Source organism: Streptomyces physcomitrii (genome assembly GCF_012273655.1).
GTDB lineage: Bacteria > Actinomycetota > Actinomycetes > Streptomycetales > Streptomycetaceae > Streptomyces > Streptomyces physcomitrii.
This window is the reverse complement of the sequence record NZ_JAAWWP010000009.1, coordinates 1-57,671: the sequence shown is the minus strand read 5'-3', so window position 1 is coordinate 57,671 and position 57,671 is coordinate 1. Positions and strand designations below refer to the sequence as shown.

Here is a 57,671-nt window from a genome sequence, read left to right as displayed (position 1 = left end):
CGTTCGTAGCGCCGCTGGACGACCTCCTTCGGGATCTGCCCGTCCATCTCGGCGGCGGGGGTGCCGGGCCGCTTGGAGTACTGGAAGGTGAAGGCCTGGGCGAAGCGGGCCTCGCGGACCACGTGCAGGGTCTGCTCGAAGTCCTCCTCGGTCTCGCCGGGGAAGCCGACGATGATGTCGGTGGTGAGGGCGGCGTGCGGGATGGCGGCGCGCACCTTCTCGATGATGCCGAGGTAGCGCTCCTGCCGGTAGGAGCGGCGCATCGCCTTGAGCACCGGGTCGGAGCCGGACTGCAGCGGCATGTGCAGCTGCGGCATGACGTTCGGGGTCTCGGCCATCGCGGCGATGACGTCGTCGGTGAAGTCGCGCGGATGCGGGGAGGTGAAGCGGACCCGCTGGAGGCCCTCGATCCTGCCGCAGGCGCGCAGCAGCTTGCTGAAGGCCTCCCGGTCGCCGATGTCGGAGCCGTAGGCGTTGACGTTCTGCCCGAGCAGGGTGACCTCGCTGACGCCCTCGGCGACCAGCGCCTCGATCTCGGCGAGGATGTCACCGGTCCTGCGGTCCTTCTCCTTGCCGCGCAGGGCGGGGACGATGCAGAAGGTGCAGGTGTTGTTGCAGCCGACCGAGATGGAGACCCAGGCCGCGTAGGCGCTCTCGCGGCGGGTGGGCAGCGTGGAGGGGAAAGCCTCCAGGGACTCGGCGATCTCGACCTGGGCCTCCTCCTGCACCCGGGCCCGCTCCAGGAGGACGGGGAGCTTGCCGATGTTGTGCGTGCCGAAGACGACGTCGACCCAGGGCGCCCGGCCGACGATGGTCTCGCGGTCCTTCTGGGCGAGGCAGCCGCCCACCGCGATCTGCATCCCGGGCCTGGCCGCCTTCATCGGGGCGAGCCTGCCGAGGTTGCCGTACAGCCGGTTGTCGGCGTTCTCGCGCACCGCGCAGGTGTTGAAGACGACGACATCCGCGTCGCCGTCGCTGCCTGCGGGTGCCCGGACGTAGCCCGCGCCTTCGAGCAGTCCGGAGAGCCGCTCGGAGTCGTGCACGTTCATCTGGCAGCCGTAAGTGCGGACCTCGTAGGTTTTCACGCCGCTCGCCTCATCGCCTTTCACCCGTCCAGGGTAAGGGCTCGCCCGCGGTGCCCGGCCGTACGCGGGCGGCGGCGCCCGAGGCCGGGATTCCGCTTCGGGGTCCGGCCCGGTTCCGCCGGCGGCGAGTGATCCACGTCCTAGCGGTGGACGGGCGGCGGCCGGAAGGCTGAGGTCCGCCCGCTGTCCCGCGGGCACCGCCCCGTCCACGAAAGGCGCCGCCCGTGCGCTCCGCCCCCGAGAACCGACGACTCCCCAGGCTTCTCCCGCGGCGCACTCCGCGGTGGGCGCGCTGGGCGGCGGCCGTGGCCGCGGTGCTGCTGCTCGCCCTCGGCGCGGACGCCGTCACCGCCTACCGCGTCGAGAACTCGATGGCCGAGGACTTCAAGGAGGCCCAGTCGCTGCCGGGCGAGCCCTCGGTGACCGTGCACGGCAGGCCGGTGCTCACCCAGCTGGCGCGGGGCAGGCTGGAGCGGGTCGAACTCACCGCCCATGACGTGCCCGCGGGCGAGGGCGGGCGCCGGGTGCCGGTCTCCACGCTGCACGTGGAGCTGGCGGATGTGGAGCGCGGCGGTGCCGACAAGGCGCACGCGGGCTCCGCGAAGGCCGAGGCGCAGGTCTCCTGGGCGGACCTCTCGCAGGGCCTCGGGATCCGGGTCGGCCCCGGGCAGCCCGGCGGGAACGGGCGGCCGCGGGTCACCGCGACCACCCGGCTGCCCCTGGTCGGCGAGGTGTCGGTGAGCGCGGAGGTCGCCGCCTCCGGGCCGCGCTCGATCGCCTTCCGCTCGCCCGAGGTGACCTCGGGTTCGCTGCCCGAGGCCGCCGAGGGGCTGCTGAGCGGCGCCCTGGAGCGCGGGCTCACCCTGGACGGGATCCCGGAGGGCCTCGCCCTGGACCGGGTCCGCACCACGGACGAGGGGCTGACCTCCGAACTCAGCGGCGAGGACGTGACGTTCCGGCGCTCCGGCCGCAGCTGAGGCCAAAGTGCGCCCCGGCAGAGGCGGCTTCGGGCCCGCTGTTCTAGGTTGAGCCCCAGTCGTCGGCCAACTCGGAGCGTTCTCATGCCACATGACCTTCCACCGCAGGGCAGCACGGTGCCGCACTCCGCCCGGATCTGGAACTACTGGCTCGGCGGGAAGGACTGCTACGAGATCGACCAGCGGGTCGGCGACGAGATCCGCCGGGTGAACCCGGAGATCGTCCAGGTGGCGCGGGCGCAGCGGGCCTTCCTCAGCCGGGCCGTGACGCACCTCGCGGGCGAGGCGGGCGTGCGGCAGTTCCTGGACGTGGGCACCGGGCTGCCCACCCTCGACAACACCCACGACGTCGCCCAGCGGCTGGCCCCCGAGGCACGGATCGTCTACGTCGACCACGACCCGGTGGTCCTCGCGCACGCCGCGGCGCTGCTCACCAGCACCGCCGAGGGCGCCACCGACTACCTCGACGCCGACCTGCGGGATCCGGACACCATCCTGGAGGGCGCCGCCAAGACCCTGGACTTCTCGCGGCCGGTCGCGCTGATGCTGCTCGGCATCGTGGCCCATCTGCCCGACGCGCGCGCCCACGCGGTGGTCGAGCGGCTCAAGTCCGCGCTGCCCGCGGGCAGTTACCTGGTCCTGTGCGACAGCACCGAGGAGTACAGCCCGGCGGCGATGCGGGCGATGGTCGAGGAGTGGAACCGGACCAGCGACAACCCCCGTGTCAACCGCTCCCCGGAGCAACTGGGCGCCTTCTTCTCGGAATTCGAGGTCCTGGAGCCCGGTCTGGTCCCGGTCTCCCGCTGGCGCCCGGCACCGGAGGGCGCCCAACCGCCGCCGGTGGTCAGCAGTTTCGGCGGAGTGGCCCGCAAGCCCTGAGGACCGGGCGGCGCGCCGGGCGCGGTACGGACGGCGGGCGCGGCGCGGACGGCAGGGGCGGTGCAGACGGCAGGTCCGGCGCGGGCAGCGGGGCGTACGACACCGACCACCCGGACCGCGGGCGGCGGCCGGGGGCCGCCCCTGGCCGTACGCGGGGTGAAATGGCAGGATCGCCCGTATGTTCCCGGCACTCCCCCGCGGCTCGCGCGGCCGCCTGCTGCTCGGCGCGGCCGCCTTCCTCGTGGTGGCCGCGCTGCTCGGCTGGTGGCTGGCGCCCGAGGGCCAGGACTCGCCGGGCGGTTCGGTCAGCTTCAGTACGGGGGTGGCCTCGGGCGTCTACGAGCGGTACGGGCAGCTGCTCGACGCGGCCCTGGCCGAGGACATGCCGGACCTGCGGGTCGACATGGAGCCGAGCGAGGGCTCCCAGCAGAACGTGCGGCGGGTGGCGACCGGCCAGGCCGACTTCACCATCGCCGCCGCCGACGCGGTGGAGAAGTACCGGGCGGACGACGGCCCCGGCGCCTCCCGGCTGCGCGCGCTGGCCCGGCTCTACGACGACTACGTCCAACTGGTGGTGCCGCGCTCCTCGGAGGTCAGGGCCGCGGCCGACCTGCGGGGCAAGCGGGTCGCGGTCGGCCAGGTCGGCTCGGGGGTGCGGCTGATCGCGGACCGGGTGCTCGGCGCCGCGGGCCTGGACCCGGCGAAGGACATCAGGCGCTCGCCGCTGGCGATCACCACCATGCCGAGCGCCCTGGAGAAGGGCGAGATCGACGCCTTCTTCTGGTCCGGCGGGCTGCCCACCAACGCGGTGAAGGCCCTCTCGGAGCGCTTCGAGATCCGCTTCGTACCGCTCGGCGACCTGGTGGACGAACTGCACGCGCAGGGCGGCGCCTCCCGCTACTACCGGGGCTCGGTGATGCCCGCCGACGCCTATCCGGCCGCCCAGCAGGGCGTCGCCGTGTCCACCCTCGCGGTGGCGAACCTGCTGGTCACCACCGACCGCAGCGATCCGGCGCTGACCCAGGGCATGACCCGTACGGTGATCGACAGCCGGGACCACATCGGCTCGGTGGTGCACGCGGCGCAGCTGGTGGACCTGCGGACCGCCCCGTACACCGATCCGCTCGCCCTGCACGAGGGGGCCCGGCGCTACTACCGCTCGGTCAAGCCCTGAGCCCCTGCTCGGGTGCCGGCTCCCGTTCGGCGGGCGGCGGCGGGGCGGTGCTCTCGCGGGGTTCCAGATGCGGCAGCTCGGCCTGGATGCTGCGCGCCGGGCCGCCGTCGAGCCGGTCGAGGAGCTCCCCGGCCGCGAGGCGGCCGAAGGCCGTGGTGTCGCGGACCAGCGCGGTCAGCCTCGGGTGGGTGACCCGGCACAGCGCCGAGTCGTCCCAGGCGACCACGGACAGCTCGGCGGGGAGGGCGACGCCGCGTTCGGCGGCGGCGCTGACGCCCGCGACGGCCATCACGTCGTTGTCGTAGATGATCGCGGTCGGCGGCTCGGCGGCGTCGAGGAGCCTGCGGGTGGCCGCGGCGCCCTCGGCGTCGGAGTAGTCAGTGGTGACCGAGCGGACCCCGCTCAGGCCGAGCGCGGCGGCCTCGGCGCGCAGCGAGGCGATCCGGCGCTCGGTGTGCGCGAGCCCGGGCAGGCCCGCGACATGGACGATGCGGCGGTGCCCGAGCCCGTGCAGATGGGCGAGGACGGAGGCCATCGCGGCGCTGTCGTCGGCCCAGACCGTGGAGAGCGAACCGGCGTCCTCGCCCGGGGCGGGCGCGCCGACCAGGACGGCGGGCAGGCCGAGCGAGTCCAGCAGCGCGGGGCGCGGGTCCTGTGCGCGCGGGTCCACAACCAGGACGCCGTCCACCCGTCTCTCGGCCCACCAGCGCCGCAGCAGCTCGCACTCCGCGGCGGTGTCCTCGACGACCTGGAAGAGCAGGGCGATCCTGCGGGCGGCCAGCACCTCCTGGACACCGGAGACCAGTTGCAGGAAGAAGGATTCGACGCCGAGGGTGTGCGCGGGCCGCGCGAGGACCAGGCCGAGGGCGCCGGAGCGCTCCCCGGACAGGGCGCGGGCGGCGCTGTTGGGCTGCCAGCCGAGGTCGGCGGCGACCCGGTGGACCCTCTCGCGGGTGGTCTGCGAGACGCCGGGACGCCCGTTGAGCGCGAAGGACACGGCGCTCTCGGAGACGCCCGCCCGGCGTGCGATGTCCTTGATGGTGGGGCGGCGCGCGGGAGTCGCCCGGGCTCCGTCGCCGGCCGGCGCTGTCATCTCGTGGGCTCCTCGGAGGTACGTCGCGGCGGTACGCGGTGGCAGGGTGCTCAGTCGGTGACCGTACGCGACACGGTCGCCGCCGGGTGCGCGGACGGTCGCGCCCGCGGTGGGCCCGCCCTCCTCGCCGAACGCCTTCCAGGGTAATTGGCTAAACCGCATTACCTCCCCGCAGGTTTACCCCGGCCCGAAGTGCGCTGTCAACGCCGCCGGAGGCCGCTCCGGGCTCTCGGGACCCAGTCCTCACCTGCGCGGAGGACATGTATCGGCACCCTCCTGGCAAGCCGCGTACGGCATCCGGGGATTGCCGGGAACGGGACCCGGGATGAATCCGGTATCGCCGGTCTATTGACATCTACTAAATCGCATTACTAGCGTCTGCGGCGCCACCCCAACCTGCGCGGGGAATCCGGCTCTTCGCCCTGAAGATCATCGGTTTTCTCGGAATTCCCGGGCCGCGGGGAGATCTGGCCGCCGCGCTCGCCGCAGAGCCCCCGACAAGCCGAGGGGTCCGCGGCGGGAGGCCGCCGCACCACATTCCTCAGATGTTCCGGTCCGAGCAGGGAGCCGCCCCATGCGTATGTCCACTCGCGCCGCCACAGCCGTCGCTGTGGCCCTCGGCAGCGCACTCGTCCTCACGGCCTGCGGGTCCTCCGACTCGGGCGGCGGGTCCGACAGCGCCGAGGGCAAGGTCGAGGGCACCGTCGACTTCCAGACCTGGAACCTGAAGACCAACTTCAAGGACTACTTCCAGGGCCTCATCGCCGACTTCGAGAAGAAGTACCCCGGCACCGAGGTCAACTGGATCGACCAGCCCGCCGAGAACTACGCCAACAAGCTCAGCGCGGACGCCGCGGCGGGCGACCTGCCCGATGTGGTCAATGTGGCGCCCGACCTCGTCTACCCGCTGGCCAAGGCGGGCCTGGCGATGAACCTGGAGGAGGCCGCCGGGAAGTACCGGGGCGAGTACCTCCCCGGCGCCTGGAAGAGCCATGAACTCCCGGGCATGGACGGGGTGTACGCCTTCCCCTGGTATCTGAACACCGGCCCGATGTTCTACAACAAGAAGCTCTTCGCGGACGCCGGACTCGACCCCGAGAAGCCCCCGAAGACGTACGGCCAGCTCTTCGACTCCGGCATCGACATGGCGAAGCGGAGCAAGGGGAAGATCGCCATGCTCGCCAACATCCCCGCCGTGGAGGACTTCGGCCGCTACGGGGTGGAGCTGATGGACGAGCAGGGCGCGCGGTTCACCTTCAACGAGGCCAAGGGCGTCGAACTGGTCACCGAGTACAAGAAGTTGTACGACGCGAAGGCGCTCGACTCGCAGGCGCTGACCAACCAGGCGGAGGGCGCGGGCCGCAAGTTCCAGCAGCAGTCCATCGCGATGAACCCCGGCGGCGCGCTCGACCTGCAGAAGTACAAGAAGGAGGCGCCGAGCCTCTACAGGAACATCGGCATCACGCCCGCGGTGAACAACACCGGCAAGGACAACATGTACGTCCAGGGCCTGATGGTGAACAAGCAGAGCAAGGTCAAGCCCGCAGCGGTGGCCTTCGCGCACTTCGTGACGAACGCGAAGAACCAGATGGACTTCGCGCACGAGGTCACCGTCTTCCCCTCCACCGAGGGCAGCCTGGACGACCCCTTCTTCACCAAAGAGGACGGCACCGACGAGGGCCGGGTGAAGGTCGCCGCGGCGAAGGCGATCAAGACGGCCGTCAACTACACGCCCGCGGTCTTCAGCGAGCAGATGAAGGTCGCGCTGCGCAATGAGGTCGCCAAGGCGATGCAGGGCAAGAAGAGCCCGAAGCAGGCGCTGGACGACGCGGTGGCCGAGTGCAACCGGCTGCTGAAGACGGCATGAGCCCCGCATCCGCGACCGGCCGGGCCGCGGCCCGACCCGCCGAGGCGCCCTCGCGCAAGGAGGCCCCGGCGGGCGGGCGCCCGGGCGGGGAGGGCCGCCGCCGGCGCATCCGCACCCAACTGCCCAGCACCCCCTGGCTGTTCCTCGGCCCCGGACTGCTGATCGTCGCCGGCTTCAGCCTCTACCCCTTCGTCTCCACGGTGGTCGACTCCTTCACCGACCGGCGCACGCTCATCGGCGGCCGGTACGTCGGCGGGGCCAACTACCAGGAGCTGATCCACGACGACATGTTCTGGACCGGGCTGCGCAACAGCCTGCTCTACATGGCCGGCGTGGTGCCGCTCCTGGTGGTCCTGCCGCTGCTGCTCGCCCTGCTCGTGGCCCGGCAGATGCCCGGGATCGCCTTCTTCCGCTCCGCCTTCTACACGCCCGTGGTCGCCTCGGTGGTGGTGGTCGGGCTGATCTGGGTCTGGCTGCTGGACGACCGCGGACTGGTCAACTCGGTGGTCACCGGCCTCGGTTTCGACCGGATCCCCTTCCTCAGCGACTCCGCGCTGCTGCTCGTCTCGGCGATGCTGGTCACGGTCTGGAAGGGCCTCGGCTACTACATGATCATCTACCTGGCCGCGCTGGCGAACGTGCCGCGCGAACTGCACGAGGCGGCCTCGGTGGACGGCGCCGGAGCGATCCGCCGCTTCTTCACGGTCACCGTGCCCGCGGTGCGCTCCACCATGGTCCTGGTCGGCGCGCTCTCCTCGGTCAACGCCTTCAAGGTCTTCTCCGAGGTCTATCTGATAGCGGGCCCCTCCGGCGGGCCCGGCGGCGACGACACCACCCTCGTGATGCTGATCCAGCGGACCGGCACCGGACTCAGCGGCCGGGTCGGCTACGCCTCGGCGATCTCCGTCGTGGTCTTCGTGATCACGCTCGGCCTGATGCTGCTCGTGCTGCGCGCGAACCGCAAGGAGGACGCATGAGCACCACCGCCCCCGGCACCACCGCCCGCGCGGAGCGCCGCCGCGAACGCCGGGCCGCCCGCCTCGCCGACAGCGGCGGCCGGCGGATGCCGCTGTGGCAGCTGGTACTGCGCTACCTGCTGCTGCTCGCCGTACTCGCCCTGATGATCGGCCCCTTCCTGTGGCAGCTGTCCACCTCGCTGAAGGGCCCCACCGAGGACATCTACAGCAGGACCCCGCAGCTGATCCCCGCCGACCCCACCCTCGGCAACTACGCCAAGGTCGCCGACCTGATCCCGGTGTGGGACTTCGCCCTGAACTCGCTGAAGGTCGCCGTCACCAACGTCCTCACCAACTGCGCCGGCGCCGCGCTCGCCGGATACGCCCTGGCCCGGCTGCGCTTCAAGGGCCGCAGGGTCGCCCTGGTGGCCTTCGTGATGGCGATGCTGGTGCCGGTGGAGTCGATCATCATCGCCCAGTTCATGACGATGCGGGAGCTCCAGCTCAACAACACCCTGATCGGGGTGGTGCTGCCCGGCTGCATCGGCGCGATGAACGTCCTGCTGATGCGCAACGCCTTCGCCAACCTGCCCTACGAGGTGGAGGAGGCCGCCTACGTGGACGGGGCGAGCGCCTGGCAGCGCTTCCTGTACATCGCGCTGCCCTCGGTCAAGGGCACCCTCGCCGTCGTCGCGATCTTCGCCTTCATGGGCGCCTGGGACGACTTCCTGTGGCCGCTGATCGTCCTCAGCGACCAGCAGAAGTTCACCCTGACCATCGGCCTGGACTATCTGCACGGCGCCTTCGCGGACAACCAGCGGCTCGTCGCCGCCGGGACGATCATCGCGGTGGCCCCGCTGATCGTGCTCTTCGCCTGCCTGCAGCGCTACTTCTTCCGCGGCGTCGGCGAGGGCGCCGTCAAGGGCTGAACCCCCGGCCGCCCCGCCCGGCCGCCGCGCCGCCCGGCCCCGTCCCCTGCCCACCCGCTCGACCGCGCGAGGACCCCACATGCCCGACGCCGCCCGCACCCTGCGCTTCGGCGCCAACTACACCCCCACCAAGGGGTGGTTCCACCACTGGCTCGACTTCGACCTCGACGAGGTGCGCGCCGACCTGGACTCGATCGCCGCCCTCGGCCTGGACCACGTACGCGTCTTCCCGCTCTGGCCGCTGTTCCAGCCCAACCGCGCGCTGATCCGGCCGCGCGCCGTGGAGCAGCTGGTGCAGCTCACCGACGCCGCCGCCGAACGCGGACTGGACGTCAATGTCGACGGGCTCCAGGGCCATCTGTCCAGCTTCGACTTCCTGCCCGCCTGGACGCGGACCTGGCACCGCCGCAACCTCTTCACCGACCCGGACGTGACCGGCGCCCAGGAGGAGTATCTGCGCACCCTGGCCGCCGCCCTCGCCGAGCGGCCCAACTTCCTCGGCATGACGGTCGGCAACGAGATCAACCAGTTCTCCGACGGGCCGCACCCCGACCCGGACCGCGTCAGCCACACCGAGGCCGAGGCCTGGCTGCGCCGGATGCTGGCGGCCTGCGAGAAGGGCGCCCCCGGGCGGCTGCACCTGCACGCCGAGTACGACGCCGCCTGGTACCAGGACGGCCACCCCTTCACCCCGGCGCAGGCCGCCCGGATCGGCGGGGCGACCGCCGTGCACTCCTGGGTGTTCAACGGCACCGCCCAGCGCCACGGCCCCGGCGGCGCGGCCACCGAGCAGCACGCCGCCTACCTCATCGAGCTGGCCCGCGCCTGGCACCTGGACCCGCACCGGCCCTTGTGGCTCCAGGAGGTCGGCGCCCCGCAGCCGCACATCCCGGCCTCCGGCGCCGCGCACTTCACCGAGGCGACCATCGACAACGCCCTGGACTGCGCGGACCTTTGGGGCGTGACCTGGTGGTGCTCGCACGACGTGGACCGGGAGCTGGCCGACTTCCCGCTCCTGGAGTACAGCCTCGGACTGCTCACCAACGACCGGGCCGTCAAGCCCGCCGGGGCCGCCATCGCCCGGATCGCCGAGCGGTGGCGCGGCACCGCCCACGCCCCGGCGCCCCGTACCACCGCGCTCGTGCTCGATGTGGGCGACCCGGTGGCCGCCCCGGACCGGGCCGGCTGCGCGCCCGGCGGCGCCTTCTTCGAGGCCTGGGCGCGGCTGGCCGCCGAGGGGGTGCGGCCCGCCGTCGTACTGGCCCCGCTCGCCGAGGACGCCGCGCATCTCAGCGCCCGCGGACTGACCGAGGTGGTCCGCCCGGAGCAGGTCGGCTGAGGCCCGGCCGACCGGAGGCGCGCCGGCCGTTTCGAACCGTCCGCGGTGGGTGAGTTGTACAGCGCGCCCTCTCACCGCCCCGCCGGGCCCGCCCGGCGGCACCCGCAGCCGCCACCACACAGAATCACGGAGTGCCCATGCATGACGACCGCGGTCTGATCGAGGCCCGCCTGAACCGCGTACTCAAGGAGCGGATCCGCCCCGCCGTCTACTCGCGCTCGGTTCCGCTGACCGTCGAGGCGTGGGTCGCCCCGGGCGAGCCCGTCCCGGTGGCCGAGGGGCTCGCCGCCGCCCACACCCCGGTCGCGGTCGGCGACGCCTGGGGCGCGCCCTGGGCCACCACCTGGTTCAAGGTGACCGGCACCGTCCCGGAGGAGTGGGCGGGCAGCACCGTGGAGGCCGTACTCGACCTCGGCTTCGACGAGAAGATGCCCGGCTTCCAGTGCGAGGCGCTGGTCTACACGCCCACCGGGGAGCCGGTGAAGGGACTCAACCCGCGCAACCAGTGGGTACGGGTGGGCGCGCCGGTCTCCGGCGGCGAGCAGGTGGAGTGGCACCTGGAGGCGGCCTCCAACCCGGTCATCCTGGACTACCACCCCTTCGTGCCGACCCCGCTCGGCGACAAGGACACCGCGGGCAGCGAACCCCAGTACCGCCTCGCGCGGATGGACCTCGCCGTCCTGGAGACCGAGGTCTGGGAGCTGGTCGTCGACCTGGAGGTCGCCGGCGAGCTGATGCACGAACTCCCCCTGGACAGCGGGCGCCGCCACGAGCTGCTGCGCGCGATCGGCCGCGCCCTGGACCTGGTGGACCTCCAGGACGTGCCCTCCTCGGCGGCCGCCGCCCGCGCCCAGCTGCAGGAGGTGCTCTCCTCCCCCGCCGACGCCTCCGCGCACCGCATCAGCGCGGTCGGCCACGCGCACATCGACTCGGCCTGGCTGTGGCCGCTGCGCGAGACCGTCCGCAAGGTCGCCCGTACCGCCTCGAACATGACCTCGCTGCTGGAGGACGAGCCGGAGTTCGTCTTCGCGATGTCCCAGGCCCAGCAGTTCGCCTGGATCAAGGAGCACCGGCCCGAGGTCTACGCCAAGGTCAAGAAGGCCGTCGCCGAGGGCAGGTTCGTGCCCGCGGGCGGGATGTGGGTGGAGTCGGACACCAATATGCCCGGCTCGGAGGCGATGGCCCGGCAGTTCGTGCACGGGCGCCGCTTCTTCCTGGAGGAGTTCGGCGTCGAGAACGACGAGGCCTGGCTGCCGGACACCTTCGGCTTCGCCGCGGGGCTCCCGCAGATCATCAAGGCGGCCGGGGCGAAGTGGCTGCTCACCCAGAAGATCTCCTGGTCGCAGATCAACAAGTTCCCGCACCACACCTTCCAGTGGGAGGGCATCGACGGCACCCGGATCTTCACCCACTTCCCGCCCGTCGACACCTACAACTGCTCGATGCAGGGCAGCGAGATCGCGCACGCCGCGCGCAACTTCAAGGACAAGGGCAAGGCCCGCCACTCCCTCGCGCCGACCGGCTGGGGCGACGGCGGCGGCGGCGCCACCCGCGAGATGATCGCCAAGTCCCGCCGCCTGGCCTCCCTGGAGGGCTCCGCGACCGTCGAGTGGGAGGCCCCGGCCGCCTTCTTCGCCAAGGCCGAGGCCGAGTACCCGGAGCCCCCGGTGTGGGTGGGCGAGCTGTACCTGGAGCTGCACCGGGCCACCCTCACCAGCCAGGCCAAGACCAAGCAGGGCAACCGGCGCAGCGAGCACCTGCTGCGCGAGGCCGAGCTGTGGGCGGCGACCGCGGCCGTGCGCACCGGCTTCGCCTACCCGTACGAGGACCTGGACCGGATCTGGAAGACGGTGCTGCTGCACCAGTTCCACGACATCCTGCCCGGCTCCTCCATCGCCTGGGTGCACCGCGAGGCCCGGGCCACCTACCGCAAGGTCGCCGAGGAGCTCGACGCGATCGTCGACGCCGCGCAGCGGGCGCTCGCCGGTGACGCCGCGGCCGGCACCGAGCTGGTCTTCAACGCCGCCCCGCACACCCGCTCCGGCGTCGGCGCGGGCGGCGCGGGCCCGCTGGCCGTGGCGCCGGGGCAGGTCACCGCGAGCCCCCGCGAGGGCGGCGGGCACGTCCTGGACAACGGGCTGCTGCGGGTGGGCATCGACGCCCGCGGACTGATCGTCTCCGTGTACGACATCGCCGCCGCCCGGGAGACCGTGGCCCCCGGCAAGGCCGCGAACCTGCTCCAGATCCACCCGGACTTCCCGAACATGTGGGACGCCTGGGACGTGGACGAGTTCTACCGCAATGTCGTCACCGACCTCACCGAGGCCGAGTCGGTCACCCTCACCGAGGAGCCCGGCGCGGCGGCGGTCCGGGTGGAGCGCGCCTTCGGCGACTCGCGGGTGAGCCAGGTGCTGCGGCTCGCCGCGGGCAGCAAGCGCCTGGACATCGACACCGAGGTCGACTGGCACGAGACGGAGAAGTTCCTCAAGTCCGCCTTCCCGCTCGACCTGCACGCCGACCGGTACGCCGCCGAGACCCAGTTCGGCCATCTGTACCGGCCCACCCACACCAACACCAGCTGGGAGGCGGCCAAGTTCGAGGCCTGCCAGCACCGCTTCGTGCACCTGGAGGAGCCCGGCTGGGGCGTCGCCCTGGTCAACGACTCCACCTACGGGCACGACGTGACCCGCACCGTGCGCCCCGAGGACTCCGGCACCACCACCACGGTCCGCGTCTCGCTGCTGCGCGCGCCCCGCTTCCCCGACCCGGAGACCGACCAGGGCGTGCACCGCTTCCGGCACGCCCTGGTGCCCGGCGCCACGGTCACCGACGCGGTGCGCGAGGGCTACGGCATCAACCTGCCGGAGCGCCGGGTCACCGGCGAGGCGGAGGTCGCGCCGCTGGCGGTGAGCGAGAACGAGGCCATCGTGGTCAGCGCGGTCAAGCTGGCCGACGACGGCTCCGGCGATGTGGTCGTCCGCGTCTACGAGGCCGCGGGCGGCCGGGCCGGCGGCATCCTGCGCCTCGGCTTCGGGGCCGCCTCCGCGGTCGCCACCGACCTCCTGGAGCGCCCGCTCGCCGAGGCCCCCGCGTACCCGGTCGAGGACGGCGGCGTCGCGCTGGCGCTGCGCCCCTTCCAGCTGGTCACGCTGCGGCTGACACGGCAGGACTGAGCGGGGCGGGCCGAGCGGGTCACCGTTTCGGGCATGCCGGCCGCGCCAGGGTTCCCCGGCGCGGCCGACGTGCGTCCCGGGTACGTACGGGCGGGGTGCGCCCGGGGGGTGTCCTGCCGAGGGTGGGGCACGTCGGTGCACTGCGCGCGACGGAGACTCCGGCGCGGGAGCCGTGCTGTGTGCCGCGTACCGCCCCGTCAGCTCCCCGGACCGCTGCGCGGGAGGCTGACGGTGACCTCCAGGCCCGAGGGCTCGCGGCGGGCGAAGGAGAGCGAGCCGCCGCCCGCGGCGAGCAGGGCCCGGGTGATCGACAGGCCGAGGCCCGAGCCCTTGATGTTCTGGTGCCGGCCGCTGCGCCAGAACCGGCCGCCGATCCGGGCGAGTTCGTCCTCGGTCAGGCCGGGGCCCTCGTCCGCCACCACGATCGTGGACGTGTCCTGCTCCCCGGCGACCGCGACGGTGACCCCGCCGCCCTCGGGCGTGAACTTCACCGCGTTGTCGATGACGGCGTCCAGGGCGCTGGAGAGCGTCACCGGGTCCGCCCAGGCGGTGACCGCCGGGCAGTTGCCGCCGAGCGTCACGCCCTTGGCCTCGGCGGCGGCCCGCCAGGACTCGACGCGTTCGGCGGCCAGTTCGCCGATGTCGGTGAGCCGCAGATCGGCCGGGGCGTGCTCGGCGAGCGCCAGGTCGAGCAGGTCGTCGAGGACCTGGGCGAGCCGCTTGCCCTCGGCGCGCACCGAGGCGATCTCCTCATTGCCCTCGGGGAGTTCGAGGGCGAGCAGCTCGATCCGCAGCAGCAGCGCGGAGAGCGGGTTGCGCAGCTGGTGCGAGGCGTCCGCGACGAAGGCCCGCTGCTGCTCCAGGACCTCCTCGACATTGCCCGCCATCTCGTTGAAGGAGCGTGCCAGGCGCCGCAGTTCGGGCGGGCCCCCGGCTTCGGCGACCCGCGACTTCAGCCGCCCGGTCGCGATGTCGTGGGTGGTCGCGTCGAGGACCCGCACCGGCCGCAGCACCCAGCCCGTCAGGCGCAGCGCCGCGCCCACCGCGAGCAGCATCGCCGCGGCCTCGCCCGCGCAGATCAGCAGCCAGGCGCGCAGGGTCTTGGCGCGCATCTCCCCGGTCGGCGAGTCGGTCATCACCACCGCGACCACATCGCCGTCCCGCACCACCGGGGAGGCCACGATGAGCCGCCCGCCGCGCTGCCAGGGCCACACCTGCGCCGGGTCGTGTCCGGGCCGCGAGAGCAGCGCCTCGCGGAAGGCGTCCCGCGCCGCGCCCTCGGCGGGCAGATACCAGAACTCGGGGGCGTGGGCCATCGCCCCGTCGTCGCGGTAGAAGACGCCGGCCCGGATCCCGTAGACCTCGTGGTAGCGGGAGAGTTCCTTCTGCAGGGTCTCCTGCCGCTCGTCCTTGGTGGTCAGCCGGGATCCCCCGGACCGCTTGGTGACGTACTGGGCGAGCGAGGCGAAGCGCGCGGTGTCGTCGATGCGGTCGACGACCACCTCCTGCTGCCGGGCCGCCGCCACGCTCACCGCGAGCGGGAAGCCCAGGGCGAGCAGCACGCCCGCCATGAGCACGATGAGCAGCGGGAGAAGACGTGACCGCACCCGCGGCCCTACCCGGCCGGCGCGACGAGCCGGTAGCCGACCCCGCGCACCGTCTCGATCAGCGCGGGCATCGCCAGCTTGGCGCGCAGCGAGGCCACATGCACCTCCAGGGTGCGCCCGGTGCCCTCCCAACTGGTGCGCCAGACCTCGCTGATGATCTGCTCGCGCCGGAAGACCACCCCGGGCCGCTGCGCGAGCAGGGCCAGCAGGTCGAACTCCTTGCGGGTCAGCTGCACCGCGTCGCCGCCGACGGTGACCCGCCGGGTGGGCAGCTCGATCTGCACACTGCCGAGGGTGAGCACCTCCTCGGCGGCGGCCCCCTCGCTCTCCTCGAAGACGTGGCGGCGGCTGACGGCGTGGATACGGGCGAGGAGTTCCCCGGTGTCGTAGGGCTTGACCACGTAGTCGTCGGCGCCGAGGTTGAGCCCGTGGATCCGGGAGCGGACGTCCGCCCGCGCGGTCACCATGATCACGGGGGTGCCGGTGCGCTTGCGGATCTTCCCGCAGACCTCGAAGCCGTCCTGGTCGGGCAGCCCGAGGTCGAGCAGCACCACGCCGAAGGGCGGCACCACGCCGTCGGGGTCGGGCAGCAGGGCCTGCAGGGCCTCCTCGCCGCTGCGCGCGTGGACGACCTGGAAGCCGTGCCGGGCGAGCACCGCCGAGAGCGCCGCCGCCACATGGTCGTCGTCCTCGACGAGCAGCAGTCTCACCTGTCCCCCTTCACTTCGGCTCCACCCGGCTCCCGCCCGGCTTCACCCCCGGGCCGCACGGAAACGTACCGCCCGCGCCCGCGCGTACGGGCCCCCGATGTCGCCCGTTCGAGGTAATCCCCCCGACCCGTCGGAGCACATTTGGGTGCTCATCACAGCAATCCATCCCCATCGCCGGCGCCCCGTCAAGGGAAGTCCCGGCGGCCCCGGCATCCGTTATCCAGCCGGTACGCGCCGCGGCGGCCGCGTTCACCTCCGGTGCCCGCCCGAGGCCTGATCGTTATGCTCAATTCTCCCTCAGATGTGATGACGCTGCTCCGGCGGCGTCACTAAGGTCCTCGCAACCGAGGAGGACGGAGCAAGTAGCGGATGACCCACGTATCGGTGGCCAAGGACAGTGTTCCCGCGGCCGACGAACTGGTGGTGCTGAGCAGCGTCAACAAGCACTTCGGTGCGCTGCACGTCCTCCAGGACATCGACCTGACGATCACCCGGGGCGAGGTGCTGGTCGTCATCGGGCCCTCGGGTTCCGGCAAGTCGACGCTGTGCCGCACGATCAACCGCCTGGAGACGATCGACTCCGGCTCGATCACCATCGACGGCAAGGCACTGCCCGCGGAGGGCAAGGCCCTCGCCCGGCTGCGCGCCGACGTCGGCATGGTCTTCCAGTCGTTCAACCTCTTCGCGCACAAGACCGTCCTGGAGAACGTCACGCTCGGCCAGCTCAAGGTCCGGCGCACGGACAAGAAGGCGGCCGAGAAGAAGGCCCGCGAACTGCTCGACCGGGTCGGCGTCGCCTCGCAGGCGGACAAGTACCCGGCGCAGCTCTCCGGCGGCCAGCAGCAGCGCGTGGCGATCGCCCGCGCCCTGGCCATGGGCCCCAAGGTGATGCTCTTCGACGAGCCCACCTCGGCCCTGGACCCCGAGATGATCAACGAGGTCCTGGAGGTCATGCAGCAGCTCGCCAGGGACGGCATGACGATGGTCGTGGTGACCCACGAGATGGGCTTCGCCCGCTCGGCCGCCAACCGCGTCGTGTTCATGGCGGACGGCCGGATCGTGGAAGAGGCCACCCCGGACCAGTTCTTCAGCAACCCGCGCAGTGACCGGGCGAAGGACTTCCTCTCCAAGATCCTGCACCACTGAGGTGTGGCGCGTTCCGCGCGCCCCCTCCCGCTCGGCTTTCCTTGCCTCCACGCCACGAGGCGCCGAATCAAAGGATGTTCACCATGAAGCTCCGCAAGGTCACCGTCGCCGCCGCCACCGTGCTCGCTCTGACCGGCACCGCCACGGCCTGTTCCAACGACAAGGGCTCCGACGAGGGCAAGATCACCGTCGGTATCAAGTACGACCAGCCCGGCATGGGCCAGAAGACGCCGGGCGGCGACTACGCCGGTTTCGACGTGGATGTCGCCACCTACATCGCCGAGCAGCTCGGCTACAAGAAGGGCGACATCACCTTCAAGGAGACCAAGACGCCCGACCGTGAGAACGCGCTCAAGAACGGCGACGTGAAGTTCATCGTCGGCACCTACTCGATCACCCCCGAGCGCGACGCCCAGGTCGACTTCGCCGGACCGTACTTCCTGGCCCACCAGGACCTGCTGGTGCGTTCGGACTCCGACGTGAACAAGGGCACCGACCTCAACGGCAAGACGCTGTGCTCGGTCTCCGGTTCGACCTCGGCGCAGAACGTGCAGAAGAAGATCGCCCCCAAGGCCCAGCTCAGGGAGTACAACACCTACTCCGAGTGCGTCTCCGGCCTCAGCAGCGGCGCGGTCGACGCGATGACCACGGACGACTCGATCCTCGCCGGGTACGCCGCGCAGAAGCAGAACAAGGGCAAGTTCAAGCTGCTCGGCCTCAAGCTCAGCAACGAGAACTACGGCGTCGGCGTCAAGTCGGGCGACAAGGCCACCAAGGACAAGATCAACAAGGCCATCGAGAAGATGGTCTCCTCCGGCGCCTGGGAGAAGGCCGTCAAGGCCAACCTCGGCCCGGCCGACTACGACAACGAGCCGGCCCCGAAGATCGGCGAGATCAAGAAGTAAGTCCAGGTGCGGGGTGCCGCGCGGTGACGCGGCACCCCCACTCCTTCCACTGACGCGGAAGCGCGGGAGATCGTGTTCGACTTTCTTGATGGCTACGACGTGCTCGGGGCGTTCTGGAAGACCATCCAGCTGACGTTCTTCTCCGCCGTCGGCTCCCTGATCTGGGGCACCCTGCTGGCGGCGATGCGGGTCAGTCCGGTCCCGCTGATGCGCGGATTCGGGACGGTGTACGTGAACGTCGTCCGCAACATCCCGCTGTCCGTGATCATCGTCTTCACCTCGCTCGGCCTCGCCGACGTCTTCTCGGTGACGATGGGCGCGGGCGGCGACGTCGCCACGCTGGCCTTCCGGCTCTCCGTCCTGGGCCTGACCGCCTACACCTCGGCCTTCGTCTGCGAGGCCGTACGTTCCGGCATCAACACCGTGCACCTCGGGCAGGCCGAGGCGGCCCGCGCGATCGGCCTCAACTTCTTCCAGGTGCTCACCCTGATCGTGCTCCCGCAGGCCTTCCGCGCGGTCATCGGCCCGCTGGCCAACGTCCTGATCGCGCTGACCAAGAACACCACCGTCGCCGCCGCCATCGGTGTCGCGGAAGCCGCGTACCTGATGAAGAAGATGATCGAGAACGAGGCGCAGACGATCCTCATCGGCCTGGTCTTCGCCTTCGGCTTCGTGGTCCTGACCCTCCCCATGGGCCTGTTCCTCAACTGGCTCGGCAAGCGCCTGGCGGTGAAGCGATGAGTTCCGTCCTCTACGACACACCCGGCCCCCGGGCCCGGATCCGCAACCGGATCATCACGGTCGTCTTCCTCGCCCTGATCGCCCTCGTGGTCTGGTGGGCCTGGGGACAGCTCGACGAGAAGAACCAGCTCGAGTCGTCGCTCTGGAAGCCCTTCACCACCTCCGAGGCCTGGACCACCTATCTGCTGCCCGGCCTGACGAACACCCTCAAGGCCGCCGCGCTCTCCATGGTGATCGCCCTGCCGCTCGGCGCCCTCCTCGGTATCGGCCGGCTCTCCGACCACCGCTGGATCCGGGTGCCCGTCTCCGCCGTGGTGGAGTTCCTGCGCGCCATCCCCGTGCTGCTGATGATGCTCTTCGCCAACCAGCTGTACGTGAACGCGGGCACCATCAGCAGCGAGGACCGGCCCTTCTACGCCGTCGTCACCGGACTCGTCCTCTACAACGCCTCGGTCCTCGCCGAGATCGTCCGGGCCGGCATCCTCGCCCTGCCCAAGGGGCAGACAGAGGCCGCCCAGGCCGTCGGGCTGCGCAAGGGCCAGACCATGCGTTCGGTCCTGCTGCCGCAGGCCGTCACCACCATGCTCCCGGCCATCGTCAGCCAGCTCGTCGTGATCGTGAAGGACACCGCCCTCGGTGGCGCCATCCTGACCTTCGACGAACTCCTGAACTCCAGCAAGACGCTGGCCTCGAACTACACCAACATGGTCCCGGCCCTCACCGTGGCCGCCGTCATCTACATCATCCTGAACCTCCTGTTGACCACCTTCGCCTCCCGCCTCGAGGGCTGGCTCCGGCGCAGCAGGCGCAGCACCGGCGCGGTCCTCGGCGCGGACGCCGTGGAGGACATCAACGCTCCCGGCAAGAGCGCCAACGTCCCGCACAACACAGGGGAGAGCGGCGGCGGGGGCGGCTTGTAGACCCTCACGTCCGGATCGGGCCGGGCCCGCGGCAGGCGGTCCCGGCTCCCTGATCCCCCGGATCCGGCCTGATCCGGACGCAAGCCCCCGGGCCAGGGCCTTAGGCGGCCCGGATGAATTGATCCGACTCGGAGGCAGTGGCATGATCGCCACTGCCTCCGTCGCTTGACGCGGACACCCGCAATAGGTTGCATACGTTCTGTGATCGCCTCCCCTCCGCCAGATGACTCCTCCTGCGCTCGGCACAGGACTCCGCTCCGGAACGGGGACGCCACGCCGTGGATCCGGTGATCATCGTGGGAGCCGGGCCCGTCGGGCTCACGCTCTCCCTCGCTCTCGCGAGGCACCACGTCCCCTCGGTGCTCCTGGACGAGAGCCCCGGAACAGCCACCGGCCGCCCGGCTCGCAGCGCCGTCCTCCACGAGGACACCGCCGCGCTCCTCACCCGGCTCACCGGGAGAGACCTCTCCGCCGCCGGCTGCCGCCTCACCGGCTGGCGCTCGATGCGGCGCAAGCAGGAAGTCCGCCATGTCACGTTCGGTGACGAGGACCCCGCGCCCCTGCACCTCGCCCAGGACGCCCTGACCACGGCGCTGCGCACCGCCGTCGCCCGCGAGCCCCTGATCGAGGTCGCCTTCGACAGCAGGCTCGACGCCCTGGAGCAGGAGAAGAACGGCGTCAGCGCCCACACCCGGGGCCGCACCGCCACCTGGTGGCGCGGCAGCCACCTCGTCGGCTGCGACGGCCCCCGCTCGACCGTACGCAAACTCATCGGCGTCCGCTTCCCCGGCCGCACCGCCGTGGAACGCCACGCCGTCGCCGCCCTGCGCACCGAACTCCCCTGGCAGGACGAGGCCTTGCTGCACCGCTCGCCGCCCTGGCGCGGCGAGAGCGCGGAGATCTCGGCCCGCCCGCTGCCCGGCGGCGTCTGGCGCCTGGACTGGCTGCTCGCCTCCCGCGAGGAACTGGTCACCCCCGAATCCCTGCTCACCCGCGTACGGTCCACCCTCGCGGGCTGGACCGGCGGCGAGACCCCGCCCTACGAACTCCTCGACACCGGGGTGCACGCCGTCCACCACCGGCTCGCCCGCCGCTGGCGCGTCGGCCGGGTCTTCCTCGCGGGCGACGCGGCCCACCTGCTCGGCGCGCTCGGCACCCACGGACTCGACGAAGGCCTGCGCGACGCCGGCAACCTCGCCTGGAAACTGGCCCTGGCCTGGCACCACGGCGCCCGCGAAGCCCTGCTCGACAGCTACCAGACCGAACGCAGGGCCGCGCTCTCCGCCCGCCTGCGCGCCGCCGACCAGGCCCTGCCCCTGCTGCGCGGCACCGGCGGCCTGCGCGCCCTGATGCCCGGCAGCACCCGTGGCCAGGACGCGCTGCTCGCCGACGGCCACCTCGGCCAGGGCGCCCTCGGCTCCCCCGGCACCTACGCCAACTCCCCGCTCACGCCCCCGAGTTCACCCGCCCTCACGGTGGTCGGCACGGCGCCAGGGGCCCCGGTGACGGACGTACGGGTCACCGCCGAGGACGGCACCTTCGTCCAGCTCCGCGACCGCCTCGGCGACAGCGCCCTTCTCGTCCTCCTCGTCGCCCCCGGCACCGGCGTCTGGGACCGGCGCCACTGGCAGAGCGCGGGCCTGATGCCCCGCCTCGCCGCAGCCGTCGAGTCGCTCCCCGCCCCGGCCGAACTCCTCGTCGCCGAGGACTACCCCGGCGCCGCCGCACACACCGTCCTGCTCATCCGGCCCGACGGCCACCTCGTCACGGCCTTCGGAGGCGTCCATCCCCGTGCCCTGCGGGAGGCGGCCGAGCGGGTCCTCGGGATGGGGCCCGCGGCCGAGGACGAGGCGGCCGAGGACGAGGAAGGCAAGGCCGCCGCGGGGAAGGCCGGAGGCGGTACGGAGGAGGAGGCTCAGGGCAGCGGGTCCGTGCGCGCGGAGGCGCGGGGCGGGGGCCGGTCCGGGGCCGAAGAGCTCGGCGGTAGCGCGGCGGCAGGCGGTGAGGCGCCTGGGGCGGATGCTCGGGTCAGGGCGGGGCTGGGGTCGTCAGGGCGCGCGGACGGGGTGGGTCCGGCGGGTGCGGGCGGCGGCGGACTGCGCGGCACAGATGGTGGGGGCGGCGGCGAGAACCGTGGGAGCACTGGGGGGCGTTCCGGGAGCGGAGTCGCCGGCGAGGGGCCGCCGCAGGAGGGCGAGGGACGCGTGAGGATGCCGCGCCCGGCACCCGGGCCCTCGGAGGCCGCGCGCAGCAGTCGGCGCGGGGAGTCGGGGCGCTGAGGAGCGGGGCCTCGCGGGGGCGAGTCGGGCACGGTGCGTGAGCGGGGTGCGTAAGCGACGTACCTGAGGGGGCGGCTCGTGGGTGGGGTGCCTGAGGGGTGGCTCGTGGGTGGGGGCTGTGTGCGGTTGACGGGGTGAGGGATGCGGTGTGGCCGAGCGCTGTGGTCGCGTCAGCCGAGAACGGTGTCGCGTTCCCCGCGTGACGCGGCGATTCCTCCGTCCCGCCCTGTGCCCGCCCTCTGGTGTCTACTACCTGGACAGTGAGTTGACCCTCCGTGGCGCACATGGTGTACTCCGGACCATGAGCGATACACATGTGCGCCTCTGGCGGCGGGTCCATATGGACCTCGTCCGCTACGCGGGCTGCGTGTGTCGCCCGTCCTGTTGATCTCGCATTGACCTCCTCACGCCGCATGTCCCGCTGCCCGGGTGCGCGCAGCCTCTGCGCCAAGAGCACCGCCGGGCACGCCGCGACGTGAGACTCCCGCGAACATCCAGGACGGCCCTCCGTGTCACAACCGGTTACCTCCGCGCCCGCTGCCGTTGCCCCCACCGCCCCGGCCGCGCCCGCTCCCCCCACGGCTCAGCCCACTGCCTCGGACCCCTCGGCGCCCTCCCCAGAAGCCCTGATTCCGGCAACGCCCCCGCAGGCGGCCGCCCCTCTCTCGGCGCCCAGCCCCGAGGTCCCCGTCACCTCCACGCCGGAAGGGCACTTCCCGGAGGCACCTGACCCCCAGCAACTGCTCGACTTCGTCCGCCGGGCGGCGACCGACGCCGAGCTGGTCGCCTCCCTCCCCCTGGACCCGGAGGAGAGGACCTGGCTCCGCCTGGAGGGTCCCGGCGGCAGTGAGGCCTGGCTGATCGGCTGGCCGCCCGGCACGGGCACCGGCTGGCACGACCACGCCGAGTCCTTCGGCGCCTTCATCGCGGCCTCCGGCGAACTCACCGAGAACTCCCTGGCCGTACGCCTCCCCACCGACGGCTGGAAGACCCTCGAACTCGCCGAGGGCGTCGACCGGCACCGCACCATCGCGGCAGGCAAGGGCCGGTTCTTCGGACAGCAGCATGTGCACGAGGTCCTCAACGAGACCGCCGAGCACGCCATCTCCGTACACGCCTACTACCCGCCCCTGCCGCATCTGCGTCGCTACAGCCGCAGCGGTCCCGTGCTGCGGCTCGAACAGGTCGAGCGTCCGGAGGACTGGCAGTGAGCGAGCGGGGCGAAGCCGAACAGATCTCCATCGACGACCACCTGGAACGCGTACGCACGGGGCTGGACCGCGTCGATGCCGCGACCGCCCATCAGGCCGCGGCCTCGGGCAACGCCGTCCTCGTCGACATCCGCTACCAGGCCCTGCGCGAGCGCGACGGTCTGATCCCCGGCGCCCTGGTCGTCGAACGCAACGAGCTGGAGTGGCGCCTCGACCCCCGCGGCAGCCACCGGCTCCCCGAAGCGACCGGCCACGACCTGCATGTCATCGTCCTCTGCAACGAGGGCTACGCCTCCAGCCTCGCCGCCGCCTCCCTCCAGCAACTGGGCCTGCACCGCGCCACCGACCTCATCGGCGGCTTCCAGGCCTGGCGCAAGGCGGGACTTCCGGTGGATCAGCCGGGGGCAGATGGGGCGGCGGGGGCGTGAGGGTGGTGGGGGCGTGAGGGTGGTGGCTTGAGTCGGTCTGGCCGGGTGGGCCTTCGGTCTGGTCGGGTGGGCCTGGGGTAACGGGCGTTCCGTTCTTGGTCGTCGGGGTGGGGCCCCCTCCCCCCTCCCCACCCCACCCTCCTCCCCCGCTCCCTCAGCCAGTCGTCCCACCACCCCGCAACCGCCACACCCGGCACCCCGAGTCGAGCCAGGCCCACCCGAGGCGCCCCACCCCCACACCCAGCGCCCTCGCACCCCTCCGAACACAGCTGCTACGGTGACGGACGTTCGTGTAGGCATCGGATATCGGATGAAGATCCTGAAGGAGGTGAGGTTGATGACCGCGCTCAAGGCCCCTGCCCTGTGCGGCGCCCGCGTCCTCCTCACGTCCCGGGCCATGGCCTGACCCCATCCTGATCCGCCTCGCTGAGAGCGTGAGCTCGCGAGTCCCACACGAACTCAGCTGAAACGGACTTTCATCCCGTCATGAGTACTGCTCCGTCCTTTTCCTGGACCACTCGCGCGGAGACCGACACCGACCTCCCAGCGATCCGCGAGACCGTACTCGCGGCCTTCGACACTCCGCTCGAAGCGGACCTGGTCGACGCCCTCCGGACCGACCCTGCGTGGATCGACGGCCTGTCGTCCCTCGTGAGCACCACTGCCGAAGGCCGAGTCGTCGGCCATGCGCTGCTGACGCGTTGCCATATCGGCGACACCCCGGCCCTGTGCCTGGCTCCGGTCGCCGTTCTCCCCACCTACCAGAGGACCGGGGCGGGTTCGGCGGTCGTCCGCGCCGCGCTCAAGGCCGCCGAGGACAGCGGCGAGCGCTTCGTCACCGTCCTCGGGCACCCGGACTACTACCCCAGGTTCGGCTTCACCCGGGCCTCCCGGTACGGCATCGGCCTCAGCTTCGAGGTCCCCGACGAGGCCCTGATGGCGCTCGCACTCGACGCGGACCATCCGCTGCCCCGCGGCACCATCCGCTACGCGGCGCCCTTCGGCGTCTGACCCACGCCCATCCGTAGGCCTGCTGTGCGCGGGACGCACCGCGTTCCCCGCACAGCGGCTGCGGCGGCGCTGCGACTACGGCTGCCCTGCCTCACAACGTTCTCGCTGGAGGGGTGAGGCAGGCCCCGAACTCCCGCGCCCAGCTCCCCGACCCCGCCGCGCCGGGCCGCGGCCGCGGTCAGAACCCCTCTTCGTCCAACTCCCCCACGTCTTCCCCTTCTTGTTCCAGTGCTTCGCGCACCACCTTCAGCGCGAGCCCCTGCGAGTACCCCTTGCGGGCGAGCATTCCCGCGAGGCGGCGAAGGCGCTTGTCCCGTTCGAGGCCGCGGGTGGACCGCAGCTTGCGGGCCACCAACTCGCGGGCCCTCTCCTCTTCCTGCTCCGCGTCCACCTGCCCCACGGCTTCCTCGATCACCGCGGAGTCGACGCCCTTGGTGCGGAGTTCCTGGGCGAGGGCGCGCCGGGCGAGACCGCGCCCGTGGTGGCGTGACTCGACCCAGGCGTCGGCGAACGCGCCGTCGTTGATCAGGCCGACGTCCTCGAAGCGGGCGAGCACCTCTTCGGCGACCTCTTCCGCGATGCCGCGTTTGCGCAGTGCTTCGGCGAGTTGTGCCCGTGTGCGCGGGGTCCCGGTGAGCAGACGCAGACAGATCGCCCTCGCCTGCTCCACCGGGTCCCCTGGTGGCGCCCCCTTCTCGGCCCTCGACGAGGAAGAGGCGCTGTCCTGATGGCCGCCCGGACGTCGTCCCGCCCGCCGCCCCGTACGCCCCCGTCGGCCAGGGCCGTCGTCGTACGGTTCGGCGTCGGTGTACGCGCCGTGTCCGGTGCTCGGGGCGCTTTCGCTCCTCTGGCCGCTTCCCCCGTCTTCAGCCGGGGGCTCGGGCCAGTCGGTACGCCGCGTCACGGATCAGCTCTTGGCCGTCGCGGCCTTGGGCTTGGTGGCCTTTGCCGCCGGGGCGGGCACGGTCTTCGGGGCCTCCGCCACGGGAGCGGTCACGGCGGCGTCGGCGCCGGGCTCTGCCGCGGGCTCCGCCAGGGTGACGCCGACTCCCAGCTTCTCCTTGATCTTCTTCTCGATCTCGTTGGCCAGGTCGGGGTTGTCCTTGAGGAAGTTGCGGGCGTTCTCCTTGCCCTGGCCGAGCTGGTCGCCCTCGTAGGTGTACCAGGCGCCGGCCTTGCGCACGAAGCCGTGCTCCACGCCCATGTCGATCAGGCCGCCTTCGCGGCTGATGCCCTGGCCGTACAGGATGTCGAACTCGGCCTGCTTGAAGGGCGGGGCGACCTTGTTCTTGACGACCTTGCAGCGGGTGCGGTTGCCGACCGCGTCCGTGCCGTCCTTGAGGGTCTCGATGCGGCGGATGTCGATGCGCACCGAGGCGTAGAACTTGAGGGCGCGGCCACCGGTCGTGGTCTCCGGGGAGCCGAACATGACGCCGATCTTCTCGCGGAGCTGGTTGATGAAGATCGCGGTCGTCTTGGACTGGTTGAGGGCGCTGGTGATCTTCCGCAGCGCCTGGCTCATCAGGCGGGCCTGGAGGCCCACATGGGAGTCACCCATCTCGCCCTCGATCTCGGCCCGGGGGACGAGCGCGGCGACGGAGTCGATGACGATGAGGTCCAGGGCGCCGGAGCGGACCAGCATGTCCGTGATCTCCAGGGCCTGTTCGCCGTTGTCGGGCTGGGACAGGATGAGGTTGTCGATGTCGACGCCGAGCTTCTTCGCGTACTCGGGATCGAGTGCGTGCTCGGCGTCGACGAACGCCACCTGGCCGCCCGCCTTCTGGGCGTTCGCCACCGCGTGCAGGGTCAGGGTGGTCTTACCGGAGGACTCCGGTCCGTACACCTCGACGACCCGGCCGCGGGGGAGGCCGCCGACACCGAGGGCCACGTCGAGCGCGGTCGACCCGGTGGGGATGACCTCGATGGGCTCGTTCGGCCGCTCGCCGAGGCGCATCACGGCACCCTTGCCGAATTGCCGTTCAATCTGCGCGAGGGCGGCGTCGAGCGCCTTCTCGCGGTCCGTTCCAGCCATGGGTTCCACCCGATTTGCTTGAGTCGATCGCTTCACGTCCATGACGCTAGCGCCTGCCACTGACAATGCGCTCCGACGCCCTCCAGCCTGTGGATAACTCAGGGAGTTCACACCGGAATCCGCCGGGCAGGTCCCGTCACGCGTACCGCCGGAGCCCCCATAAGAATGGATGTTCGATTTTGGTGTCAAGCGCAACCCGCCGCTTCACCGAGCGTACGCCGTCGCCCGGGCCCGCCCGATGCCGTGGAGAACGACACCGTGGACGCCACGGCACGGGCCGGTGCGCGTAGGAGCGGTGCACATCAAGTACGTAAGAGAGGAGAGAGGGGCAGCGCCGCCTCGGACCGCCGGGCGGCGCCGGAGGGCGGGCCCTGCCCCGAGCCGCCTCAGTCCTTCTCGACGCGGAGGACGGGGGCGTGGGTGACGGGGAAGTTCACCGAGCGGGCGATGAAGCAGAGGGCGGGCACCTCGGCGTGGAGGCGGTGGCCCTTCTCCAGCATCGAGGCGTCGGCGACCGTCACCTCGGGGCGCAGGGTGACGCCGGTGAACTGGCCGCCACCGCCGGCGTCGAGGGCCATCTCCCCGTGGGCGCGGTCCGTGTAATCAGTGACGACGACCCCGTTGGTCGCGCACAGATGCAGGTACCAGAGCATGTGGCACTGGGCGAGGGAGGCCACCAGGAGCTCCTCGGGGTTCCAGCGCGCGGAGTCGCCGCGGAAGGCGGGGTCCGAGGAGCCCGCGAGCGGCGGTTTGCCCTCCGCGAGCACCTCGTGGTCCCGGCTGAAGGAGCGGTATGTACTCGTGCCGGGCCCGAGGTTGCCCGTCCACGCGACGGTGACGTCGTAGGCATGCGTAGCTGTCATGGAGCCATCATGTGGGCCCGAGCGCGGAGACCGGGGCGCGAGGGGCGGGATTCCGGACTACCGGCCCCAGGCGCGGACCGGTCCCGGCCCGGGTCACCGGCCGCTGTCCGCCCCGCTGGCCGCCCGGCGGAACCGGGACAGGACCGCCATCGCCGAGGCGCTGCTGCGCCGGTGGCCGTGGACGCGCGGGTCGTCGGTGACCTCGTAGCGCCGGACGTAGGCGCCGAAGAAGGCCTGCAGGGTGGCGACCGCGGGGATGGAGATCAGCGCGCCGACGGCGCCGAGCAGGGCGGTGCCCGCGATGACGGAGCCGAAGGCGACGGCGGGGTGGATGTCGACGGTGCGGGCGGTGAGCTTCGGCTGGAGCAGGTAGTTCTCGAACTGCTGGTAGACCACCACGAAGACCAGGACCCACAGCGAGTACCAGGGGTTGACGGTGAAGGCGATCAGCATGGGCAGCGCACCGGCGAGATAGGTGCCGATGGTGGGGATGAACTGCGAGACGAGGCCGACCCAGACGGCGAGCACGGGCGCGTAGGGCACGTCGAGGAACTCGAGCAGGATGTAGTGCGCTATGCCGGAGACGAGTGCCATCAGTCCGCGGGAGTAGAGGTAGCCGCCGGTCTTGTCGACGGCGATCTCCCAGGCGCGCAGCACCTCGGCCTGCCGGGCGGGCGGCAGCAGGGAGCAGATGGTGCGCCGCAGCCGGGGGCCGTCGGCGGCGAAGTAGAAGGCGAACAGCAGGATCGTCAGGAGCTGGAAGAGTCCGCCGAGCACCTGCGCGGAGACGTCGAGGACGCCGGAGGCGCTGTTCTGCACGTACTTCCGCAGCCAGTCGGAGTGGACGACGCTGTCCTGGACCTCGACCCGGCTCAGCTCGGTGTGGAAGGTGGTGTTGGTCCAGTTGATCACCTGGTCGAGGTATTTGGGGAACTCCTCGATCATGTTCACGATCTGCCCGGCCAGCATCGAGCCGAGCAGGGTGATGAATCCCGCCGCGGCGACGACGACCATCAGGAAGACGATGCCGGTGGCCAGGCCGCGGCGCATGCCCAGCTGGGCGAGCCTGCTGACCGCCGGTTCGACGGCGAGGGCCAGGAAGAAGGCGATCAGTACGTTGATCAGCAGGCTGGTGAGCTGGTGGAAGGCCCAGATGCTGAACTGGAAGCCGGCGACGAGGACGAGGGCGAGCACGAGCGCCCGCGGCAGCCAGCGGGGCATGCGGGTGGCGGTGTCGGCCGCGGCCGGGGCGGGCGGCGGTCCTGCCTGCGATGTCGTACCGGGGGCCGGGATGCTCTTCACGGCCTGCGGGGTCTCGTCTGTGGGGGCCACGGGCACAGTGTTGCCTATGACACCGACATCGCTGCCGCCAGGGTCACTTCCCGCCATCGCCGCCCGGGGCACGGAACCGGCAGATCTTCGCCGCGATGTCCGACATGAGCGGCATATCGCCCCAAGTGGCGCGGTGACACCTGCCCGCCCTCACCTGTTCTCGGGCGGCACTCCCATGCTCACGCACACCGCGCGCCAGACGTCCTTGGCCTCCCAGCCCGCGTCCAGCGCCTCGTGCACCGTGCGCCCGTCCAGCTCGCTCATCACATGGTCGCGCGCGAAGGTGTCGGCGTACCCGGCGCCGAAGTGGTCCGCCATCCGCTCCCAGAAAACCGTCAACCGCATGACACCAGTATCCCGCTCCTGAGAGTGCAGCCGGACGGAGAAGCCTTGCCGTGGCCGTCGGGCGCTCTACGGTCGGAACATGGCCGAAACAGGAGCTACCGCACTCCCCTCGCGCCCGGGAGGCGCCCCGCCGGTGGGCCGGTCCGCGCCCGCGGCGCCCGCCGAGCCGCCCGCCACGGCGCTCAGGCGGGCCGCGAAGTTCGTCTGGCTGACCGCCCGGGTCCTCGAACAGCGGCTCTTCGACCACCACTTCCTCGGTGGACCGGCCGAGGCGGTCGACGCGGCGCTGACCGCCTACGCCAACCGCGACGGCGGTTTCGGCCACGCGCTCGACCCCGCGGTGCGCGGGCCTCTCAGCCGCGCGGCGCACACGGCGCACGCGCTGGGCGTGCTCGATGCGATCGGGCGCTGCGGCGGACGCAGGGCGGAGCTGATCTGCCGCTACCTGACCTCCGTCTCCACCGCCGAGGGCGCCCTGCCCGCGCTCGCGGAGGAGAGCGCGGGCAGGAGCGCGGCGGTGCCGGTGCCCCGGGGCGCGGCCACCCGGTGCCGCCCGCCCGGGGACCTGGCCGTGACCGGTCCCGTGGTCGGCCTCCTGCACCGCAACGACGTCTGGCACGCCTGGCTCTTCCGCGCGACCGAGTTCTGCTGGCAGGCGGTGGACGCGCTGTCCGCGCCCGATCCGCACGAGGTGGCGGCCGCGGTCACCTTCCTGGACGGGGCCGCGGACCGCTGCCGCGCCCAGGCCGCCGCCGACCGCCTCGGCAGGCTCGTCCGCGAGCAGCGCCTGGTGGTCCTCGACCCGGCCCGCCCGGGGACGTCGAGCGCCCACTACCTCCCGTACGACTTCGCGCCCCGGCCCTCCTCGCTGGCCCGGTCCTGGTTCACCGACGCGGAGACGGCCGCGGCGCTGGACTTCCTCGCCGGTCAGCAGCGCGAGGACGGCGGCTGGCCGGACCGCCCGATGGGCGGCCCCGCACAGCTGCGGGTACGGGCGCAGGCTCCCGGCACCGTCCTGGAACGCCGTCCGGTGGTGACGATCGGGCGGCTGCTCACCCTCGACGCCTACGGCCGCCGCCTGGACTGAGCGCCGGTCGGCCCCGCCCGCCGAAACCCGACCGGTCGGCCCCGGCCGCCGAGTCCCGCCCGGTCAGCCGCCGAGGGCCCGCACCCCCGCGGTGACCAGTACGGCCGCGGCCACGACGAGGAGGAAGGGCGCGCGGCACAGCAGGGCCACGCCCGCGGCGGCGACCCCGGCCACGCGGGCGTCGAGGGTGAGGCTCTGGCCCGCGGCGAAGGTCTGCTGGGCGGTGAGTGCCGCGAGCAGGGCGACCGGGAGCAGCGCGGCGAGGCGCTGCACCAGGGGCCGTTCGAGCACACCGGCGGGGACGAGGAGGCCCGCGAGCTTGACGAGGTAGCAGCCCGCGGCGGTGACGGCGATGGCGATCCAGATGTTCAACGGTCTTCCTTCTCTCCTGCTTCTCGCTGTTCCCGCGCGGCCTGCTCGGCCTGCCGGTCCCTCTTGTCCTTGTCCCCCCGCACTGACTTCCGCGGCCCGGCTCCCTTGAGGAGAAGCACCGCCGGTGCCGCGAGGGCGGCGGCGAGCACCGGCACCCCGGTGGGCAGTACCGGCAGCAGGCCGAGGCCGAGGACGACGGCCAAGGCGGCGACGGCTCGTTCGGTGGCCGTGCGCAGCATCGGTGCGAGCAGCGCCAGGAAGACGGCGGGGCCCGCGGCGTCCAGTCCCCAGGCGGCGGTGTCCCCGAGGGCTTCGGCCCCCGCCGCGCCCAGCCAGGTGGTGAGGTTCCACAGCAGGTAGAGGCTCAGCCCGGTGACGGCGAAGCCGAGCCGGGCGCTGCGGCGGCCGGGCTGGGCCAGTGTCACGGCGGTGGTCTCGTCGATGACCCAGTGCGCGGCGAAGGGGCGTATGGCCCGGGGCAGGGCGAGGAGTTGGGAGAGGCGCAGCCCGTAGAAGGCGTTGCGTACGCCCAGGAAGAAGGCGCCCGCCGCGGCGGTGAGCGGATTGCCGCCCGCGGCCAGCGCTCCGACCAGGGCGAACTGCGAGGCCCCGGTGAAGACCAGGAGGCTGAGCGCGCAGGTCTGCCAGATGCCGAGTCCGCCGCCCGCGGAGGTCACCCCGAAGGCGAAGCCGGAGAGCCCGACGGCGACCCCGACCCCGAGGGCGTCGCGCACCACCGCGGAAGCGCTCTTGCCGTCACCCTCACCGTCATCGTGGCCGTGCCCGTCCTGGGCCGGCCCTGACGCGGCGCGGGCGGGCCCGGCGTCCGCCGGTCCCGCCGCTAGGGCTGTTCCCCGGGCGTCCCCGGCGGGGCCTCGGCCGTCGTCGGGGCGCTCCGCTCGTCGTGCCGGCTCCGGGCCTCGGGTGCGTCGTGCTCGTCGTATCGCTGCTGCGAGTTCCTGTTCTCCCACGTCCTGGACGGTACGAGGAACTGGTGTTCGTCGTCTTGTACGTTCTTGCGCTCGCGCTGGTACGCGCCCGGGGGCACCCCGACGATCCGGGTGAAGTGGCGGTTCAGGTGCGGCTGGTCCGTGAAGCCCACGGCCGCGGCCGCCTCGGCGGGGCTGGTGCCCTGGTCCAGGAGGCGCCGGGCGTGGCGGACCCGGGCGTCGGTGAGCCAGGTGTGCGGCGGCATCCCGTAGGTCTCGCGGAAGGCGCGCAGCAGGGCGAAGGGGCTGGTGCCGAGTTCGGCGGCGAGCGCGTCGAGCGAGGGCGGGGCGGCCATCCGCTCGGCGAGCAGGGCGCGGGCCCGCCCGGCGGTCCGCGCCCCCGCGGTGGGCACCCGGCGGCTGGGCAGCACGCCCCCGTTGCGGCGCAGGAGGCGGGTGACGGCGACCCGCAGCAGGGTGTCCGCGGCGAGCGCGTTGCCCTCCTCGGCAGCGCGCAGCACCTGGTGCACGAGCCGTACGGCGTAGGGGTCCTCGAAGACGGGTTCCCGGAATCCGGGGGCGCCGCGCAGGCCGGTGGTCTCGGCGGCGATCCCGGCGACGAGCGCGGGCGCGGGGTAGACCGCTCCGTAGCGCCAGCCCTCGGGGACGCCCGCGCGGCCGGTGTGCGGGGTGTCGGGGTTGACGAGGGCGAGGGTGCCGGGTCCCGCGTGCACCTCGGAGCTGTGGTGCCGGAAGATCTCGACGCCCTCGGCGATCCCGGCGATCACGAAGTTCTCGTGGGTGTGCCGTACGAAGGTCTTGTGCACATAGCTGGCGCGCAGCAGGTCCACGTCCGGCAGCGGCGCGTACCGCCAGTGCCGTGCCTGCTCCTGTGATCCGGCCATGGCTCCATTCTGCGACACCGCCCGCGGGGGTGTTTTCCCAGGTGGGAGGTGATTGTCGGTGGCCGGGTGCACGATGGGGGCATGGTCAGGTCCGCGCTCGACGACTTCTCCCCCGCGACCCGCAGCTGGTTCACGGGGGCCTTCTCGGCGCCCACGCCCGCCCAGGAGGGGGCCTGGCGGGCGATCGGGCAGGGCTCGGATGTCCTGGTGGTGGCGCCGACCGGTTCCGGCAAGACCCTCGCCGCCTTCCTCGCCGCGCTCGACCGGCTGGCCGCCGCCCCGCCGCCCGCGGAGGCGAGGAAGCGCTGCCGGGTGCTGTATGTCTCGCCGCTGAAGGCGCTCGCCGTGGATGTGGAGCGCAATCTGCGCAGTCCGCTGACCGGGATCCGCCAGGAGGCGGTGCGCCAGGGGCTTCCCGAGCCGGAGGTGCGGGTCGGGATCCGCTCCGGTGACACTCCCCCCGCCGAGCGCCGGGCGCTGGCCACCCGGCCCCCGGACATCCTCATCACCACACCCGAGTCCCTCTTCCTGATGCTCACCTCGGCGACCCGGGAGGCGCTCACCGGGGTCGAGACGGTCATCCTGGACGAGGTGCACGCGGTCGCCGGGACCAAGCGCGGCGCGCATCTGGCGCTGACCCTGGAGCGCCTGGACGAGCTGCTGCCGCGTCCCGCGCGGCGGATCGGCCTGTCGGCGACGGTGCGCCCGGTGGACGAGGTGGCCAGGTTCCTGTCGCCGCAGCGCAGCGCGGAGGTCGTACAGCCGCCGTCCGGCAAGGAGTTCGACCTCTCGGTGGTGGTGCCGGTCGAGGACCTCAGCGCGCCGGGCGAGGCCCCCGCTCCGGCGGGCCGGGCGGCGGAGAGCGAGGCGCAGGGCGGGGAGGGCCCGTCGATCTGGCCGCATGTGGAGGAGCGGATCGCGGACCTGGTGCAGGCGCACCGTTCGACGATCGTCTTCGCCAATTCCCGCCGCCTCGCGGAGCGCCTGTGCAACCGGCTGAACGAGATCGCCCACGAGCGCGCCACCGGCGAGCCGCTCGAGGAGGCGCATGCCTCGGCGCAGCTGATGGGCGGCTCGGGGGGCGCGCGGGGTGCCGCGCCCGTTCTCGCGCGGGCCCACCACGGCTCGGTCTCCAAGGAGCAGCGGGCGCTGGTCGAGGAGGATCTGAAGGCGGGGCGGCTGCCCGCGGTCGTCGCCACCTCCAGCCTGGAGCTGGGCATCGACATGGGGGCGGTGGACCTGGTCGTCCAGGTGGAGTCGCCGCCGTCGGTGGCCTCCGGTCTGCAGCGGGTGGGCCGGGCCGGGCACCAGGTGGGCGCGGTCTCCACCGGTGTGGTCTTCCCCAAGTACCGGGGGGATCTGGTGCAGGCGGCGGTGGTCACCGAGCGGATGCGCAGCGGCGCCATCGAGGCGCTGAAGGTGCCCGCCAATCCGCTGGACGTGCTCGCCCAGCAGCTGGTCGCGATGACCGCGATGGATGTCTGGCAGGCGGACGATCTGCTGGCCCTGGTCCGCCGGGCCGCCCCGTTCGCGGCGCTGCCCGAGTCGGCGTTCACCGGTGTCCTGGACATGCTCGCGGGCCGCTATCCCTCGGACGCCTTCGCGGAGCTGCGCCCGCGGGTGGTCTGGGACCGGGTGGCGGGCACGGTGACGGGGCGGCCCGGCGCCCAGCGTCTCGCGGTCACCTCCGGCGGGACCATCCCGGACCGGGGCCTGTTCGGGGTCTTCCTCGCCGGGGCGGACCCGAAGAAGGGCGGCGGACGCGTCGGCGAGCTGGACGAGGAGATGGTCTACGAGTCCCGCGTCGGCGATGTCTTCACGCTGGGGACCAGTTCCTGGCGTATCGAGGACATCACCCGTGACCGGGTCCTCGTCTCGCCCGCGCCGGGGGTGCCGGGGCGGCTGCCGTTCTGGAAGGGCGACCAGCTCGGCCGCCCCCTCGAACTCGGCCGGGCGCTGGGCGCGTTCCTGCGTGAGATCGCCGCGCTCGGCGAGGAGGACGCCCGGCTGCGGCTGCTGGCGGCGGGCCTAGACGCCTGGGCCGCGGACAATGTCCTCGCCTATCTGGGCGAGCAGCGGGAGGCCTGCGGCCACATCCCCGACGACCGCACCATCGTCGTCGAGCGCTTCCGGGACGAGCTGGGGGACTGGCGGGTGGTCGTCCACTCCCCCTTCGGCGCCCAGGTCCACGCCCCCTGGGCGCTCGCCCTCGGGGCTCGCCTGACCGAGCGGTTCGGGATGGACGCGCAGGTCATGCACGCCGACGACGGCATCGTGCTGCGGCTGCCCGACGCCGGTCTGATGAGCCTGGACCTGCTCGACCAGGACCCGATGCGGGCGGGCACCGAGTACGACAGCGAGAAGGCACCCCTCGGCGCGGCCGATGTCGCCTTCGACCGGGGCGAGGTGGACCGGCTCGTCACCGAACAGGTCGGCGGCTCCGCCCTGTTCGCCTCCCGCTTCCGCGAGTGCGCGGCTCGCGCGCTGCTGCTGCCCCGCCGCAGCCCGGGGCGGCGCACCCCGCTGTGGCAGCAGCGCCAGCGCTCGGCCCAGCTCCTGGAGGTGGCCGGGGAGTTCGGCTCCTTCCCGATCGTCCTGGAAGCGGTCCGCGAATGCCTCCAGGACGTCTTCGACGTACCGGGCCTGACGGAGCTGATGGGCGACATCGAGTCCCGCTCGGTGCGCCTGGTCGAGGTCACCACCCCCGAGCCCTCCCCCTTCGCGCGCTCCCTGCTCTTCGGCTATGTAGCGCAGTTCCTCTACGAGGGGGACTCGCCGCTGGCCGAGCGCCGTGCCGCGGCGCTCTCGCTGGACTCCCGGCTGCTCGCGGAGCTGCTCGGCCAGGCGGAGCTGCGGGAGTTGCTGGACGCCGAGGTCCTCACCGAGCTGGAGCGCGAACTCCAGTGGCTGACCGAGGACCGCCGGGTGAAGGACTCCGAGGGCGTGGCCGATCTGCTGCGCCTCCTCGGTCCGCTGACCGCCGTGGAGCTGGCCGAGCGGGGCGCCGAGGAGGGCTGGGCCGAGGAGCTGGCCGCCGCCCGCCGGGCGATCCGGGTACGGCTCGCGGGGCGGGACCACTGGGCCGCCGTCGAGGACGCGGGGCGGCTGCGGGACGCGCTGGGCACCGCGCTGCCGGTGGGGGTGCCCGAGGCCTTCACCGAACCGGTCAAGGATCCGCTCGGCGATCTGCTGGCCCGCTTCGCCCGCACCCACGGGCCGTTCACCACCAGCGCCGCGGCGGCGCGCTTCGGGCTCGGCGGCGCGGTCACCGAGGGCGCCCTGAAGCGTCTCGCCGCGGGCGGCCGGGTGGTGGAGGGCGAGTTCCATCCCGCGGGCATCGGCCAGGAGTGGTGCGACGCCACCGTGCTGCGCAGGCTCCGCAGACGCTCCCTCGCCGCGCTGCGCCAAGAGCTGGAGCCGGTGCCCCCGGCCGCGCTCGCCCAGTTCCTGCCGCAGTGGCAGAACCTCGGCGGCCACGGGCTGCGCGGCATCGACGGCCTGGTGCGCGCGGTGGAGCAGCTCCAGGGCGCCTCGGTCCCGGCCTCCGCGCTCGAACGGCTTGTCCTGCCCTCCCGGGTCAGCGGCTACACCCCCGCGCTGCTCGACGAGCTCACCTCCGCGGGCGAGCTGCTCTGGGCGGGGGCGGGGGCGCTGCCCGGCAAGGACGGCTGGGTCAGCCTCTACCTCGCCGACACCGCCCCGCTGCTCCTGCCGCCCCCGCATCCGCTCGAACTCTCCCCGCTGCACCAGTCGGTCCTGGACACCCTCGCGGGCGGGTACGGGCTCTTCTTCCGCCAGATCGCCGACCAGGTACGCGCCACCACCCACCCGGAGGCCACCGACCCCCAACTCGCCGACGCCCTCTGGGATCTGGCCTGGTCGGGCCGGCTGACCAACGACACTCTCGCCCCGATGCGGGCACTGCTCGGCTCGGGCCGCACCGCGGGATCCACCGCCCACCGGGCCAAGCGGAGCGTGCCCCGGGGCCGGTACGGGAGCCTGACCGCGGCCGCCCGTACGGCCTCGCGCACCGGCCCGCCGACGGTCGCCGGGCGCTGGTCGCTGCTGCCCTCCCCGGAACCGGATGCCACCGTGCGGGCGCATGCCCGGGCCCGGACGCTCCTCGACCGGCACGGTGTGGTCACCCGCGGGGCGGTCGGCGCGGAAGGCGTCGAGGGCGGCTTCGCCGCGGTCTACCGAGTGCTGTCCGCCTTCGAGGAGAGCGGCCAGGCCCGCCGCGGCTATGTGGTCGAGGGCCTCGGCGCGGCCCAGTTCGCGATGGACGGCGCCGTGGACCGGCTGCGCGCCGCGGCCACCGCCCGCGAGCGCGCGGCGGCCCTGCCCGCCGCGGGCGAGTCCACCTACGCGGACGGCTACCCCCGCCCCGCCCCCGCCGCGGGCACGGCGCAGCGGACCGTGGTACTGGCCGCCGCCGACCCGGCGAACGCCTACGGCGCCGCCCTGCCGTGGCCGGAGCCCCCGCCGGGCGCGAACCACAAACCGGGCCGCAAGGCGGGTTCCCTGGTGGTCCTGGTGGACGGCGAGCTGACGCTGTACATGGAGCGCGGCGGCAAGACCCTGCTCGCCTGGGCCCCCGCGGAGAGCGCCGCCGACGCCGTGGAGGATTCCCGGCTCGCCGCTGCCGCCGCCTCCCTGGCCGCCGCGGCCGCCACCGGCTCGCTCGGCACGGTCACCGTGGAGCGCATCAACGGCGCCCCCGCGCTGACCTCGCCCCTCGGCCCCGTACTGGAGAACGCGGGCTTCCACGCCACCCCGCGGGGACTGCGGCTGCGGGCATGAGCGGACCGAAGGCCCGCGGCCCCGTGCCACCCTGGTGCCATGCCCGAAGGTGACTCCGTCTGGCAGGCGGCCGGCAAGCTGCGCACCGCGCTCGCCGGGCAGGAGGTGACCCGGTGCGATCTGCGGGTGCCGCGGTTCGCGACGGCCGACCTCCGGGGCCGCCGGGTCCTGGAGGTCGTCGCGCGCGGAAAGCACCTCCTCAGCCGGTTCGAGGGCGGGCTCACCCTCCACACCCACCTCGGCATGGAGGGCTCCTGGCGGGTCTTCGGCGTCGGCGAGCGCTGGCGCGGCGGCCCCGGCCACCAGATCCGCGCGGTCCTCGGCAACGCGGGGCACACCGCGGTCGGCTACCGCCTGCCCGTACTGGAACTGCTGCGGACCGCCGACGAACAGGGCGCCGTCGGACACCTCGGCCCCGATCTGCTCGGGGCGGACTGGGACGCCGAGCAGGCCCTGGCCAACCTCCGCACCGAGCCCGGCAGGGAACTCGGCGAGGCCCTCCTCGACCAGCGCAACCTCGCCGGTATCGGCAACATCTACAAGTCGGAGATCTGCTTCCTGGTGGGCGCCACCCCCTGGCTCCCGGTCGGCGAACTCCCCCGGCCCGCGGCGGAGCGGCTGCCCGCCCTCGCCCAGCGCGCCCTGGAGGCCAACCGCGACCGCCCGATGCGCAGCACCACCGGCCGCCGCGACCAGCGCCACTACGTCTACGGCCGCGCCCCCCGCCCCTGCCTGCGCTGCGGCACCCCGATCCGCCGCGCCGACCAGGGCGAGCCGGGCCGCGAACGCCCCACCTACTGGTGCCCCCACTGCCAGCACGGCCCCGCCCCGGCACCGGCACCCCGGCCCCGCTGAACTCCCGAGCCACGGCCCGACGCCGACCTCCCCTACGTCCCCTGCCTCCCCCGGGGCTCCTCCCACGACCCAGGCGGCTCACCCACCGAACCCGGGGGCTCACCCCATGGCGCCGGGGACCCGTCCCACGGCCCGGGCGGCTCTCCCCCAGAGCTGGGCAGCCCGCCCCAGGACGCCGGATACTCCTCCCGCACCTCCGGCCCGTACGGTCCTGCCGGATACCCGTCTCGGACCCCCGGCCCATACGGTCCCGCCGGATACCCGTCCCACCCCTCCGCCCCGTAGGGCCCCCCGGAGCCCGCCCACTCCCGGCCGCCCGCGCTCCCCGTATCCACCCGACGGGCCCGCCCCCGCGGTACGCAGTGCACCGGCAGCACGCTCAACCCCCAGCCGCCCGCGGCCACCGTGCCCTCAAGGACCCCGGCGCCCGGCGAGAAGGCGAGCCGCAGCACGGCCACCCACCACAGGCCGCCCAGCAGCAGCGCCGCCCCCCAGCGGCCTATTCGCCCGGCCACGGGGCCACCTCCCGCCGCCGGAGCCCAGGGGCCCGGCCTCCGGCGGCACCCTGGCAGGGGCACGGGCGGCGACCGTCCTCGTACGGAACGTCATGACCGCAGCACACAGGCATCCGGCATCGACCTCCGCGGACCAGTCTCACCCGGGGGCCGCGGGCCCGCACCAGGAACGGTTCGGGGTCGGCACCGGCGCTCCGGCAGGAACAGTCCGGCGCCTGCCCGTCCCGGACATGCGGCGAGCCCCGGCCGCAGTGCGCGGCCGGGGCTTGCCCGGTGGTCCCTGAGGCCCCGGCGCGGTGTCACGCGCCGCAGGGGGTCTCGGGTGCGGCTGCTGCTCAGCCGTTCTCGGCCTGGAACATCCAGTGGTGCTTCTCCAGGTCGGCGGTGACCGCGATGAGGATGTCCTGGCTCACCGGGTCCGGGTCGGCGGTGACGGTGACCCGCTCACGCATCCTGGTGATGACCGAGCCGAGCGCCTTCACCAGCGTCTCCACGGCGTCGGTGTCCTTGATCCAGCCCTCGGCGACCTTGTCGATCCCGCTGCTCTGCGCGACGGTCACCACGCGCCCGTCCGGCGAGACACCCAGGGTGGACGCCCGCTCGGCCACGGTGTCGGAGTGGGTGCGGGCGCTGGTGACGACCTCGTCGAGCTGCAGATGCACCGTACGGAATCGGGGGCCGACGACATTCCAGTGAACCTGCTTGGCCACCAGGGAGAGGTCCACCAGGTCGACCAGCGCGCCCTGCAGTGCTTCCGAGACGACCTTCAGGTCCGCATCGGCCAGCGGGCTCTTCACGACGTACATCCGAATCCTCCGATTGCTTCGTCTGCTCCCCCACGTCTTCCCCGGACTTGTTCCACCATGTCACACAAGAGCAAAGGAAACATTTCGGTGAAGAGCCGCAAAAGGCGCAGACGGGGGCTCAGTAGGGCATCTCGAAAGGAACGAGGAAAGGCGAAACCCCGGCCGCGGCGGATCCTGTGCGGACCCTGCCCCGGCCGGGGCTCCGGCAGGCGCGGGAATCAGGCGGCGACCACGTCGACCGCCTCGGCGGGCGCCTTGATCGTCACGCGTTCCGGTGGCACACCGGTCACCGACACAGAACCCAGCATCGAACGCACCGGCGTGGGCACCGGTTCGGTGGCGGCTGCCGACTCGGCCAGCTCGGCGAGTGCGAGGTCGTCGCTGACCTCACGCATGAGTTCGGACATCCGTACATCAAGCGCGTCGCAGATGGCGGAGAGCAGCTCGGAGGAAGCCTCCTTCTGCCCCCGCTCCACCTCGGAGAGATAGCCGAGAGAGACTCGGGCGGACGAGGAGACTTCGCGCAGAGTACGGCCCTGGCGCTGGCGCTGCCGACGCAGCACGTCACCCAGCAGGCGACGGAGCAGAATCATCGGTGGCTCCCTCCTCGGACCGTGTAGCCGCATCCTTCTCGCCCCACCGTACCGCCTAGCGCCGCGGTCGTGCGGGGGACGATGTCGTGTTCACTCAGGGCTGCAAACATCAAGTCCCCCCGTATTCTTCCGTATCCTGTGTCCGCTCGTTCCGCGCCGGTCGGCCCAGAAGGTGTGCGCGGAGCATCGCGAGCACGCTCCGTGCACTCTCCCTACGGATTTCCGCCCGGTCGCCGTTCAACCGCAGTGCGGCCACTTTCTCCTCTCCGGAGGGACCCGCGAACGCCACGAAGACGGTGCCCACGGGCTGCCCGTCCTGCGGCTCCGGGCCCGCGACACCGGTGGTGGCAAGGCCCCAGTCCGCGCCGAGTACCGCACGCACGCCCCGCGCCATCTCCCCCGCGACCTGGGCGTCCACCGCGCCGCGGGCGGCGAGCAGCGCCCCGTCGACGCCGAGGATCCGCTGCTTCAGCTCGGTGGCGTAGGCGGTGACCGAGCCGCGGAAGACGGCCGAGGCCCCGGCGACGGATGTGAGATCGCTCGCAACGAGCCCGCCGGTCAGCGACTCGGCTACGGCGAGCGTCTGCTGCCGCGCCTGCAACAGGCGCAGTACCTCGGCGGCGGGCTGCTGGGTCACTCGCGCTCCACCGGCTCCCGCGGGGCGGCTTCCCCGCCCCCGCTCTCGTGGGCGGCGCCCGCCGCCCTGCCGAACCCGGGCAGGGTGCCGTCGCCGCTGACCGGTTCGGTCTCCGGGGCGGCCCCGGCCGGGAGCAGCGGCCCGTGCTCGCCGGGGGCGGCCAGCGCGCGGGCCTGCGCCGCCTTGCCGCGACGGCGCAGCACCACGGCCTGCTGGATGTAGTCGAGTCCGGTGACCACGGTGAGGACGACGGCCAGGGCCATCACCCAGAACCGCAGGGTGGCCAGCGGGCCGGTCAGGGCCAGTACGTACATGCCGACCGCGGTGCCCTGGGCGAGCGTCTTCAGCTTGCCGCCGCGGCTGGCGGGGATGACGCCGAATCTGATGACCCAGAACCGCAGCACGGTGATGCCCAGCTCCCGGGCGAGGATCACCGCGGTCACCCACCACGGCAGATCGCCGAGGCCGGAGAGGCAGATCAGCGCGGCCCCCATGATCGCCTTGTCCGCGATCGGGTCGGCGATCTTGCCGAAGTCGGTCACCAGGTTGTACGTGCGCGCCAGGTGGCCGTCGAAGAGGTCGGTGATCATGGCGATGGCGAAGGCGGCCCAGGCCAGCGAGCGCCAGGCCGGGTCGTATCCGCCGCCGGTGAGCAGCAGCGCCACGAAGGCGGGCACGAGCAGCAGCCGGACCATGGTCAGGAGGTTGGCGACGTTCCAGAGGCTGGCCTGCCTGACGGCCGGGCCGCCCGGCTTTCCCCCGCGCACCGGCTTCGCCGCCGAGGCGCCGGAGCCACCCGCGGCGGACGCCGGAACTCCGGTCATCTGCCCGCCTCCTCGTGACACTCGTGGCTCACCCCGATCGGCTCGGCGACCAGGTCGACGCCCTCGGTGGCCACCACCTTCGCCTCGACGATACGGCCGATACGAAGGCCCGCGCCGCCGCTCAGGCGTACCTGTCCGTCGGTCTCGGGGGCCTGGTGGGCCGCGCGGCCGTACACCTCGCCCTCCTCGTCCGCCCGGTGGCCGTCGCTCTCCACCAGTACCTCCACGGTCTCACCGATCCGCTCGTCGGCGCGCTGGGCGGTGAGTTCCTCGGCGAGACGGGAGACGCGGGCCAGGCGTTCGGCGACCACGTCCTCGGGCAGCTTCTCCTCGTATCCGGCCGCTTCGGTGCCCTCCTCGTCGGAGTAGCCGAAGACCCCGATCGCGTCCAGGCGCGCGCCGGTGAGGAACCGCTCCAGCTCCGCGAGGTCGCCCTCGCTCTCGCCGGGGAAGCCGACGATGAAGTTGGAGCGCACCCCGGCCTGGGGCGCCTTGGCGCGGATGGTCTCCAGGAGCCCGAGGAAGCGGTCGGTGTCCCCGAAGCGCCGCATGGCGCGCAGCACGGCCGGGGCCGAGTGCTGGAAGGAGAGGTCGAAGTAGGGCACGACCTTCTCGGTGGAGGTGAGCACCTGGATGAGGTCCGGGCGCATCTCGGCGGGCTGGAGGTAGCTGACGCGGACGCGCTCGATGCCGTCGACGGCGGCGAGTTCGGGCAGCAGGGTGTCGAGGAGCCGGATGTCGCCGAGGTCCTTGCCGTACGAGGTGTTGTTCTCGGAGACCAGCATGATCTCCTTCACGCCCTGCTCGGCGAGCCAGCGGGTCTCACCGAGGACGTCCGAGGGGCGGCGGGAGATGAAGGAGCCGCGGAAGGAGGGGATGGCGCAGAAGGAGCAGCGCCGGTCGCAGCCGGAGGCCAGCTTCACCGAGGCCACCGGGGAGTTCCCGAGGCGGCGGCGCAGCGGGGCGCGCGGGCCCGAGGCCGGGGCGAGGCCCTCGGGCAGGTCGGCGGGGCCGTGGCCCGGGAGCGCGACGTCCGCGCCCGCCTGCTGGCGCTCGGCGGGGCTGACGGGGAGCAGCTTGCGGCGGTCGCGGGGGGTGTGGGAGGCGTGGATGCCGCCGCCGAGGATGGTCCGCAGCCGGTCGGAGATGTCCGCGTAGTCGTCGAAGCCGAGGACTCCGTCGGCCTCGGGCAGTGCCTGGGCGAGTTCCTTGCCGTAGCGCTCGGCCATGCAGCCGACCGCGACCACGGCCTGGGTGCGGCCGTGTTCCTTGAGGTCGTTGGCCTCCAGGAGGGCGTCTACGGAGTCCTTCTTGGCGGCTTCGACGAAGCCGCAGGTGTTGACGACGGCGACGTCCGCGCTCTCGGCGTCCTCGACGAGTTGCCAGCCGTCCGCCTCCAAGCGGCCTGCGAGCTCCTCCGAGTCCACCTCGTTGCGGGCGCAGCCAAGCGTGACAAGGGCGACGGTGCGGCGATCGGGCATGGGGCAAGCCTACGCGGACATCCACGTCCGGCCGACAGCCCCTGCCACGATCGCCGCCGCAAGATCATCGCGCCCCCGCCCCGGACTCATCCGGCCTCGGGGTCGCCCTTGGTGTACGAGAGCCGCTCGACCTGCCCGGGACGGAACTCGTCCTCGATCTGCTTGCCGTTCACCATGAGCTGTATGGCACCGGCGTCGCCGAGGATCAGGTCGATCTTCTGCTTGTCCTGGAAGGTCTTCTTCTGGCCCTTTTCGAGGAGTCCGTCGAAGAGGATGCGGCCGTTGTGGTCCTTGGCGGAGATCCAGCTGCGGCCCTCGGCCGCGTCCACCAGGACGGTGACCTTGTCGCGGGGAGCCGCCGCGATGGCGCTCTCCGAGGGGTCGGGCTTGGCTTCGGTGTCCTTGGAGTGGCCGGGCTTGGTACCCGGCTTGCTGGTCTGCGGGGTGGAGCCTTCGGCCGCCTCGTGGTTCCCGGAGCCCTTGTCGTCGCCGTTCACCAGGGTGAAGCCGACGAAGCCGATCACCACGACGATCGCGGCGACCATGGCGGCGGTCCAGTTGGGGCGGCGGGGCTCCGCACGGCGGATACGTTCCGCCTCGAACAGCGGGGTGGCCGGGGTCGGGGCGGGACGGCCGCCGTGCTCGGCGTCGTACCGCTCGATGAGGGGGTCGGGGTCGAGGTGCGCGGCGCGGGCGAGCGTGCGGATGTGCCCGCGGGCGTACACATCGCCGCCGCAGCGGGAGTAGTCGTCCTGTTCGATGCCCTGGACGATCGGCGCGCGGACCCTGGTGGCCGCGCTGATTTCTTCGACGCTGAGACCGGCTTCGATGCGGGCCTGCCTGAGCGACTCACCGACCGACGGGCCGTCGGGTACCGACGGGATGTCCGACTGGCTGTCTTCTTCGGGGGAGTTGCCGATGGACACGGGGGCGCCTTTCGAGCGTGTAGCCACCTGCTGGAGGTTCAGTCTAGGGGGGGTGCGAAAGAGTGGGGCAACCGGGCGTCGGGACTTCTTACGCCATCTGAATGGCCGCTGTCTCCCATGGTGGGACACCATTCTGTCCCCTCCCTCAACTTGACGTACGCCGAAGGGAAACGGTTGCCCACTCATCGCTTACGGAAAGGACTCGATCGGCGGTCCGAGCGCCGTCCGTCCGTGCGAGTGCACCGGATCCTCAGGGTTGAGCCTCCCCCCGGATCACGGAGAGCACACCGTCGAGATCGTCAGGCTTCACAAGAACGTCACGAGCCTTCGAACCTTCACTCGGTCCGACGATATTGCGCGATTCCATCAAGTCCATGAGCCGCCCGGCCTTGGCGAAGCCTACGCGCAGCTTGCGCTGGAGCATCGAGGTCGAGCCGAACTGGGTGGAGACGACGAGTTCGGCCGCCTGGCACAGCAGGTCCAGGTCGTCGCCGATGTCCTCGTCGATCTCCTTCTTCTGCTTGGTGCCCACCGTGACGTCGTCCCGGAAGTCGGGCGTCATCTGGTCCTTGCAGTGCTGGACGACCTGGGCGATCTCCTCCTCGGTGACGAAGGCGCCCTGCATCCGGGTGGGCTTGTTCGCGCCCATCGGCAGGAAGAGCCCGTCGCCCTTGCCGATGAGCTTCTCGGCGCCCGGCTGGTCGAGGATGACCCGGCTGTCGGCGAGCGAGGAGGTGGCGAAGGCGAGCCGGGAGGGCACGTTCGCCTTGATCAGGCCGGTGACCACGTCCACCGAGGGCCGCTGGGTGGCGAGCACCAGGTGGATGCCGGCCGCGCGCGCGAGCTGGGTGATCCGCACGATCGCGTCCTCCACGTCGCGCGGCGCCACCATCATCAGGTCGGCCAGCTCGTCGACGATGACCAGGAGGTACGGATAGGGCTGCAGCTCGCGCTCGCTGCCCTCGGGCGGCTTGACCTTGCCGCTGCGCACGGCCGCGTTGAAGTCGTCGATGTGCCGGTAGCCGTAGGCGGCGAGGTCGTCGTAGCGCAGGTCCATCTCGCGCACGACCCACTGGAGGGCCTCGGCGGCCCGCTTGGGGTTGGTGATGATCGGTGTGATCAGGTGCGGGATGCCCTCGTAGGCGGTGAGTTCGACGCGCTTGGGGTCGACGAGGACCATCCGGACGTCCTCGGGGGTGGCCCGCACCATGATCGAGGTGATCAGGCAGTTGATGCAGGAGGACTTTCCGGAGCCGGTGGCGCCGGCGACGAGGATGTGCGGCATCTTCGCCATATTGGCCATCACATAGCCGCCCTCGACGTCCTTGCCGAGCGCGACGAGCATCGGGTGGTCGTCCTCCGCCGCGTCCGCGAGGCGCAGCACGTCGCCGACGTTGACCATCTCGCGGTCGGTGTTGGGGATCTCGATGCCGACGGCGGACTTGCCCGGGATGGGGCTGATGATGCGGACGTCGGGGCTGGCGACGGCGTAGGCGATGTTCTTGGTGAGCGCGGTGATCCGCTCGACCTTCACCGCGGGGCCGAGCTCGACCTCGTAGCGGGTGACCGTCGGGCCGCGGGTGAAGCCGGTGACGGCCGCGTCGACCTTGAACTCGCTGAAGACATTGCTGAGCGAGGCCACTATGGCGTCGTTGGCGGCGCTGCGGGCCTTGCCGGGGCCGCCCCGGGTCAGCAGGTCGAGCGAGGGCAGCGCGTAGGTGATGTCGCCGGAGAGCTGCAACTGCTCGGCGCGCGGCGGCAGTTCCCGGGGCTGCTCGGGCGCGGCCTTGGTCAGGTCCTGCACCGGCAGCGCGCCCTGCCTGCCCGCCACCGCGCCGGGCCTGCCCGCGGGCGGCGCCTCGTCGGCGCGGGCGGGCGGCACGGAGGGCGAGGGCTCGGGGTCGCGTTCGACGGTGACGCCCTGGGTGAGTCCGGCGACCACCGGCGAGGGCGGCATGCCGTGCAGCACCGCCCCGTCCAGGGCGGCGGCCGCCGCGGCGGCGACGTCGACCGGGTCCATGGAACCGTCCATGGCGGGCTGTACGGAGGAGCGGCGGGGCTTGCGCCGCTTGGCGAGCGCGTCCTGCTCGGCCTGCTCGGGGTCACCGGCCTGCTGCGGGGCGCGGCTGCCGCGGCGGGGGCGCCTGGCCTCCTCGCGCCAGCTCTCGTCGTAGGCGTCCTCGTCCTCGGGATCGGCGTCGTAGTCGTAGCCGGAGCCGTGCGGGCCGTTCTCGCCCTCGCGGCCCTCCAGGATGCCCAGCTTGACGCCGAGCACGCGCAGCCGCCGCGGGATCGCGTTGACGGGGGTGGCGGTGACGACGAGGACGCCGAAGACGGTGAGCAGGAGCAGCAGGGCCACCGCGAGCATCTCGCCGACCGTGAAGAGCAGGGGCGCGGCGGCTCCCCAGCCGATCAGGCCGCCCGCGTCCTGGATGGCCTGGGTGCCCTCGTCCCGCCGGGGCGAGCCGCAGGCGATGTGGACCTGGCCGAGGACGCCGACGACGAGCGCGGACAGGCCGATGACGATCCGGCCGTTGGCCTCGGGCCGCTCGGGGTGCCGCATCAGGCGGATCGCGACGATGACGAGGAGTATCGGCACCAGCAGGTCGAGCCGGCCGAAGGCGCCGGTGACCAGCATCTCGACGAGGTCGCCGACCGGGCCCTTGAGGTTGGACCAGGTGCCGGCGGCCACGATCAGCGCGAGCCCGAGCAGCAGCAGCGCGCTGCCGTCCTTGCGGTGGGCGGGGTCGAGGCCCCGGGCCCCCCGGCCCACGCCGCGGAAGCCCGCGCCGACGGTGTGGGCCGTACCGAGCCAGACGGCGCGCACCAGGCGGAGCACTCCGCTGGTCGGACTGGGCGCCGGCTTGGGCGGCGGCTTCTTGAGCGCCGCCTTCTTGGCCGGTGGCCGCTTCGCGGCAGCCTTCTTGGCGGCGGGTTTCGCCGCCGCCCTCTTCGCGGGTGCCTTCTTCGCGGGCGCCTTCTTGGCGGCACCCGCGGTACGGCCGGTGCCCGCCGTGCCCTGGGAACCCTTGCCGGACGTACGTGAGGCCATGGTGGTGAGGTTACCGGTGCCGGAGGCCTCGGACACGTGCGCCCGCTGGTTCACCCGTTCGTGTCGTACTCGGCGACACGCGGAACTGACGCTTCCTCAACGGGCCCGTCCCGCACCGGCAGTTCCGCCACCCCGCCGAGTGGCCCCGCGGTCAGTTCTGCGAGGGCAGCGGCGGCGCGTCCGAGCCCGCTCCCGGCTCCAGGGCGTCAAGTGCCCTGCGCAGACCGGTGAGTTTGCGCTCCAGGTGTGCCGCGGTGGCGACGGCCGCGGTGTCCGCGGACTCCTCGTCGAGCTGCTTGGAGAGCGCCTCCGCCTGCTCCTCGACCGCGGCGAGCCGCGCGGAGAGTTCGGCGAGCAGCCCGGCGGGCTCCTTGGCGACCTCCGCCTTGCCGTCGCCCTCGATCTGCAGCCTCAGCAGCGCCGCCTGCTCCCGCAGTTGGCAGTTCTTCATGTACAGCTCGACGAAGACGGAGACCTTCGCCCGGAGCACCCACGGGTCGAAGGGCTTGGAGATGTAGTCCACCGCCCCGGCCGCGTACCCACGGAAGGTGTGGTGCGGGCCGTGGTTGATCGCGGTGAGGAAGATGATCGGGATGTCCCGGGTCCGCTCCCGGCGCTTGATGTGCGCCGCGGTCTCGAATCCGTCCATGCCCGGCATCTGGACGTCCAGCAGAATGACCGCGAAGTCGTCCGTGAGCAACGCCTTGAGCGCCTCCTCCCCGGAGGATGCCCGTACCAGCGTCTGATCCAGCGCCGAGAGGATCGCCTCCAGCGCCAGCAGATTCTCCGGCCGGTCATCGACCAGGAGGATCTTGGCCTTCTGCACCATGGCCCGCCCTCCTCGACCCGGCCTTGAGCCGGGCGCCGCCCCAGGCGGCGACTCCCTTGCGCCGCCCGCCCTTGTGCCGGTCATGGTAGCCGTACCCTGCCCGTCGCCACACCCTGTCACCGCGATGTCACTGTGCACATCCCGGAAACGGGGCAGGCGAAGGGAAAGTTCCCGCGCAGGGGGTACGTCCCTCCGGCCTGTCGCTCTCACCCTAGGGCCTAGGTCACCCCGCGCGCTGCCCCGGGCACCATCTGGGGCCGCGGGGCCCGGCCCGCCGCGGGCACGCGGGCCCGCGGCGGCTCACCTCTCGTGCATCCAGCGCTCCATCACCGACAGGAGGTGGTCGGGGTCGACGGGCTTGGTGACGTAGTCGGAGGCGCCCGACTCGATCGCCTTCTCCCGGTCGCCCTTCATCGCCTTCGCGGTCAGCGCCACGATCGGCAGCCCCGCGAACTGCGGCATCCTGCGGATCGCGGTGGTGGTCGCATAGCCGTCCATCTCCGGCATCATGATGTCCATCAGCACGACGGTGATGTCGTCGTGCTGCTCCAGGACCTCGATGCCCTCCCGGCCGTTCTCCGCGTACAGCACGGTCAGCCCGTGCTGCTCCAGGACGGAGGTCAGCGCGAAGACATTGCGGATGTCGTCGTCGACGATGAGGACCTTCTCGCCGGCGAAGTGGATCCCCCGCGCGCCGCCGGCCCGCGGCTTCGGTGCCTCCGCGGCGCCCAGCTGCTGCGGCGGCGCCTCCTCCTGGACCGGCGGCGCGGGCGGCAGCGCCAGGGGCTGCTCACTCTCCGTCAGAGCCGCCCTGCGCCGCTTGCGGAAGAGCGCGGCGGGACCGTTCTGCGTCTCCTGGTACGACTTCACCTCGGCCGGGGTGGAGACCTCCGGCCGCTCCTCCGGGGAACCGCCGCGCTCCGGCCCCTCGGTGCCCGGGGACGGCTGCGGATAGCCCTGCGGGGGCAGCTCGCTCTGGTGCAGCGGCAGATAGAGGGTGAAGGTGGAGCCGCGGCCCGCCTCGCTCGCCGCGTGGATCTCGCCGCCGAGCAGCCGCGCGATCTCCCGGCTGATGGACAGCCCGAGCCCGGTACCGCCGTACTTGCGGCTGGTGGTGCCGTCCGCCTGCTTGAAGGCCTCGAAGATCACCCGCATCTTGCTGGCCGCGATGCCGATACCGGTGTCGGTGACCGAGAAGGCGATCAGATCGGCGTCCGCGTCGACGAGCGAACCGGCCTCCAGGAGCTGCTCCCGGATCGCCACCGGCACATCGGCGCTCGCGGTGCGGATGACCAGCTCCACCGCGCCGGAGTCGGTGAACTTCACCGCGTTGGACAGCAGGTTGCGCAGCACCTGGAGCAGGCGCTGCTCGTCGGTGTGCAGGGTGGCGGGCAGCTCCGGGGAGACCCGTACGGAGAAGTCGAGGCCCTTCTCCGCGGTCAGCGGCCGGAAGGTGGCCTCCACGTAGTCGACGAGCTGGACGAGGGCGATCCGGGTCGGCGAGACGTCCATCTTGCCGGCCTCGACCTTGGACAGGTCGAGGATGTCGTTGATCAGCTGGAGCAGGTCGGAGCCCGCGCCGTGGATCGTCTCGGCGAACTCGACCTGCTTGGGGGTGAGGTTGCTGTCAGCGTTGTCGGCGAGCAGCTTGGCCAGGATGAGCAGCGAGTTGAGCGGGGTGCGCAGCTCGTGCGACATGTTGGCGAGGAACTCGGACTTGTAGCGCATCGAGACCGCGAGCTGTTCGGCGCGCTCCTCCAGGACCTGCCGGGCCTCTTCGATCTCGGTGTTCTTCACCTCGATGTCGCGGTTCTGCTGGGCGAGCAGCTCCGCCTTCTCCTCCAGCTCCGCGTTGGAGTCCTGGAGCGCCTTCTGCCGGTTCTCCAGCTCGGCCGAGCGCTCCTGGAGCTGCTCGGTGAGCTCCTGGGACTGCTTGAGCAGCACCTCGGTCTTGGTGTTGACGGAGATGGTGTTGACGCTGGTCGCGATCATCTCCGCGATCTGGCTGAGGAAGTCCTTCTGGATCTGCGTGAACGGCTGGAAGGAGGCCAGCTCGATCACGCCGAGCACGGTCCCCTCGAAGAGCACCGGCAGCACGATGACATGCGCGGGCGGCGCCTCCCCGAGCCCGGAGGCGATCTTCAGATAGCCCGGCGGCACGTTCTCCACCAGGATCGTGCGGCGCTCCAGGGCGGCCGTGCCGATCAGCGTCTCGCCGGGGCGGAAGCTGGTCGGCATGGAGCCCATGGAGTAGCCGTAGCTGCCGAGCATCCGCAGTTCGTACGCGTTCTCCTGGACGGCGCCCGGATCGTCGTCGGTGGGCATCGCCACGAAGAAGGCGCCGTGCTGGGCGGAGACCACCGGGGTCAGCTCGCTCATGATCAGCGAGGCGACGTCGTCGAGGTCGCGGCGGCCCTGCATGAGGCCGGAGATGCGGGCCAGGTTGCCCTTGAGCCAGTCCTGCTCCTTGTTGGCCAGGGTGGTGTCGCGCAGGTTCGCGATCATGGTGTTGATGTTGTCCTGGAGGACCTGGATCTCCCCGGCGGCGTCCACGTCGATCTTGAGGTTCAGATCGCCGCGGGTCACCGCGGTGGCCACCGCGGCGATGGCGCGCACCTGCCGGGTGAGGTTCCCGGCCATCTCGTTCACCGACTCGGTCAGGTCGCGCCAGGTGCCGTCGATGTCGCGCACCCGGGCGAGGCCGCCGAGCTGGCCCTCGGTACCCACCTCGCGGGCCACCCTGGTGACCTCCTCGGCGAAGCTGGAGAGCTGGTCGACCATGGTGTTGATGGTGGTCTTGAGCTCCAGGATCTCGCCCCGGGCATCGATGTCGATCTTCTTCGTCAGGTCGCCCTTGGCGATGGCGGTGGTGACCATGGCGATGTTGCGGACCTGGCCGGTGAGGTTCGCGGCCATGCCGTTCACCGACTCGGTGAGGTCCTTCCAGGTGCCGGAGACCCCGGGCACCCGGGCCTGGCCGCCGAGGATGCCGTCGGTGCCCACCTCGCGGGCCACCCGGGTCACCTGGTCGGCGAAGGAACTCAGCGTCTTCACCATGGTGTTGACGGTGTCGGCGAGCTGGGCGACCTCGCCGCTGGCCTCGACGGTGACCTTCTTGGTGAGGTCGCCGTTGGCCACCGCCGTGGCGACCTGGGAGATGTTGCGGACCTGGCCGGTGAGGTTGTTGGCCATCAGGTTGACGTTGTCGCTCAGGTCCTTCCAGATGCCGGTGACCCCGGGCACCCGGGCCTGGCCGCCGAGGTTGCCCTCGGTGCCCACCTCACGGGCCACCCGGGTCACCTGCTCCGCGAAGTTGGAGAGCTGGTCGACCATGGTGTTGACGGTGGTGACGAGTTCGAGGATCTCGCCCTTCGCGTCCACGGTGATCTTCTTCGACAGGTCGCCCCTGGCCACCGCGGTGGTGACCTCGGCGATGTTGCGCACCTGGATGGTCAGGTTGTTGGCCATGAAGTTCACGGACTGCGTGAGGTCCTTCCAGGTACCGCTCACGCCCTGCACCTCGGCCTGACCGCCGAGCTGGCCCTCCGTACCCACCTCGCGGGCCACCCTGGTGACCTGCTCGGCGAAGTTCGAGAGCTGGTCGACCATCGTGTTGAGGGTGTTCTTCAGCTCCAGGATCTCGCCGCGCGCGTCCACGTCGATCTTCTGCGAGAGGTCACCGCGGGCCACCGCCGTGGCCACCTGCGCGATGTTGCGGACCTGCGCGGTGAGGTTGCCGGCCATGCCGTTCACCGAGTCGGTCAGGTCCCGCCAGACACCCGCGACGCCGGGCACCTGCGCCTGACCGCCGAGGCGGCCCTCGGTACCCACCTCACGGGCCACCCGGGTCACCTGGTCAGCGAAGGCGGACAGCTGGTCGACCATCGTGTTGATGGTGTTCTTCAGCTCCAGGATCTCGCCCCGGGCGTCCACGTCGATCTTCTGCGAGAGGTCGCCGCTGGCCACCGCGGTCGTCACCTGGGCGATCTGGCGGACCTGGGAGGTGAGGTTCTGGCCCATGAAGTTGACGGAGTCGGTCAGCTCCTTCCACGTACCGCTGACCCCGTCCACCCGGGCCTGGCCGCCGAGGCGGCCCTCGGTGCCCACGTCCCTGGCCATCCGCGTGACCTGGTCGGCGAAGCTGGAGAGCTGGTCCACCATCGTGTTCACGGTGTTCTTCAGCTGGAGCATCTCGCCGGAGACGTCGACCGTGACCTTCTGCGAGAGGTCGCCGTTGGCCACCGCCGTGGTCACCTGGGCGATGTTGCGGACCTGCCCGGTGAGGTTGCGGAAGGCGGTGTTCACCGAGTCGGTGAGGTCCTTCCAGGTACCGGCCGCGCCCGGCACCTCGGCCTGACCGCCGAGGATGCCCTCGACGCCGACCTCGCGGGCGACCCGGGTGACCTCGGCGCCGAAGGAGGACAGCTGGCCGACCATGGTGTTGACGGTGTTCTTCAGCTCCAGCATCTCGCCGGAGACGTCGACCGTGACCTCCTGGGAGAGGTCGCCGCTGGCCACCGCCGTCGTCACCTGGGCGATGTCGCGGACCTGGGTGGTCAGGTTCCGGAAGACCGTGTTCACCGAGTCGGTGAGGTCCTTCCAGGTGCCCGCGGCGCCCGGCACATTGGCCTGGCCGCCGAGCCGCCCCTCGGCGCCGACCTCGTTGGCGACCCGGGTGACCTCGTCCGCGAAGGTACGCAGCGTCTCGGTCATCTGGTTGATGGTCTCGGCGAGCTGCGCGACCTCGCCGCGCGCGCTGACGGTCACCTTCTGCGAGAGGTCGCCGTTGGCGACGGCCGTGGTGACCTGGGCGATCCCGCGGACCTGGGCGGTGAGGTTGCCCGCCATCAGGTTCACCGAGTCGGTGAGGTCCTTCCAGACGCCGGCGACCTCGGACACCTGGGCCTGACCGCCCAACTCGCCCTCGGTGCCCACCTCCCGGGCCACCCGGGTCACCTCGGAGGAGAAGGAGGAGAGCTGGTCCACCATCGTGTTGACGGTGTTCTTGAGTTCGAGCATCTCGCCCGCGACGTGCACGGTGACCTTGCGGGAGAGGTCACCCTTGGCCACCGCCGTCGTCACCAGGGCGATGTCGCGGACCTGCGCGGTGAGGCGGTACGCCATCGTGTTGACGGAGTCGGTGAGGTCCTTCCAGGACCCCGACATCCCGCGCACCCGGGCCTGCCCGCCGAGCTTGCCCTCGGTGCCGACCTCGCTGGCCACCCGGGTCACCTCGTCGGTGAAGGTGGACAGCTGGTCGACGAGGTTGTTGACGGTCCGCCCGACCTTCAGGAACTCGCCGCGCAGCGGATGCCCCGCCCCCTCGTCGGACTCCGCCCGCAGCTCCATCCGCTGCTCCAGATCGCCCTCGGCGACCGCGGACAGCACCCGGCCCACCTCGGAGACCGGGCGTACGAGGTCGTCGACCAGCGCGTTGGAGGCGTCGATGGCGACCGCCCAGGAGCCCTCGCTCGCCCCCTTCTCCAGGCGCTCGGTGAGTTTTCCCTCACGCCCGACCATGCGGCGCACCCGCGTCAGCTCGCCGGTGAGGTGCATATTGCGCTCGGCCACCTCGTTGAAGACGGCGGCGATCTCGGCCATTTCTCCGTCGCCGGAGACCGTGAGGCGCTTGCGGAAGTTCCCGTCGCGCATCGCCACCAGGGCGGCGAGCAGTCTTTTCATGGCTGCAGCGTCGACAGCCGTTGTCCCGTTGCGCGACTTTCGCGGCTTACCCGGGTTTTGTCCGCCTTGTGCGCGCGTGCCGGTGCTACGCGTCGCTGCGCCAGACTCCACCGTGTCCCTCCCGCAGGGGTTGACCTCGTGTTCGGGCTTCTGTTTCAAGCCTGCCCAGTGTTTCACCCCGGCTGAACCAGGCCATAACAGTTCGGCAGCTTCGCACACCCTCCGCACACCCTCCGGGCGGAAAGTGTTGCAGGCGGCATCCGCATGAATGGCGAAGGTAAGTAACCTGGGCGACGGCTGTCCACCCACCCGGTCCGCCCGGCCGGGGGTGGCAGGGGAAGAACACGGGCATCGGAGGGCGCGGCCGCACATGACCACCGGACTGCACCTGCCCGGGGAACACACGCCTGAACCCGGGGCGCACGAGGCGGGCCGCCAGGCACTGCATGACGACATCGGTACTAGGAGCTCTGTGATCACCGCCCGCGCGGCCGCGACCTTCGACCCCGTCGGGCGTTCCGTCGCGACCGCCCGCTCCTTCGTCCGGGACACCCTGCAGGGCTGGGGCTTCACCGACATCATCGACGACGCCGTCGTTCTCACCAGCGAACTCGTCACCAACGCCGTCGTCCACGCGGGCACCGCCGCCGAGGTGCTGTGCCTGCGCAGCGAGGACGCCGTACGGATCGAGGTCGCCGACCGCTACCCCGAACGCGAGATCCCCCTCCAGCAGTCGGCCGTCAACATGGGCAGCCCCGACCGCGAGGGCGGCCGCGGCCTCCAGCTCTGCGCAGCCCTCGCCGGCAACTGGGGAGTGGAGTACAGCCCCACCCACAAGCGCGTCTGGTTCCAGCTCGACCTGCCGGCCCGCTCCGTGGGCACCCGCTCCGCCGGGCCGACCCTGCCCCCGGACGTGCTGCCCCTCGCGGACGGCCGGGTACGCGTCGGCGTCGTCCAGATCGACCGCGCGGGCAGCATCAGCGCCTGGAACGACGACGCCGAGGACCTCTTCGGCTACCCCGCCGACCAGGTCACCGGCAAGCCGCTCACCGACCTCGCGGCCTGGCCGCACACCCCCGGCATCAGCACCGGCATCGCCGAGGCCCTCCAGCTCTCCCGCTGGGAGGGCAGCTACGGCATCCGCAGCTCCGACGGCCGCGTCACCCCGGTCTACGCCTCCCACCTGCGTGTCCGTGACGCCGACGGCGAGCCCTCCACGGTCTGCCTCCTCGTACGCGACCACGAGCGCGCCGTACTGCAGACCCCGCTGCGCGCCAACGGCACCGACAGCGGCTCCGGCGGGAGCCAGGAGGCGGGCGCCGCCGACCCCTTCGAGGTGTTCATCGGCTCCCCCGCCCCCGACGACCTCGACGGGCTGCTCCAGCGCACCGTCGAACGCGCCCGCGACATGCTCGACGGCGACGCCGCCTTCCTGCTCCTCGCCACCGACGACGAGACCGAGCTGGAGGTCCGCGCCTCCACCGGACTGCCCTCCGCCCGCCAGCGCTTCGCCCGCGTCCCCGTCGAGGCGGGCCCCGGCCGCTACGGCTCGGCGCGGATGCCCGCCGTCCACGAGGACCTCACCGTCGTCCCCGGCGCGGTGCCGCTGCTCGGCAGCACCGGCATGCGCTCGGTGGTCACCGTCCCGCTCAAGGTCGAGGGCCGCCTCACCGGCTCCCTGGGCGTCGCCGCCGAGGGCCCCGGGCGCTACTCCAACGAGGAGGCGCTTCGCCTGCAGTTCGCCGCGGACCGCATCGCGCTCGCCGTCGAGTCCGCCCGCCTCGGCGAGCTGGAGCGGCTGCGCCGCGGCTCCCTCTCCTTCCTCGTCGAGGCCTCCGACCTGCTCGCGGGCACCCTCGACCGGGACCAGACCCTCGCCCTGATGGCCCAGATGACCGTGCCGACGCTCGCCACCTGGTGCGCCGTCTACACCATCGCCGACCAGGCCTCCGACCCGTACCTCTCCTATGTCCTGCACGAGGACGAGGAGCGCATCGACGGACTCAAGGCCCTGCTCTCCCGGATCGCGCCGCCCGACCCGGTGCCCACCCCCGGCGCCCGGATCTGGAACGCCCCCGCGACCGCCGCGCACGAGGCGGCCCTGCGGACCTCGATGCGCAGCCTCGACCTCGGCGAGACCCCCCGGCTCGGCTCCGGCGTCGGCACCACCCTCGCCACCGCCTCCGCGGTCGGCGGCGAGACCGTGGTCCTGCCCCTGGTCGCCCGCAACCGCGTGATCGGCATGCTCACCCTCGGCAAGCCCACCGACGAGCACTTCCGCCAGGAGATCCTCGAACTCGCCGAGGACCTCTCCCGGCGGGCCGCGCTCGCCCTGGACAACGCCCGCCTCTACTCCGAGCGCACCGCCATCAGCCAGTCCCTGCAGCGCAGCCTCCTCCCGCCGGAGCTGCCGCAGGTGCCGAACGTCGAGGTCGAGGTCATCTACCGCGCGGCGGGCGAGGGCAACGAAGTCGGCGGCGACTTCTACGACTTGTTCCCCATCCGCGACGGCGCCTACGGCTTCGCGATCGGCGACGTCTGCGGCACCGGACCGGAGGCCGCCGCCGTCACCGGCCTCGCGCGGCACGCCCTGCGCCTGCTGGCCCGCGAGGGCTTCGGCGGCCCGGCCGTCCTGGAGCGCCTCAACTCCGCCATCCTCGACGAGGGCGCCCGCAGCCGCTTCCTCACCCTGCTCTACGGGGAGTTGTGGCCGCAGGAGGACGGCAGCGCCGTACTGAAGGTGGTCTGCGCGGGCCATCCGCTGCCGCTGCGCCTGCGCCAGGACGGCTCGGTGGAACCGGCGGCCGAACCGCAGCCGCTGCTCGGCGTCATGGACGATCTGGAGCTGTACGAGCAGACGGTCACCCTCGACCCGGGCGACGTCCTGCTGTGCGTGACCGACGGCGTCACCGAGCGCCGCGAGGGCACCCGCATGCTCGGCGACGACGGCCTCACCGAGGTCCTCACCACCTGCACCGGCCTGACCGCCGGCGCGGTCGCCGCCCGGGTGATGCGCGCCGTCGAACGCTTCGCCTCGGACGCCCCCTCCGACGACATGGCCATCCTCGCCATGCGTGTCCCCGGCCTCCACACGGACTGAGCAGGCGGGGGCGGGTCTGGTCCGCCCCCGTCCCGCACACCCCTCAAACGCCAGAGGACCCCGCCCGACTGGGCGGGGTCCTCTGCTGTGGTGGAGCCCCCAAACGGAATCGAACCGTTGACCTTCTCCTTACCATGGAGACGCTCTACCGACTGAGCTATAGGGGCCTGTCACCTGCGCGGAATCCCGCTTGGCAACGATGTAGATCATACCCCGTACGGAAGGGTGCTCGGCACCGCCTCCGCACGGGGCTCGCACCGCGCACGGCACGGTCCGCGCGCAGCACGGTGCGCCGCCCGGAGGTGCGGGCTCAGGAGGTGCGGACTCCGTGGGTTCGTGCTCGGTAGGTTCGGCTCAGTCCGACTCAGTACGAAGACACGGCTCAGGCCGGAGCAAGCAGCCCGCCCAGGGCGTTGCAGGCCGAGACGACCCGTTGGAGGTCCCGCCGGCTCATCGCCGCGTCGACCGGAAGCGCCAGCGTCTCGTCCGCCGCCCGCTCGGTACGCGGCAGCACCGCTCGCCGCAGATAGTCCGGGGTGCGGTGCACCGGCGTCTTCACCGGCACGCTGCACGCCACCCCGCGCGCCCTTATGGCCCGCGCGAAGGCATCCCGGTCGGGCCGCCCGTTACCGGGCACCCGCACCACGTACTGCCGGTAGCTGTGCCCCTCGACGCACTCCGGCGTCACCACACCGCTCAACCGCCGGTCCAGATAGGCCGCATGCACCCGCCGCTGCGGCACATCCGCCACCGCGGCCCCTTCTTCCGGGTGTTCCAGTACGAGGAGTCCGTGCCGCCGGCCCAGACCGTGCAGCCGGACGCTCTCCACGGGTCTGCCGAAGGTGCCCACGGCGACCACTCCGGCGGTGCGCGGGCCGATGACCTCGGCGACCGCCGCCGGGTCGAGGCAGTAGGTGATGGGATCGATGTCGGCGAAGACGGGCACGGCCCCCGCAAGGACCACGACCCTGGCCGCTTCCGGGGTCCCGAACGCCGGGACGACAACCTCGTCACCAGCGCCGATACCTGCGGCCCGCAGCAATGCAAGTGTCCCCATACCGGCGATGGTCACCGCGCGACATGAACGTCAGATGACGGGAAACAAAAAGGAGCGGGTCCCCGATCCTAAGATCGAGAACCCGCTCCCTGACATTTAGTTCGGCGGCGTCCTACTCTCCCACAGGGTCCCCCCTGCAGTACCATCGGCGCTGTAAGGCTTAGCTTCCGGGTTCGGAATGTAACCGGGCGTTTCCCTCACGCTATGACCACCGAAACA

At 72.2% G+C, this 57,671-nt stretch carries 42 protein-coding genes, 1 tRNA gene, 1 rRNA gene and 2 pseudogenes (1 of these 46 running past the window's edge); 21 read left to right on the top strand and 25 right to left on the bottom strand.

What is annotated here, in order from left to right; translation table 11 throughout:
• Nucleotides 1–1,109 carry the 5' portion of a tRNA (N6-isopentenyl adenosine(37)-C2)-methylthiotransferase MiaB gene (gene miaB / locus HFV08_RS16210; protein ID WP_168540125.1) on the bottom strand. Its footprint begins 397 nt before the window's first position, so 1,109 of the gene's 1,506 nt are visible here — the first part of the coding sequence; it begins with the start codon at nt 1,107–1,109; its stop codon lies beyond the left edge, outside the window.
• A 281-nt stretch (nt 1,110–1,390) separates the two neighbouring features.
• Here miaB and HFV08_RS16205 point away from each other — a divergent pair, with 281 nt between their 5' ends.
• The 3 genes from HFV08_RS16205 to HFV08_RS16195 all read left to right on the top strand — a co-directional run bounded on the left by HFV08_RS16205 (nt 1,391) and on the right by HFV08_RS16195 (nt 4,115).
• A complete protein-coding gene (locus HFV08_RS16205) occupies nt 1,391–2,062 on the top strand; it encodes an LmeA family phospholipid-binding protein (protein WP_168540123.1) in 672 nt (223 codons plus the stop codon).
• Nucleotides 2,063–2,146: 84 nt separating this feature from the next.
• Complete coding sequence (locus tag HFV08_RS16200) at nt 2,147–2,941, top strand: SAM-dependent methyltransferase (RefSeq protein ID WP_168540121.1); 795 nt, start codon at nt 2,147–2,149, stop codon at nt 2,939–2,941.
• A 178-nt stretch (nt 2,942–3,119) separates the two neighbouring features.
• A complete protein-coding gene (locus HFV08_RS16195; RefSeq protein WP_168540119.1) occupies nt 3,120–4,115 on the top strand; it encodes a TAXI family TRAP transporter solute-binding subunit in 996 nt (331 codons plus the stop codon).
• Here the strand turns inward: HFV08_RS16195 and HFV08_RS16190 are convergent.
• The gene (locus HFV08_RS16190; protein WP_168540117.1) at nt 4,105–5,208 is read right to left on the bottom strand and encodes a LacI family DNA-binding transcriptional regulator; all 1,104 of its coding nucleotides are present in this window, start codon (nt 5,206–5,208) and stop codon (nt 4,105–4,107) included. The two genes, HFV08_RS16195 and HFV08_RS16190, sit on opposite strands and share 11 nt — an antisense overlap.
• A 574-nt stretch (nt 5,209–5,782) precedes the next feature.
• Here HFV08_RS16190 and HFV08_RS16185 point away from each other — a divergent pair.
• The 5 genes from HFV08_RS16185 (at nt 5,783) to HFV08_RS16165 (ending at nt 13,472) form a co-directional block, all read left to right on the top strand.
• Nucleotides 5,783–7,075, top strand: a complete 1,293-nt coding sequence (locus HFV08_RS16185; RefSeq protein ID WP_168540115.1) for an ABC transporter substrate-binding protein — start codon at nt 5,783–5,785, stop codon at nt 7,073–7,075.
• Complete coding sequence (locus HFV08_RS16180) at nt 7,072–8,052, top strand: carbohydrate ABC transporter permease (protein WP_168540113.1); 981 nt, start codon at nt 7,072–7,074, stop codon at nt 8,050–8,052. The genes HFV08_RS16185 and HFV08_RS16180 overlap by 4 nt, the downstream gene beginning before the upstream one ends.
• Nucleotides 8,049–8,960, top strand: coding sequence for a carbohydrate ABC transporter permease (locus HFV08_RS16175; RefSeq protein ID WP_168540111.1), 912 nt, complete (start codon nt 8,049–8,051; stop codon nt 8,958–8,960). The genes HFV08_RS16180 and HFV08_RS16175 overlap by 4 nt, the downstream gene beginning before the upstream one ends.
• Nucleotides 8,961–9,039: 79 nt before the next feature.
• On the top strand, nt 9,040–10,299 hold the full coding sequence (locus tag HFV08_RS16170; RefSeq protein WP_168540109.1) for a glycoside hydrolase 5 family protein: 1,260 nt from the start codon (nt 9,040–9,042) through the stop codon (nt 10,297–10,299).
• A 137-nt stretch (nt 10,300–10,436) separates the two neighbouring features.
• On the top strand, nt 10,437–13,472 hold the full coding sequence (locus HFV08_RS16165; RefSeq protein WP_168540107.1) for an alpha-mannosidase: 3,036 nt from the start codon (nt 10,437–10,439) through the stop codon (nt 13,470–13,472).
• Between the two features lie 197 nt (nt 13,473–13,669).
• Here the strand turns inward: HFV08_RS16165 and HFV08_RS16160 are convergent, their stop codons facing one another.
• Nucleotides 13,670–15,079 (bottom strand): sensor histidine kinase, encoded by a 1,410-nt coding sequence (locus HFV08_RS16160; protein WP_168540105.1) that lies wholly within the window; start codon nt 15,077–15,079, stop codon nt 13,670–13,672.
• A gap of 8 nt (nt 15,080–15,087) precedes the next feature.
• Nucleotides 15,088–15,789, bottom strand: a complete 702-nt coding sequence (locus tag HFV08_RS16155) for a response regulator transcription factor (protein WP_168540103.1) — start codon at nt 15,787–15,789, stop codon at nt 15,088–15,090.
• Nucleotides 15,790–16,158: 369 nt separating this feature from the next.
• On the opposite strand from HFV08_RS16155, the gene HFV08_RS16150 reads away from it, so the two are divergent.
• The 9 genes and pseudogenes from HFV08_RS16150 (at nt 16,159) to HFV08_RS16110 (ending at nt 24,430) form a co-directional block, all read left to right on the top strand.
• Entirely contained in the window at nt 16,159–16,935 is a 777-nt protein-coding gene (locus HFV08_RS16150; RefSeq protein ID WP_040247534.1) for an amino acid ABC transporter ATP-binding protein, read from the top strand.
• 83 nt (nt 16,936–17,018) lie between these two features.
• Nucleotides 17,019–17,840 carry a glutamate ABC transporter substrate-binding protein gene (locus tag HFV08_RS16145; protein WP_210430390.1) on the top strand — a complete coding sequence of 274 codons (822 nt, stop codon included), beginning with the start codon at nt 17,019–17,021 and terminating at the stop codon, nt 17,838–17,840.
• A gap of 72 nt (nt 17,841–17,912) precedes the next feature.
• Nucleotides 17,913–18,581 (top strand): amino acid ABC transporter permease, encoded by a 669-nt coding sequence (locus HFV08_RS16140; RefSeq protein WP_168540099.1) that lies wholly within the window; start codon nt 17,913–17,915, stop codon nt 18,579–18,581.
• A complete protein-coding gene (locus HFV08_RS16135) occupies nt 18,578–19,501 on the top strand; it encodes an amino acid ABC transporter permease (RefSeq protein WP_168540097.1) in 924 nt (307 codons plus the stop codon). The genes HFV08_RS16140 and HFV08_RS16135 overlap by 4 nt, the downstream gene beginning before the upstream one ends.
• 278 nt (nt 19,502–19,779) lie before the next feature.
• Nucleotides 19,780–21,387, top strand: a pseudogene (locus tag HFV08_RS16130) (FAD-dependent monooxygenase); the annotation flags it as partial.
• A gap of 694 nt (nt 21,388–22,081) precedes the next feature.
• Nucleotides 22,082–22,168 (top strand): putative leader peptide, encoded by an 87-nt coding sequence (locus tag HFV08_RS32545; protein ID WP_317633416.1) that lies wholly within the window; start codon nt 22,082–22,084, stop codon nt 22,166–22,168.
• Nucleotides 22,169–22,406: 238 nt separating this feature from the next.
• Complete coding sequence (locus tag HFV08_RS16120) at nt 22,407–22,991, top strand: cupin domain-containing protein (RefSeq protein ID WP_210430396.1); 585 nt, start codon at nt 22,407–22,409, stop codon at nt 22,989–22,991.
• A complete protein-coding gene (locus HFV08_RS16115) occupies nt 22,988–23,419 on the top strand; it encodes a rhodanese-like domain-containing protein (protein ID WP_312885645.1) in 432 nt (143 codons plus the stop codon). The genes HFV08_RS16120 and HFV08_RS16115 overlap by 4 nt, the downstream gene beginning before the upstream one ends.
• 486 nt (nt 23,420–23,905) lie before the next feature.
• Nucleotides 23,906–24,430, top strand: coding sequence for a GNAT family N-acetyltransferase (locus HFV08_RS16110; protein ID WP_168540095.1), 525 nt, complete (start codon nt 23,906–23,908; stop codon nt 24,428–24,430).
• Between the two features lie 178 nt (nt 24,431–24,608).
• On the opposite strand, the gene recX is transcribed toward HFV08_RS16110, so the two are convergent.
• From recX to HFV08_RS16085, 5 genes are all read right to left on the bottom strand, one after another.
• A complete protein-coding gene (gene recX, locus HFV08_RS16105; protein ID WP_168540093.1) occupies nt 24,609–25,334 on the bottom strand; it encodes a recombination regulator RecX in 726 nt (241 codons plus the stop codon).
• A 3-nt stretch (nt 25,335–25,337) separates the two neighbouring features.
• Nucleotides 25,338–26,462, bottom strand: a complete 1,125-nt coding sequence (recA, locus tag HFV08_RS16100) for a recombinase RecA (protein ID WP_168540091.1) — start codon at nt 26,460–26,462, stop codon at nt 25,338–25,340.
• Nucleotides 26,463–26,848: 386 nt separating this feature from the next.
• Nucleotides 26,849–27,325, bottom strand: coding sequence for an OsmC family protein (locus HFV08_RS16095; protein ID WP_168540089.1), 477 nt, complete (start codon nt 27,323–27,325; stop codon nt 26,849–26,851).
• A 93-nt stretch (nt 27,326–27,418) separates the two neighbouring features.
• Complete coding sequence (locus HFV08_RS16090) at nt 27,419–28,657, bottom strand: AI-2E family transporter (RefSeq protein WP_312885644.1); 1,239 nt, start codon at nt 28,655–28,657, stop codon at nt 27,419–27,421.
• A 150-nt stretch (nt 28,658–28,807) separates the two neighbouring features.
• Nucleotides 28,808–29,002: a DUF3046 domain-containing protein gene (locus HFV08_RS16085; RefSeq protein ID WP_168540085.1), complete on the bottom strand. Its 195-nt coding sequence runs from the start codon at nt 29,000–29,002 to the stop codon at nt 28,808–28,810.
• Nucleotides 29,003–29,081: 79 nt separating this feature from the next.
• Between HFV08_RS16085 and HFV08_RS16080 the strand changes: the two genes are divergently transcribed.
• Nucleotides 29,082–30,089, top strand: coding sequence for a hypothetical protein (locus HFV08_RS16080; RefSeq protein WP_168540083.1), 1,008 nt, complete (start codon nt 29,082–29,084; stop codon nt 30,087–30,089).
• A gap of 63 nt (nt 30,090–30,152) precedes the next feature.
• Here the strand turns inward: HFV08_RS16080 and HFV08_RS16075 are convergent, their stop codons facing one another.
• The 3 genes from HFV08_RS16075 to HFV08_RS16065 all read right to left on the bottom strand — a co-directional run bounded on the left by HFV08_RS16075 (nt 30,153) and on the right by HFV08_RS16065 (nt 32,295).
• Entirely contained in the window at nt 30,153–30,461 is a 309-nt protein-coding gene (locus HFV08_RS16075) for an AzlD domain-containing protein (RefSeq protein WP_168540081.1), read from the bottom strand.
• Nucleotides 30,458–31,198, bottom strand: coding sequence for an AzlC family ABC transporter permease (locus tag HFV08_RS16070; protein ID WP_168540079.1), 741 nt, complete (start codon nt 31,196–31,198; stop codon nt 30,458–30,460). The genes HFV08_RS16075 and HFV08_RS16070 overlap by 4 nt, the downstream gene beginning before the upstream one ends.
• A gap of 104 nt (nt 31,199–31,302) precedes the next feature.
• A complete protein-coding gene (locus HFV08_RS16065; RefSeq protein ID WP_168540077.1) occupies nt 31,303–32,295 on the bottom strand; it encodes a helix-turn-helix domain-containing protein in 993 nt (330 codons plus the stop codon).
• Nucleotides 32,296–32,376: 81 nt separating this feature from the next.
• On the opposite strand from HFV08_RS16065, the gene HFV08_RS16060 reads away from it, so the two are divergent.
• A complete protein-coding gene (locus tag HFV08_RS16060; protein WP_168540075.1) occupies nt 32,377–37,095 on the top strand; it encodes an ATP-dependent helicase in 4,719 nt (1,572 codons plus the stop codon).
• Between the two features lie 39 nt (nt 37,096–37,134).
• Nucleotides 37,135–37,950: an Fpg/Nei family DNA glycosylase gene (locus tag HFV08_RS16055; protein WP_168540073.1), complete on the top strand. Its 816-nt coding sequence runs from the start codon at nt 37,135–37,137 to the stop codon at nt 37,948–37,950.
• Nucleotides 37,951–38,252: 302 nt separating this feature from the next.
• Here the strand turns inward: HFV08_RS16055 and HFV08_RS32540 are convergent.
• The 10 genes and pseudogenes from HFV08_RS32540 to HFV08_RS16010 form a co-directional block, all read right to left on the bottom strand.
• Nucleotides 38,253–38,465: pseudogene (locus tag HFV08_RS32540) on the bottom strand (hypothetical protein); the annotation flags it as partial.
• Between the two features lie 335 nt (nt 38,466–38,800).
• Nucleotides 38,801–39,271, bottom strand: a complete 471-nt coding sequence (locus HFV08_RS16050) for a Dps family protein (protein ID WP_168540071.1) — start codon at nt 39,269–39,271, stop codon at nt 38,801–38,803.
• 218 nt (nt 39,272–39,489) lie between these two features.
• The gene (locus tag HFV08_RS16045; RefSeq protein WP_168540069.1) at nt 39,490–39,864 is read right to left on the bottom strand and encodes a helix-turn-helix domain-containing protein; all 375 of its coding nucleotides are present in this window, start codon (nt 39,862–39,864) and stop codon (nt 39,490–39,492) included.
• A gap of 109 nt (nt 39,865–39,973) precedes the next feature.
• Complete coding sequence (locus HFV08_RS31620; protein WP_168540067.1) at nt 39,974–40,501, bottom strand: CinA family protein; 528 nt, start codon at nt 40,499–40,501, stop codon at nt 39,974–39,976.
• On the bottom strand, nt 40,498–41,325 hold the full coding sequence (gene pgsA / locus HFV08_RS16035) for a CDP-diacylglycerol--glycerol-3-phosphate 3-phosphatidyltransferase (protein ID WP_246341793.1): 828 nt from the start codon (nt 41,323–41,325) through the stop codon (nt 40,498–40,500). The genes HFV08_RS31620 and pgsA overlap by 4 nt, the downstream gene beginning before the upstream one ends.
• The gene (rimO, locus tag HFV08_RS16030) at nt 41,322–42,806 is read right to left on the bottom strand and encodes a 30S ribosomal protein S12 methylthiotransferase RimO (RefSeq protein ID WP_168540065.1); all 1,485 of its coding nucleotides are present in this window, start codon (nt 42,804–42,806) and stop codon (nt 41,322–41,324) included. Before rimO ends, pgsA begins: the two co-directional genes overlap by 4 nt.
• 86 nt (nt 42,807–42,892) lie before the next feature.
• Nucleotides 42,893–43,732, bottom strand: a complete 840-nt coding sequence (locus HFV08_RS16025) for a helix-turn-helix domain-containing protein (RefSeq protein ID WP_376770641.1) — start codon at nt 43,730–43,732, stop codon at nt 42,893–42,895.
• Between the two features lie 250 nt (nt 43,733–43,982).
• Nucleotides 43,983–46,784, bottom strand: a complete 2,802-nt coding sequence (locus HFV08_RS16020) for a DNA translocase FtsK (protein ID WP_210430389.1) — start codon at nt 46,782–46,784, stop codon at nt 43,983–43,985.
• Between the two features lie 151 nt (nt 46,785–46,935).
• On the bottom strand, nt 46,936–47,613 hold the full coding sequence (locus HFV08_RS16015) for a response regulator (RefSeq protein WP_040247583.1): 678 nt from the start codon (nt 47,611–47,613) through the stop codon (nt 46,936–46,938).
• Nucleotides 47,614–47,913: 300 nt separating this feature from the next.
• The gene (locus HFV08_RS16010) at nt 47,914–53,406 is read right to left on the bottom strand and encodes a HAMP domain-containing protein (protein WP_312885658.1); all 5,493 of its coding nucleotides are present in this window, start codon (nt 53,404–53,406) and stop codon (nt 47,914–47,916) included.
• 259 nt (nt 53,407–53,665) lie between these two features.
• Between HFV08_RS16010 and HFV08_RS16005 the strand changes: the two genes are divergently transcribed.
• Nucleotides 53,666–56,395: a SpoIIE family protein phosphatase gene (locus HFV08_RS16005; RefSeq protein ID WP_168540060.1), complete on the top strand. Its 2,730-nt coding sequence runs from the start codon at nt 53,666–53,668 to the stop codon at nt 56,393–56,395.
• A gap of 91 nt (nt 56,396–56,486) precedes the next feature.
• Here the strand turns inward: HFV08_RS16005 and HFV08_RS16000 are convergent.
• From HFV08_RS16000 to rrf, 3 genes are all read right to left on the bottom strand, one after another.
• Nucleotides 56,487–56,562, bottom strand: a tRNA-Thr gene (locus HFV08_RS16000).
• A gap of 215 nt (nt 56,563–56,777) precedes the next feature.
• A complete protein-coding gene (locus tag HFV08_RS15995; RefSeq protein WP_168540059.1) occupies nt 56,778–57,452 on the bottom strand; it encodes a DegT/DnrJ/EryC1/StrS family aminotransferase in 675 nt (224 codons plus the stop codon).
• A gap of 99 nt (nt 57,453–57,551) precedes the next feature.
• Nucleotides 57,552–57,668: ribosomal RNA gene (gene rrf, locus HFV08_RS15990) — 5S ribosomal RNA — on the bottom strand.
• Between the last annotated feature and the right edge of the window lie 3 nt (nt 57,669–57,671).

What these genes read in the sequence shown, in the direction of transcription:
- HFV08_RS16200 (WP_168540121.1), top strand. Translation starts at nt 2,147, where the DNA reads ATGCCACATGACCTTCCACCGCAGGGCAGCACGGTGCCGCACTCCGCC.
- HFV08_RS16195 (WP_168540119.1), top strand. Translation starts at nt 3,120, where the DNA reads ATGTTCCCGGCACTCCCCCGCGGCTCGCGCGGCCGCCTGCTGCTCGGC.
- HFV08_RS16190 (WP_168540117.1), bottom strand. Translation starts at nt 5,208, where the DNA reads ATGACAGCGCCGGCCGGCGACGGAGCCCGGGCGACTCCCGCGCGCCGC.
- HFV08_RS16185 (WP_168540115.1), top strand. Translation starts at nt 5,783, where the DNA reads ATGCGTATGTCCACTCGCGCCGCCACAGCCGTCGCTGTGGCCCTCGGC.
- HFV08_RS16180 (WP_168540113.1), top strand. Translation starts at nt 7,072, where the DNA reads ATGAGCCCCGCATCCGCGACCGGCCGGGCCGCGGCCCGACCCGCCGAG.
- HFV08_RS16175 (WP_168540111.1), top strand. Translation starts at nt 8,049, where the DNA reads ATGAGCACCACCGCCCCCGGCACCACCGCCCGCGCGGAGCGCCGCCGC.
- HFV08_RS16170 (WP_168540109.1), top strand. Translation starts at nt 9,040, where the DNA reads ATGCCCGACGCCGCCCGCACCCTGCGCTTCGGCGCCAACTACACCCCC.
- HFV08_RS16165 (WP_168540107.1), top strand. Translation starts at nt 10,437, where the DNA reads ATGCATGACGACCGCGGTCTGATCGAGGCCCGCCTGAACCGCGTACTC.
- HFV08_RS16150 (WP_040247534.1), top strand. Translation starts at nt 16,159, where the DNA reads ATGACCCACGTATCGGTGGCCAAGGACAGTGTTCCCGCGGCCGACGAA.
- HFV08_RS16145 (WP_210430390.1), top strand. Translation starts at nt 17,019, where the DNA reads ATGAAGCTCCGCAAGGTCACCGTCGCCGCCGCCACCGTGCTCGCTCTG.
- HFV08_RS16135 (WP_168540097.1), top strand. Translation starts at nt 18,578, where the DNA reads ATGAGTTCCGTCCTCTACGACACACCCGGCCCCCGGGCCCGGATCCGC.
- HFV08_RS32545 (WP_317633416.1), top strand. Translation starts at nt 22,082, where the DNA reads ATGAGCGATACACATGTGCGCCTCTGGCGGCGGGTCCATATGGACCTC.
- HFV08_RS16110 (WP_168540095.1), top strand. Translation starts at nt 23,906, where the DNA reads ATGAGTACTGCTCCGTCCTTTTCCTGGACCACTCGCGCGGAGACCGAC.
- recA (WP_168540091.1), bottom strand. Translation starts at nt 26,462, where the DNA reads ATGGCTGGAACGGACCGCGAGAAGGCGCTCGACGCCGCCCTCGCGCAG.
- HFV08_RS16095 (WP_168540089.1), bottom strand. Translation starts at nt 27,325, where the DNA reads ATGACAGCTACGCATGCCTACGACGTCACCGTCGCGTGGACGGGCAAC.
- HFV08_RS16085 (WP_168540085.1), bottom strand. Translation starts at nt 29,002, where the DNA reads ATGCGGTTGACGGTTTTCTGGGAGCGGATGGCGGACCACTTCGGCGCC.
- HFV08_RS16080 (WP_168540083.1), top strand. Translation starts at nt 29,082, where the DNA reads ATGGCCGAAACAGGAGCTACCGCACTCCCCTCGCGCCCGGGAGGCGCC.
- HFV08_RS16065 (WP_168540077.1), bottom strand. Translation starts at nt 32,295, where the DNA reads ATGGCCGGATCACAGGAGCAGGCACGGCACTGGCGGTACGCGCCGCTG.
- HFV08_RS16060 (WP_168540075.1), top strand. Translation starts at nt 32,377, where the DNA reads ATGGTCAGGTCCGCGCTCGACGACTTCTCCCCCGCGACCCGCAGCTGG.
- HFV08_RS16055 (WP_168540073.1), top strand. Translation starts at nt 37,135, where the DNA reads ATGCCCGAAGGTGACTCCGTCTGGCAGGCGGCCGGCAAGCTGCGCACC.
- HFV08_RS16050 (WP_168540071.1), bottom strand. Translation starts at nt 39,271, where the DNA reads ATGTACGTCGTGAAGAGCCCGCTGGCCGATGCGGACCTGAAGGTCGTC.
- HFV08_RS16045 (WP_168540069.1), bottom strand. Translation starts at nt 39,864, where the DNA reads ATGATTCTGCTCCGTCGCCTGCTGGGTGACGTGCTGCGTCGGCAGCGC.
- pgsA (WP_246341793.1), bottom strand. Translation starts at nt 41,325, where the DNA reads ATGACCGGAGTTCCGGCGTCCGCCGCGGGTGGCTCCGGCGCCTCGGCG.
- rimO (WP_168540065.1), bottom strand. Translation starts at nt 42,806, where the DNA reads ATGCCCGATCGCCGCACCGTCGCCCTTGTCACGCTTGGCTGCGCCCGC.
- HFV08_RS16020 (WP_210430389.1), bottom strand. Translation starts at nt 46,784, where the DNA reads ATGGCCTCACGTACGTCCGGCAAGGGTTCCCAGGGCACGGCGGGCACC.
- HFV08_RS16015 (WP_040247583.1), bottom strand. Translation starts at nt 47,613, where the DNA reads ATGGTGCAGAAGGCCAAGATCCTCCTGGTCGATGACCGGCCGGAGAAT.
- HFV08_RS16005 (WP_168540060.1), top strand. Translation starts at nt 53,666, where the DNA reads ATGACCACCGGACTGCACCTGCCCGGGGAACACACGCCTGAACCCGGG.
- HFV08_RS15995 (WP_168540059.1), bottom strand. Translation starts at nt 57,452, where the DNA reads ATGGGGACACTTGCATTGCTGCGGGCCGCAGGTATCGGCGCTGGTGAC.